General features: G+C 59.1%; 64 protein-coding genes and 1 tRNA gene (2 of these 65 running past the window's edge). 21 read left to right on the plus strand and 44 right to left on the minus strand.

Annotation, left to right across the window (positions count from 1 at the left end; all coding sequences use genetic code 11):
• Together C1T17_RS16255 and C1T17_RS16260 are read right to left on the minus strand one after the other, a co-directional pair.
• Positions 1–168: the 5' end (the start) of an ABC transporter permease gene (locus tag C1T17_RS16255; protein WP_104954338.1), read on the minus strand. 603 nt of this gene lie to the left of the window's left edge; only the first 168 of its 771 coding nucleotides appear in the window; the start codon lies at positions 166–168; the stop codon falls past the left edge of the window.
• Entirely contained in the window at positions 165–1,106 is a 942-nt protein-coding gene (locus C1T17_RS16260) for an ABC transporter ATP-binding protein (RefSeq protein WP_104954339.1), read from the minus strand. Before C1T17_RS16260 ends, C1T17_RS16255 begins: the two co-directional genes overlap by 4 nt.
• 193 nt (positions 1,107–1,299) lie before the next feature.
• On the opposite strand from C1T17_RS16260, the gene C1T17_RS16265 reads away from it, so the two are divergent.
• Positions 1,300–2,067 carry a SapC family protein gene (locus C1T17_RS16265; protein WP_104955295.1) on the plus strand — a complete coding sequence of 256 codons (768 nt, stop codon included), beginning with the start codon at positions 1,300–1,302 and terminating at the stop codon, positions 2,065–2,067.
• A 232-nt stretch (positions 2,068–2,299) separates the two neighbouring features.
• Here the strand turns inward: C1T17_RS16265 and C1T17_RS16270 are convergent, their stop codons facing one another.
• On the minus strand, positions 2,300–3,217 hold the full coding sequence (locus C1T17_RS16270) for an N-formylglutamate amidohydrolase (protein ID WP_104954340.1): 918 nt from the start codon (positions 3,215–3,217) through the stop codon (positions 2,300–2,302).
• Between the two features lie 159 nt (positions 3,218–3,376).
• On the opposite strand from C1T17_RS16270, the gene cpdR reads away from it, so the two are divergent.
• On the plus strand, positions 3,377–3,754 hold the full coding sequence (cpdR, locus tag C1T17_RS16275) for a cell cycle two-component system response regulator CpdR (RefSeq protein WP_104955296.1): 378 nt from the start codon (positions 3,377–3,379) through the stop codon (positions 3,752–3,754).
• 8 nt (positions 3,755–3,762) lie between these two features.
• Here cpdR and C1T17_RS16280 read toward each other — a convergent pair whose 3' ends face one another.
• Positions 3,763–5,088: a dicarboxylate/amino acid:cation symporter gene (locus C1T17_RS16280; RefSeq protein ID WP_104954341.1), complete on the minus strand. Its 1,326-nt coding sequence runs from the start codon at positions 5,086–5,088 to the stop codon at positions 3,763–3,765.
• 137 nt (positions 5,089–5,225) lie between these two features.
• Between C1T17_RS16280 and C1T17_RS16285 the strand changes: the two genes are divergently transcribed.
• Positions 5,226–5,300 (plus strand) — tRNA-Val (locus C1T17_RS16285).
• Positions 5,301–5,345: 45 nt separating this feature from the next.
• Here C1T17_RS16285 and C1T17_RS21385 read toward each other — a convergent pair.
• The 14 genes from C1T17_RS21385 to C1T17_RS16360 form a co-directional block, all read right to left on the minus strand.
• Positions 5,346–6,602, minus strand: a complete 1,257-nt coding sequence (locus C1T17_RS21385) for a hypothetical protein (protein ID WP_189338378.1) — start codon at positions 6,600–6,602, stop codon at positions 5,346–5,348.
• Positions 6,603–6,753: 151 nt separating this feature from the next.
• Positions 6,754–7,470, minus strand: coding sequence for a hypothetical protein (locus C1T17_RS16295; RefSeq protein ID WP_145959020.1), 717 nt, complete (start codon positions 7,468–7,470; stop codon positions 6,754–6,756).
• Positions 7,467–7,712, minus strand: a complete 246-nt coding sequence (locus C1T17_RS16300; RefSeq protein WP_104954343.1) for a hypothetical protein — start codon at positions 7,710–7,712, stop codon at positions 7,467–7,469. The genes C1T17_RS16295 and C1T17_RS16300 overlap by 4 nt, the downstream gene beginning before the upstream one ends.
• Positions 7,709–8,140 carry a hypothetical protein gene (locus C1T17_RS16305; protein WP_104954344.1) on the minus strand — a complete coding sequence of 144 codons (432 nt, stop codon included), beginning with the start codon at positions 8,138–8,140 and terminating at the stop codon, positions 7,709–7,711. Before C1T17_RS16305 ends, C1T17_RS16300 begins: the two co-directional genes overlap by 4 nt.
• On the minus strand, positions 8,137–8,400 hold the full coding sequence (locus C1T17_RS16310; RefSeq protein WP_104954345.1) for a hypothetical protein: 264 nt from the start codon (positions 8,398–8,400) through the stop codon (positions 8,137–8,139). Before C1T17_RS16310 ends, C1T17_RS16305 begins: the two co-directional genes overlap by 4 nt.
• Before the next feature lie 112 nt (positions 8,401–8,512).
• Entirely contained in the window at positions 8,513–8,788 is a 276-nt protein-coding gene (locus C1T17_RS16315; RefSeq protein WP_411269243.1) for a DUF2312 domain-containing protein, read from the minus strand.
• 361 nt (positions 8,789–9,149) lie between these two features.
• On the minus strand, positions 9,150–9,653 hold the full coding sequence (locus tag C1T17_RS16325; protein ID WP_104954347.1) for a hypothetical protein: 504 nt from the start codon (positions 9,651–9,653) through the stop codon (positions 9,150–9,152).
• A gap of 2 nt (positions 9,654–9,655) precedes the next feature.
• Positions 9,656–9,943, minus strand: coding sequence for a hypothetical protein (locus C1T17_RS16330; RefSeq protein WP_104954348.1), 288 nt, complete (start codon positions 9,941–9,943; stop codon positions 9,656–9,658).
• Positions 9,943–12,618, minus strand: a complete 2,676-nt coding sequence (locus C1T17_RS16335; RefSeq protein ID WP_104954349.1) for a toprim domain-containing protein — start codon at positions 12,616–12,618, stop codon at positions 9,943–9,945. The genes C1T17_RS16330 and C1T17_RS16335 overlap by 1 nt, the downstream gene beginning before the upstream one ends.
• Before the next feature lie 119 nt (positions 12,619–12,737).
• Positions 12,738–13,007 (minus strand): ogr/Delta-like zinc finger family protein, encoded by a 270-nt coding sequence (locus tag C1T17_RS16340; protein WP_145959021.1) that lies wholly within the window; start codon positions 13,005–13,007, stop codon positions 12,738–12,740.
• Positions 13,008–13,072: 65 nt separating this feature from the next.
• Entirely contained in the window at positions 13,073–13,531 is a 459-nt protein-coding gene (locus tag C1T17_RS16345) for a hypothetical protein (RefSeq protein ID WP_104954351.1), read from the minus strand.
• Positions 13,528–13,905 carry a hypothetical protein gene (locus C1T17_RS16350; RefSeq protein ID WP_104954352.1) on the minus strand — a complete coding sequence of 126 codons (378 nt, stop codon included), beginning with the start codon at positions 13,903–13,905 and terminating at the stop codon, positions 13,528–13,530. The genes C1T17_RS16345 and C1T17_RS16350 overlap by 4 nt, the downstream gene beginning before the upstream one ends.
• Positions 13,902–14,201: a hypothetical protein gene (locus C1T17_RS16355; protein ID WP_104954353.1), complete on the minus strand. Its 300-nt coding sequence runs from the start codon at positions 14,199–14,201 to the stop codon at positions 13,902–13,904. The genes C1T17_RS16350 and C1T17_RS16355 overlap by 4 nt, the downstream gene beginning before the upstream one ends.
• Positions 14,198–14,545: a transcriptional regulator gene (locus C1T17_RS16360; protein WP_104954354.1), complete on the minus strand. Its 348-nt coding sequence runs from the start codon at positions 14,543–14,545 to the stop codon at positions 14,198–14,200. Before C1T17_RS16360 ends, C1T17_RS16355 begins: the two co-directional genes overlap by 4 nt.
• An 84-nt stretch (positions 14,546–14,629) precedes the next feature.
• Here C1T17_RS16360 and C1T17_RS16365 point away from each other — a divergent pair, with 84 nt between their 5' ends.
• The 4 genes from C1T17_RS16365 to C1T17_RS16380 all read left to right on the plus strand — a co-directional run bounded on the left by C1T17_RS16365 (position 14,630) and on the right by C1T17_RS16380 (position 18,006).
• Positions 14,630–15,292 carry an XRE family transcriptional regulator gene (locus C1T17_RS16365; RefSeq protein WP_104954355.1) on the plus strand — a complete coding sequence of 221 codons (663 nt, stop codon included), beginning with the start codon at positions 14,630–14,632 and terminating at the stop codon, positions 15,290–15,292.
• 336 nt (positions 15,293–15,628) lie between these two features.
• Positions 15,629–16,321 (plus strand): hypothetical protein, encoded by a 693-nt coding sequence (locus tag C1T17_RS16370; RefSeq protein ID WP_104954356.1) that lies wholly within the window; start codon positions 15,629–15,631, stop codon positions 16,319–16,321.
• Entirely contained in the window at positions 16,311–16,895 is a 585-nt protein-coding gene (locus C1T17_RS16375; protein ID WP_104954357.1) for a hypothetical protein, read from the plus strand. The genes C1T17_RS16370 and C1T17_RS16375 overlap by 11 nt, the downstream gene beginning before the upstream one ends.
• A complete protein-coding gene (locus tag C1T17_RS16380) occupies positions 16,870–18,006 on the plus strand; it encodes a ComEC/Rec2 family competence protein (protein ID WP_189338379.1) in 1,137 nt (378 codons plus the stop codon). The genes C1T17_RS16375 and C1T17_RS16380 overlap by 26 nt, the downstream gene beginning before the upstream one ends.
• Positions 18,007–18,026: 20 nt before the next feature.
• On the opposite strand, the gene C1T17_RS16385 is transcribed toward C1T17_RS16380, so the two are convergent.
• From C1T17_RS16385 to C1T17_RS16445, 13 genes are all read right to left on the minus strand, one after another.
• Positions 18,027–19,049: a contractile injection system protein, VgrG/Pvc8 family gene (locus tag C1T17_RS16385; protein WP_223262651.1), complete on the minus strand. Its 1,023-nt coding sequence runs from the start codon at positions 19,047–19,049 to the stop codon at positions 18,027–18,029.
• Positions 19,046–19,420, minus strand: a complete 375-nt coding sequence (locus C1T17_RS16390; protein WP_104954359.1) for a phage tail protein — start codon at positions 19,418–19,420, stop codon at positions 19,046–19,048. The genes C1T17_RS16385 and C1T17_RS16390 overlap by 4 nt, the downstream gene beginning before the upstream one ends.
• A 12-nt stretch (positions 19,421–19,432) precedes the next feature.
• Positions 19,433–21,664: a phage tail tape measure protein gene (locus C1T17_RS16395; RefSeq protein WP_104954360.1), complete on the minus strand. Its 2,232-nt coding sequence runs from the start codon at positions 21,662–21,664 to the stop codon at positions 19,433–19,435.
• Positions 21,665–21,668: 4 nt separating this feature from the next.
• Complete coding sequence (locus C1T17_RS22020) at positions 21,669–21,878, minus strand: GpE family phage tail protein (RefSeq protein WP_317617072.1); 210 nt, start codon at positions 21,876–21,878, stop codon at positions 21,669–21,671.
• On the minus strand, positions 21,803–22,141 hold the full coding sequence (locus C1T17_RS16405; protein WP_223262652.1) for a phage tail assembly protein: 339 nt from the start codon (positions 22,139–22,141) through the stop codon (positions 21,803–21,805). Before C1T17_RS16405 ends, C1T17_RS22020 begins: the two co-directional genes overlap by 76 nt.
• Positions 22,142–22,229: 88 nt before the next feature.
• Positions 22,230–22,739, minus strand: a complete 510-nt coding sequence (locus C1T17_RS16410) for a phage major tail tube protein (RefSeq protein WP_104954362.1) — start codon at positions 22,737–22,739, stop codon at positions 22,230–22,232.
• A 35-nt stretch (positions 22,740–22,774) separates the two neighbouring features.
• The gene (locus tag C1T17_RS16415) at positions 22,775–23,920 is read right to left on the minus strand and encodes a phage tail sheath subtilisin-like domain-containing protein (RefSeq protein ID WP_104954363.1); all 1,146 of its coding nucleotides are present in this window, start codon (positions 23,918–23,920) and stop codon (positions 22,775–22,777) included.
• A gap of 21 nt (positions 23,921–23,941) precedes the next feature.
• Positions 23,942–24,283: a GPW/gp25 family protein gene (locus C1T17_RS16420; protein ID WP_104954364.1), complete on the minus strand. Its 342-nt coding sequence runs from the start codon at positions 24,281–24,283 to the stop codon at positions 23,942–23,944.
• On the minus strand, positions 24,280–24,810 hold the full coding sequence (locus C1T17_RS16425; protein ID WP_104954365.1) for a phage baseplate assembly protein V: 531 nt from the start codon (positions 24,808–24,810) through the stop codon (positions 24,280–24,282). The genes C1T17_RS16420 and C1T17_RS16425 overlap by 4 nt, the downstream gene beginning before the upstream one ends.
• A gap of 81 nt (positions 24,811–24,891) precedes the next feature.
• Positions 24,892–25,125 (minus strand): hypothetical protein, encoded by a 234-nt coding sequence (locus C1T17_RS16430; protein ID WP_104954366.1) that lies wholly within the window; start codon positions 25,123–25,125, stop codon positions 24,892–24,894.
• Positions 25,126–25,148: 23 nt separating this feature from the next.
• Entirely contained in the window at positions 25,149–27,041 is a 1,893-nt protein-coding gene (locus tag C1T17_RS16435; protein WP_104954367.1) for a hypothetical protein, read from the minus strand.
• 26 nt (positions 27,042–27,067) lie between these two features.
• The gene (locus C1T17_RS16440; protein WP_104954368.1) at positions 27,068–27,601 is read right to left on the minus strand and encodes a phage tail protein I; all 534 of its coding nucleotides are present in this window, start codon (positions 27,599–27,601) and stop codon (positions 27,068–27,070) included.
• Positions 27,598–28,536, minus strand: coding sequence for a baseplate J/gp47 family protein (locus C1T17_RS16445; protein ID WP_223262949.1), 939 nt, complete (start codon positions 28,534–28,536; stop codon positions 27,598–27,600). Before C1T17_RS16445 ends, C1T17_RS16440 begins: the two co-directional genes overlap by 4 nt.
• A gap of 72 nt (positions 28,537–28,608) precedes the next feature.
• Between C1T17_RS16445 and C1T17_RS16450 the strand changes: the two genes are divergently transcribed.
• The 7 genes from C1T17_RS16450 to C1T17_RS16475 are packed head-to-tail and all read left to right on the plus strand — an operon-like array spanning position 28,609 to position 33,024.
• Positions 28,609–28,950, plus strand: a complete 342-nt coding sequence (locus tag C1T17_RS16450) for a hypothetical protein (RefSeq protein ID WP_104954369.1) — start codon at positions 28,609–28,611, stop codon at positions 28,948–28,950.
• Positions 28,947–29,081, plus strand: coding sequence for a hypothetical protein (locus C1T17_RS21925; protein WP_262982708.1), 135 nt, complete (start codon positions 28,947–28,949; stop codon positions 29,079–29,081). Before C1T17_RS16450 ends, C1T17_RS21925 begins: the two co-directional genes overlap by 4 nt.
• Positions 29,078–29,626, plus strand: a complete 549-nt coding sequence (locus tag C1T17_RS16455) for a D-Ala-D-Ala carboxypeptidase family metallohydrolase (RefSeq protein WP_189338380.1) — start codon at positions 29,078–29,080, stop codon at positions 29,624–29,626. The genes C1T17_RS21925 and C1T17_RS16455 overlap by 4 nt, the downstream gene beginning before the upstream one ends.
• The gene (locus C1T17_RS21390) at positions 29,623–30,021 is read left to right on the plus strand and encodes a hypothetical protein (RefSeq protein WP_189338381.1); all 399 of its coding nucleotides are present in this window, start codon (positions 29,623–29,625) and stop codon (positions 30,019–30,021) included. The genes C1T17_RS16455 and C1T17_RS21390 overlap by 4 nt, the downstream gene beginning before the upstream one ends.
• Complete coding sequence (locus tag C1T17_RS21395) at positions 30,005–30,196, plus strand: hypothetical protein (protein ID WP_189338382.1); 192 nt, start codon at positions 30,005–30,007, stop codon at positions 30,194–30,196. Before C1T17_RS21390 ends, C1T17_RS21395 begins: the two co-directional genes overlap by 17 nt.
• 3 nt (positions 30,197–30,199) lie before the next feature.
• Positions 30,200–30,514, plus strand: a complete 315-nt coding sequence (locus tag C1T17_RS16470) for a hypothetical protein (protein ID WP_104954373.1) — start codon at positions 30,200–30,202, stop codon at positions 30,512–30,514.
• Positions 30,515–30,525: 11 nt separating this feature from the next.
• Positions 30,526–33,024, plus strand: a complete 2,499-nt coding sequence (locus tag C1T17_RS16475; RefSeq protein ID WP_104954374.1) for a hypothetical protein — start codon at positions 30,526–30,528, stop codon at positions 33,022–33,024.
• 115 nt (positions 33,025–33,139) lie between these two features.
• On the opposite strand, the gene C1T17_RS16480 is transcribed toward C1T17_RS16475, so the two are convergent.
• The 9 genes from C1T17_RS16480 to C1T17_RS16520 all read right to left on the minus strand — a co-directional run bounded on the left by C1T17_RS16480 (position 33,140) and on the right by C1T17_RS16520 (position 41,227).
• Positions 33,140–35,107 (minus strand): ATP-binding protein, encoded by a 1,968-nt coding sequence (locus C1T17_RS16480; RefSeq protein ID WP_189338383.1) that lies wholly within the window; start codon positions 35,105–35,107, stop codon positions 33,140–33,142.
• A gap of 92 nt (positions 35,108–35,199) precedes the next feature.
• The gene (locus tag C1T17_RS16485) at positions 35,200–36,276 is read right to left on the minus strand and encodes a hypothetical protein (RefSeq protein WP_104954376.1); all 1,077 of its coding nucleotides are present in this window, start codon (positions 36,274–36,276) and stop codon (positions 35,200–35,202) included.
• Positions 36,277–36,491: 215 nt separating this feature from the next.
• Entirely contained in the window at positions 36,492–37,157 is a 666-nt protein-coding gene (locus C1T17_RS16490) for a phage virion morphogenesis protein (protein ID WP_104954377.1), read from the minus strand.
• The gene (locus C1T17_RS16495) at positions 37,154–37,660 is read right to left on the minus strand and encodes a phage tail protein (RefSeq protein WP_104954378.1); all 507 of its coding nucleotides are present in this window, start codon (positions 37,658–37,660) and stop codon (positions 37,154–37,156) included. The genes C1T17_RS16490 and C1T17_RS16495 overlap by 4 nt, the downstream gene beginning before the upstream one ends.
• Positions 37,661–37,664: 4 nt before the next feature.
• Positions 37,665–37,889: a tail protein X gene (locus C1T17_RS16500; protein ID WP_223262653.1), complete on the minus strand. Its 225-nt coding sequence runs from the start codon at positions 37,887–37,889 to the stop codon at positions 37,665–37,667.
• A complete protein-coding gene (locus tag C1T17_RS16505) occupies positions 37,889–38,365 on the minus strand; it encodes a head completion/stabilization protein (protein WP_104954379.1) in 477 nt (158 codons plus the stop codon). Before C1T17_RS16505 ends, C1T17_RS16500 begins: the two co-directional genes overlap by 1 nt.
• A 102-nt stretch (positions 38,366–38,467) precedes the next feature.
• Positions 38,468–39,235, minus strand: coding sequence for a phage terminase small subunit (gene gpM, locus C1T17_RS16510; protein WP_104954380.1), 768 nt, complete (start codon positions 39,233–39,235; stop codon positions 38,468–38,470).
• A gap of 85 nt (positions 39,236–39,320) precedes the next feature.
• On the minus strand, positions 39,321–40,334 hold the full coding sequence (locus C1T17_RS16515; RefSeq protein WP_104954381.1) for a phage major capsid protein, P2 family: 1,014 nt from the start codon (positions 40,332–40,334) through the stop codon (positions 39,321–39,323).
• A 56-nt stretch (positions 40,335–40,390) separates the two neighbouring features.
• Complete coding sequence (locus tag C1T17_RS16520; protein WP_189338384.1) at positions 40,391–41,227, minus strand: GPO family capsid scaffolding protein; 837 nt, start codon at positions 41,225–41,227, stop codon at positions 40,391–40,393.
• Positions 41,228–41,415: 188 nt separating this feature from the next.
• Here C1T17_RS16520 and C1T17_RS16525 point away from each other — a divergent pair, with 188 nt between their 5' ends.
• Both C1T17_RS16525 and C1T17_RS16530 read left to right on the plus strand, forming a co-directional pair.
• Positions 41,416–43,215, plus strand: a complete 1,800-nt coding sequence (locus C1T17_RS16525) for a terminase large subunit domain-containing protein (protein ID WP_223262950.1) — start codon at positions 41,416–41,418, stop codon at positions 43,213–43,215.
• Complete coding sequence (locus C1T17_RS16530; RefSeq protein WP_104954384.1) at positions 43,212–44,249, plus strand: phage portal protein; 1,038 nt, start codon at positions 43,212–43,214, stop codon at positions 44,247–44,249. The genes C1T17_RS16525 and C1T17_RS16530 overlap by 4 nt, the downstream gene beginning before the upstream one ends.
• Before the next feature lie 72 nt (positions 44,250–44,321).
• Here the strand turns inward: C1T17_RS16530 and C1T17_RS21060 are convergent, their stop codons facing one another.
• The 3 genes from C1T17_RS21060 to C1T17_RS21400 form a co-directional block, all read right to left on the minus strand.
• On the minus strand, positions 44,322–46,049 hold the full coding sequence (locus C1T17_RS21060) for a calcium-binding protein (RefSeq protein ID WP_145959024.1): 1,728 nt from the start codon (positions 46,047–46,049) through the stop codon (positions 44,322–44,324).
• 1,138 nt (positions 46,050–47,187) lie between these two features.
• A complete protein-coding gene (locus C1T17_RS21930; RefSeq protein ID WP_262982709.1) occupies positions 47,188–47,313 on the minus strand; it encodes a hypothetical protein in 126 nt (41 codons plus the stop codon).
• 389 nt (positions 47,314–47,702) lie between these two features.
• Positions 47,703–47,876 (minus strand): hypothetical protein, encoded by a 174-nt coding sequence (locus tag C1T17_RS21400; protein WP_189338385.1) that lies wholly within the window; start codon positions 47,874–47,876, stop codon positions 47,703–47,705.
• Between the two features lie 633 nt (positions 47,877–48,509).
• Between C1T17_RS21400 and C1T17_RS16550 the strand changes: the two genes are divergently transcribed.
• From C1T17_RS16550 to C1T17_RS16565, 5 genes are all read left to right on the plus strand, one after another.
• Complete coding sequence (locus C1T17_RS16550) at positions 48,510–50,111, plus strand: M28 family metallopeptidase (protein ID WP_104954388.1); 1,602 nt, start codon at positions 48,510–48,512, stop codon at positions 50,109–50,111.
• 90 nt (positions 50,112–50,201) lie between these two features.
• Positions 50,202–50,378: a hypothetical protein gene (locus C1T17_RS21405; protein ID WP_189338386.1), complete on the plus strand. Its 177-nt coding sequence runs from the start codon at positions 50,202–50,204 to the stop codon at positions 50,376–50,378.
• A gap of 149 nt (positions 50,379–50,527) precedes the next feature.
• Positions 50,528–51,868: an alginate export family protein gene (locus tag C1T17_RS16555; protein ID WP_223262654.1), complete on the plus strand. Its 1,341-nt coding sequence runs from the start codon at positions 50,528–50,530 to the stop codon at positions 51,866–51,868.
• A 91-nt stretch (positions 51,869–51,959) separates the two neighbouring features.
• Complete coding sequence (locus C1T17_RS16560; RefSeq protein ID WP_104954389.1) at positions 51,960–52,862, plus strand: iron-containing redox enzyme family protein; 903 nt, start codon at positions 51,960–51,962, stop codon at positions 52,860–52,862.
• Between the two features lie 41 nt (positions 52,863–52,903).
• Positions 52,904–54,133 carry a dicarboxylate/amino acid:cation symporter gene (locus C1T17_RS16565; RefSeq protein ID WP_223262951.1) on the plus strand — a complete coding sequence of 410 codons (1,230 nt, stop codon included), beginning with the start codon at positions 52,904–52,906 and terminating at the stop codon, positions 54,131–54,133.
• 1 nt (position 54,134) lies between these two features.
• On the opposite strand, the gene C1T17_RS16570 is transcribed toward C1T17_RS16565, so the two are convergent.
• Positions 54,135–54,379: the 3' portion of a hypothetical protein gene (locus tag C1T17_RS16570; protein ID WP_104954390.1), read on the minus strand. 61 nt of this gene lie beyond the right edge of the window; 245 of the gene's 306 nt are visible here — the last part of the coding sequence; its start codon lies off the right edge, out of view; the stop codon is at positions 54,135–54,137.

The raw sequence follows: 54,379 nt of genomic DNA on the forward strand, positions 1-54,379 counted from the left end.
GATGCCATCTATCTCCTTCATCTGACTGCCGATCGCCGAACCGAACACGATGAAGTAGAGCGATGTCGTGATGACCGGCGTAGCGAGGCTGGTGAGGATCGTGCGGCCAAAGCGCGCCAACTCGAAGGTGTAGATGGCGCGCACGGCGTTGAAACTGAAATGAATCACGCGGAGGCTCCCTCTGCAGGGGCATGGACAAGACTGACGAAGATATCCTCCAGGCTGCTCTGCCGCGTATCGAGGTCCTTGTAAGCAACGCCAAGATCACCGAGCCGCCGCAGCAACGACGCGACACCAGTGCGCTCCGCATGGGTGTCGAAGATATATTCGATCTCGTGTCCCTCCCCTTTCAGCGAAACATCCCAATCGGCGAGTTCCGCCGGGATTGCGGCGATCGGCTCCGCCAGCTTCACGGTCAGCGTCTTCTTACCGAGCTTGTGCATCAGCGTCGTTTTATCCTCGACAAGGATCAATTGCCCACGATTGATGACGCCGACGCGATCGGCCATTTCCTCGGCTTCCTCGATGTAATGTGTGGTGAGGATGATCGTGACGCCGGTCTCCCGCAGCTTGCGCACCAGCGCCCACATGTCGCGGCGCAGTTCGACATCGACGCCTGCCGTAGGTTCGTCAAGGAACAGCACGCGCGGCTCATGGCTCAGTGCTTTTGCAATCATCACGCGGCGCTTCATGCCGCCGGAGAGTTCCATGATTTTGGCGTCGCGTTTTTCCCAGAGGGAAAGGTCGCGCAGAATTTTCTCGATCAGCGCGTCATCGCGCGGTTTGCCGAACAAGCCGCGGCTAAACCGGACGGTGGAGATGACTTTTTCAAACTGATCGGTGAAAAGCTCTTGCGGCACCAAGCCGATCGCGGAGCGCGATCCCCGGTAATCCCGCACGATGTCGTGACCCGCCACGAGCACTGTGCCTTCGCTCGGGTTCACATTGCCGCAGATAATCGAAATTAGCGTCGTCTTGCCCGCGCCGTTCGGCCCGAGCAGCGCAAAGATTTCCCCTTCCTGTATGTCGAGATCGACGCTGTGCAGGGCGACATGGCCCGACGCATAGCGTTTCGTCAGGCCCGAAATAGTGATGATGGATGCCATGGTGCGGCGAATGCCCCTTATCTGCTGTGTCGGAAGGTAGGGCGCGGGCTGCGCTTTGCAAGCAGAACGCGACTTTCCTGTCGATGAGGTCCGCTACAAACCGATTGCGTCAAACGCTTGGGGTCATTACTGCGCTGACCCCATCGACCAGCATAGCGCGGTCCCTGCGCTTCCGATCCATGGAGAGATTTTTATGGCCTCTGCGCCGAGCAACGCACTGCCCGTTTTCTACAACGACCTTATCCCGCTCAACAGCCAGGATCATGCGGACTTCCGTTTCCGAGCATCCGATTCGGCACCCTTCCTGACGAACCAGCATGCCGTGCCGCTGACGGTAGACGAATTCATTAGCGCCCAGCGGTTCGTGCCTATCATCTTTTCATCGGGCGACAACGCTGTGCCGCTGGCGCTGATGGGCCTCAACGAGGGCATCAACACGTTCCTTGATGATGAAGGCAAACTGCGCGGGCCGGTCTATGTTCCCGCCTACGTCCGTCGCTATCCCTGGATGCTTGCGAAGCTTCGTCCGGACAGCGACGAGCTTTCGCTCTGCTTCGATCCGACCAGCCCCACGATTGGCCTGTTCGATGAAGGCGAAGCACTTCTTCAGGACGGCAAGCCGACCGAGATCACCACGAATATTCTGAAGTTCTGTGAGGATTTCGAGCAGGCAGCAGCGCGCACTGGGCAATTCATGGCAGACCTGAAATCCATGGACCTGCTGATGGAAGGCGAAGTATCGATCCAGACGCCCGGAAACGAGCAGCCATTCGTGTATCGCGGTTTCCAGATGGTGAACGAAGAAAAGCTGCGTGACATGCGCGGGGATCAACTTCGCAAGATTACACAGAACGGCATGCTGCCGCTCATTCACGCGCACCTGTTTTCGCTGCAATTGATGCGGGAAATTTTCCAGCAGCAGATAGAACAGGGGAAAATGCCTTCCGTTCCGAACACGTAACGAAGCCTATTTTACTCGGTTTAAAAGAAGAAAAGAGTGAAGGGTTGCCATTGCGCACTTATTTTTATCTTTCACCGCTTGAAACTTCGAAAGCTTGCCCTTAATTTAAGGACATACGGTGCACCTGCCCCCCTTTCGGGTGCGCTGTATGGATGTCTCCTTCTGGAGACGTCTCCTCCCTGAACCTTGGCCACCCCGTGTTTACACGGGGTGGTTTTTTATGTGCCGCGTGTCATTCGGCCGCTTGCGCGAAGTCGGGAGTTGGCCATTCGTCCGCTAGCGCCCCGGCCAATTCCACAAGCAGGGATTGCAGCGCACGCACGCCGGGGCCGAGGCGGTCCAGTGCGGCATCGAGATAGAGGCTCCGGTCGACTTCCACCTGCATCGCATGCATGTTCCAGTTCGGCCTGCCATGACGACCAATCAGATAGTTGCCGGGATAAGGATTGTTCTGCGCAACCTTCAGGCCGTGCCCCTCGATCAACTCGGCGGCGCGTGCAATCAGGCGCGGCGACGCGCTACGCCCGAATGCGTCGCCCAGCACGATCTGCGGCGCGACGTCGGGCGGTATCACTGTAAGAGGCGGCATCGAATGCAAGTCGATGAGGATCGCATACCCGAACGCATCGCGCGCACGGCGCATCATCGCTTCAAGGGTCTCATGATAGGGCGCGTGATAATCAGTGATGCGTGCGTGCAATTCCTGCCAGTCGAATGGCCGCCGCCAAAGCTCGTTAGCGCCGTGGAGACGACGCGGGAACAGTCCAAGACCGCCGCGTAGCTTTGCGCTGGCGGACAAAGGCGTACCATGAGGCAGATCGCGCACCATGGCAGGGTCGATTTCCCGCTCGTCGCGATTGAGGTCGATCAGTGCGCGGGCGGCACGAGCGACCAGCACCTGATGGCCGTAACCGATCAACCCGGTGACGAGGACATCGACATGGCGATCCTCCAGCCGCCGCAGCACAGATGGGGGCACTCGCGACTGGGCGAGCAGCGTTGCAGGGTAGAAGCGACCCGCATGGGGAACCGATATGACGACAGGGCTGGCTGGCGCTTCGCCAGCGGCCACGCCGTAGCGATTGAAGGCGAGCGCGGACTCCACCGGATCGGGCAAGTGTAGGGCAACCCGTTTGTCCGTGTCCGTCATGAAATTCCCTTCATGGCCGCCTGAAAAACCTCGAACGGCTGGAAAATATTAAGTCCTTGTCGCATAAGGTCACGGTTCATGCCAAGCCCCGCGCTCTTGCGGGTGCGGCACCGTACCCGGTAGGAAAGCCGGGGCGGAACGGAAAGACTGATGGCGAATATGGTTCGGATATTGCTGGCGGAAGATGACGATGCGATGCGGCAGTATCTCGCGCGGGCGCTGGAGAAATCGGGCTACGAGGTCGTGGCCGTGGATCGCGGTACGGCCGCCCTCCCCCTGATCCAATCGGAGCGATTCGACCTGTTGCTGACCGACATTGTGATGCCCGAGATGGACGGTATCGAGCTGGCGCAACAGGCAGCGACGATCGCCCCCGACATGCGCGTGATGTTCATCACGGGCTTTGCGGCCGTGACATTGAAGGCGGGCAAGACGATGCCGCAGGCCAAGGTGCTCTCAAAGCCCTTCCACTTGCGCGACCTGGTGCTGGAAGTGGAACGGATGTTCGGCCCGAACAGCGCAACCGGCCTGATCTAAACAGGCAATCAGTCTGGTATGATTTCCTGCGTGCCCGGCGCAGGGTTCAGTGGTTTGCCCGCCATCGCAGCCTTCAGCCGGTCGCGATCCAGCCCGCCTTCCCATGCCGAGACAACCACCGTTGCGACGGCATTGCCGATGAAGTTGGTGAGGCTCCGGCACTCGCTCATGAAGCGATCGACTCCGAGGATGAGCGCCATGCCTGCAACGGGAACGCTCGGAACGATGGATAGCGTCGCCGCCAGAGTGATGAACCCTGCCCCAGTAACACCGGCAGCGCCCTTGGAACTCACCATTGCTACCAGCAGCAGCGCAAGCTGCTGTTCCAGATCGAGATGCACGTTGGTTGCCTGGGCGATGAAGAGGGCGGCCAGCGTCATGTAGATATTGGTGCCGTCGAGGTTGAAGCTGTAGCCGGTCGGCACGACAAGCCCGACGATCGACTTGCGACAGCCCGCCCGCTCCATCTTCTCGATCAGGCTGGGCAATGCGGCTTCGGAGGACGATGTGCCAAGCACCAGCAGCAACTCGGCCTTCAGATAACGAATGAGCTTGAGGATGTTGAACCCCGCGAACCATCCGACCGCGCCGAGCACGACGAGCACGAACAGCAGCGATGTCAGATAGAAGGTCGCAACCAACTCCGCCAGATTGGCAAGCGTGCCGATGCCATATTCCCCGATGGTGAACGCCATGGCTCCGAACGCACCTACCGGCGCGGCCTTCATCAGGATCGAGACGAGGCGGAAGATCGCGTGGCTGGCGGACTCCAGCACCGCCATCAGGGGCGCAGCTTTCTCGCCGATCAACGTCAGGGCAATGCCGAACAGGATCGCGACGAAGAGGACCTGCAGGATATTGCCTTCCGCAACGGCGGAAACGAGCGTTGACGGGATGATGTTGAGGAGGAACGCGGTCAGCGTCTGGTCGTGCGCCTTATGAGCAAAGTCCGCGACCTTGCCGGCATCAAGGGACGCGGGATCGATGTTGAGACCGCTGCCCGGCTGCACTGTGTTTGCGACGATTAGCCCCACGAACAGCGCAAGAGTCGAGAACGTCAGGAAATAGGCGAATGCCTTCGCCGCCACCCGACCAATGTCACCCAGCCCCCTCATGCCCGCGACGCCGGTAACGATTGTCAGGAATATCACCGGCGCAATAATCATCTTGACCAGCTTGATGAAGGCGTCGCCAAAGGGTTTGAGGCTGGCCCCCGTCTCCGGCCAGAAGTGGCCGATCGTGACGCCCAGCGCGATCGCGATCAGAACTTGAACGTAAAGATGACGGTAAAACGGGAGTCGTTCGGCAGGTTCATCGACGGATTGCGGCAGCATATGTTCAGTTCCCCCTGCTTCCATTACCGTATCCTGCCGGGCTGTCATGTCCAGCGTCTTATATGATGCTTATGTTTCAGCAGCGCGATTCGCGCTTGCACGCCTTTCCAACCCTCGCTAATGGCACCCTTCCTCGTGGGCGTGTAGCTCAGTGGTAGAGCACTGTGTTGACATCGCAGGGGTCGCAAGTTCAATCCTTGCCACGCCCACCATGGCAAAGCCCGGATAACCCCCCGTTATCCGGGCTTTTCTTTGCCTTACGCCGACTTTGCAGCGCCTGAGAACGGGATGATCGTTGCATCTTCTCCGGTGCTTTTCCGGTGAAATGCACCTGGCGACAGGGTTTCGATCTCGTCAATTATGCGCTCGATCTCGTGCCGCGCGGCGCGCAAATAGTCCGGGTCGAAGGGTGCATAGATGTCGGAGGTGCTATCGAACTTGTCGTGGCCCAGCATCATCTCGATCTCTTTCCAGTCCGCCTTTGGCAACCTGTCGCGCAGCAGTTTGGCCATGGACCGGCGGATCAGTTTCATTCCGCCTTCGCCTTCACCGGGCAGGCCGATGTCGGCCGCCATGGTTTCCCACGCGGACTTCACGGATGCCACGCCCACATAAAAATCTGTGTTCGCATCGAGGTGCAGGGCGAACTGCCAAGGCACCGGGACGGTTGGTCGATACTTCTTGGTCTGCCGCCGCCCCCGATAGTTAAGGTCGAGGATTCTCGCTTTGCTGTTCCACTGTGAGCGCGCCGGGGCGGTGTTGATGTCGTGCACGGCGTCAGGCCGCGCCAAAGTCGCAACGGACGCAATCAGGAAACGGTGTAGCGCTCCGCGCTTTACCGGGAACCGAGGGTCGGCGGCGAACGCAAACATGCGCGCCAGCTCCTTCAAATCGCTCCGGTGTTGAGGGGTTCGGTTCAAGCTCTTCGTGGGAATCGGCTTGAACTGCGCGGGACGGATAGTATCGCCGCGCGCCTTGGAAAAGTTGATCGCGGCGGCGAGCTGCAGAACGCTGTTTTCAATCGTCGACAGTGAGCGCTGCCGCTCCTTGCCGCCGGGCGACTTGATTGGCTGCGCTGCCGCCCATGCACGGAAACCCGCGATCCATTCTTCGTTTGCCCTCTCGCAGATCAGCGCAAGGTCGCCTTTATGTGCAATGTAGGCCGTAATGTGGGCGAGGCGGTGGCCTATGGCCTTGTCGCCGTTCGCTTTCATCGAGAGATAGTCTTGAATGGATTGCAGGACGAGGAAACCACTGCCTGCTACCCGGCGTTGGCCGCACGTGGGGCAGATCGCCGCCCCTTCGCTGTGTTCGAGATAATGCCGGTCGAGCGCGGCTTTGCCTTTGGCAACATCTCCCTCACCCGTTGAAGTGCTTCTTGTCCGGCCTCGATCGGCGTCATACCAGAAGATGGCGATGAAGGGGGAGCGGAGGGTTCCGTCGCTTCGGCGATCCCAATCGAGCCAGTATCCGCCGCGCTGATACAGTCCCTTCGCCTTTGCACGTCTCGGCATCTTGCCTCTTTCTTCATGTCCTTCGCCGACATCGCACGGACTGCATCAACTCCGCCAGATGCCACGAGCAAGTCCAGCTCGGCAGCGGACAACTTGATGCCCCTGCCCGTCTGCACCGCCCGTGCGAGTCGCCGATCGAGGTCGATAGCACTCATGCGGCCTCCAAGCGCAATTGCGCCACCGCCTCACGATCGCGCGGCGGTATCCAGTAAGTGGGCACATAGGGATTACCGTAACGGTCTTCCGCCGGGATGACGCGCTTGTCCCACACCACCCACATATAGTCGATTTTGCCATGCGCCCATGCGTCCTTGCCCAGGGCGGCGATCTGGTCGCCGGGCGGCATGGAGGGGCGCTCGCACAGGATGTAGGTTGCAGCGGGCCGTGTCGCCGGATCGGTGAACAGGCGATAGCGCCCTGCGCTGGCTTGCCATTTCAGCGGTAGTAAGGCCGCGACCTTGTGCGTAGCGATAGAGAGGGCGCGGCGGATGCATTGTTCTGCGAGGCCCCGCACCAGAGCGCCCTCCTGATAGCTGAAGGGCGGGTTCATGATTATCGACAATTCCGGTTCAGCTTCGAGCAGATGCACCTGGTCGCCGAGGAAATCATGCAGGCCCATGAAGCACCGGCTTTCGCCGCGGTCGAATTTATCGGTACCAAATGCCGTTAAACCACGTTCCGACAGCGCCTCGGGAATCGTGCCCTTGCCGCAGAATGGATCGAGATACGTAACAGCGGGGTCCATATCTACAAAGTCGCACAGGCGGTGGGTCACCCACGCCTGTTCAACGTACCAGTCCCACGGATGCCGCTTCGGCTTTTTCTCTCCCTTGCGGCGTTTAGGTAGCGATGTGAGTTCGCCGCTCATGGCTGCACCGCCTCTCGACCTGCATCCGTGATCGTCCACCAATAGACGTTGCCGGACCGCGAGGCTGACACACCTCCGACAAGGCCCCAGCGTTGAAGGCGGCGGAGCATCGTGCGTGCCTGCGCCGTCGCCCGGTCGCTGGTGAAACCGCAGGCCCGCGCGACCCAATGCGTGGCGGTGCGGTTTCCGGTGAACAGATACGTCAGCGCCGTATGGTCGGCGAGGGATAGGTTCCTGCTCATGCGGCATTCCTCTTCGGTTCGTCGGTGGAGGCGCTGTGCAGGGTCGGAATCGTCCAGACGTAGACGAGCAGATGGAGCCAGCGCCAAAGAGGGTGGAGATCACGGATCATGTCGTCAGCGCCGCGCTGTATCGCCTGATCCAAGGTTTTGCGGACGGTTGCGGGCAGTGCCTCCCAGTCCGCCGCTGTGGCGGGCAAAAGGGGCCGTGCTTCGCGCAGCAGGGCGTCGCGCTGCTCAGGTTCTACGGGCGCGCGCTTGGCCACGATAATGGCAATGCGATGCCAGAGCAGCATGTCGCTATTCATCTGCTCTGCGCGCTTCCAACGCTGCTCGGGATCCTCGGCGGCGTCGATCGCACGCGCCCAGGCATCGTTGCGACGCGTGCATTCGGTGGCGACGGCCTGCCACAGTTCCGGCGACGCCTTCACTTGCCGTCTCCATAAGCCATGCTGGCGAGCGCTTTTGCGACCAAGTTCCAGACGTGCTGCGCCAAACGGGGATGGCCGCGAACCTCTCCTTTCCTCTGCGGCGTCGCGCGATCGAGGTCAGCGGTGGACCGGCCTCGCAAGGTCTGACAGTCATAGTCGCCACGCTGAACGGTGCCGCCGACATTGCAGATGTGCATCCGGGCAAGCTCGGTCGTTTTCCCGTCGATGGCGGAAAGAAGTTCTACACGGACGACGATCATGGGAAGCGCTCCCAGCTATCGAAGGCAGAAAAGGTTATCAGCGCCCACAGGATGGCGGTTGCGCCGAGGGTGAAGCCGAAGAAGCGGCGCGGGGTGGGTTCGGGACTGCGCATCATTCCATCCCCAGCGCGCACTGGTATGTCTCGAGCAGGCCCTCAAATTCGCGAAGCGCGTGGCCTTCCATCCGGCGGCGCTTCACGATTTCCTTCATGACCTTCGTGTCATAGCCGGTGGACTTGGCCTCGCCGTAGACGTCCTTGATGTCATCAGCGATTCCGCGCTTTTCTTCTTCGAGGCGTTCGACGCGCTCAATAAAAAGGCGGAGCTGGTCGGCGGCAACATTGCCGGTCGACTCGCTACTGCTCTTCGTGGTGCCGACGCATGTCACACAGACGGGAAAGCCATCGGCGAACATGGTGCTGGTGTGCTTCTGCCAGCCTTCCGGCAACGCATCGAGCGTGCCTGCGGCTTCGGCGTCGCATTTCGCGCAAGAGAGCGTCATGCCGCACCTCCGCGAGAGATCGAGCGTGCGATGTGTCCGGAATACACTGATACGGCCTTCCAATAAGCGGCCATCGGCGCCTTATGCTTTCGCCAGCACTCATTAGCGCGATCTCGCGCATCGGCTTGGATCGCCCGCAAAGCATCTACCAACTGCTGCCGGGGCTGCTCATCCAAATTCCTTAGCGCAGCAACAGCAGGAAGCCGCAGCACCGGGTTACGCACGCTGGCACGTGATGAACGCTGGATCATGCGACCGCTCCCATGCTGGCGGGAAGCGTGCCGGGGTGTTCGGCAAGGTCAGCGTAGCGGATCAGCTCGGCGGCGGTGGCGCGGGCGCTGGCGGGATCGAGGTAGAAACAATGGGGAAGCCAGCGCATAAGCACCGCTTCGGGATGCATAGCGATCTGGTAGGAACCATCGTTTTGCCGCTCCAAAAACAACTGGAATGCGGAGGATTTGGGCGGACTGATGAAATCTTCCGCCGTGGGACGAACGCGATCTGGTCCACTGGCGATGGCGGCGAAGTGCCGTTGCTCGATCGCTTCCATGCAGTCGGGGCAGCGCAGGAAGGGTGTTCCGCTGCAATCAAGCTCGAGAGCGTCCCATCCTGCGGGCATGATATTCAGCGGCCTATTCTCCTGACGCTCGCAGTCTCCGCAAATGAAGATGTAGGACGTTGTGGTAAAGTCTGGCGCCGTAGAGAAGTCGACGCCGATGAAGACGGGTTCGGGAAGGGTCTGCAACTCCATGTTCAAGCTCCGGGTTCGAGGGCGAGGAAGACGCCGATCGCGAGCAACACCATCGGAATGATGATGACGATTGCGGCCATGGGTTCGCGGGACAGCAGCGTGAATTGCCGCCGGTGCGGGTCGTAGGTGGGCGTGGCGAGTATCTGGCGGACGTTCCGCACCGCAGGGCGCAGCATGGCCTTGGCGGCGCTCAGCAGGCCCGGCATGGCGCTGGGTCGGCAATTCTGACATCGGCATGCCATCGGGTGCAGGCGCACGGCGTGGCGCAGGCAGGCGGGATCATTACGCATCACGCGTTCCTTCCTTGGGAATTGCGGCCGTCTGCCGCTTTGGGTTGTTCGAAAATCCAGCAATGGATGTGCTTGCCGCCGACGCCATTGACCGTGTCGGCCTTGAAGAACCGGCGGCGCTTCGACGTTTTCAGATACTTTTTGAGATCGTCGGTGGAGGGTGCGGTCAGGCCGCGATGGCGGCACTTTTCTTCAAAGTGCGGGAGCGCGACGGCAATATAGTCTTCCGGCTTGCGGTGCTGATTGATGTGGTGCTTGGGATCGAGCGTGTCTTCCTCGTTCGACTGTATCCAATCGAACAGCTCCCAAAACTTCTGCACCACATCATGATCGGCGCTGATCGCGGCCTTGCGCTCCGCTGCCATTTGGAAAATGCGGTTGCGGGTCTGCTCCAGGGCCGTGTCCGGAATGGGCAGGATGCTGGCCATGGCTTCCAGCGCGCCGACAAGCTGCGAATGGTTTTTGATGATACGGACGTGGCGAACCTCGCCGCGCTGCTCAAATTCCTTCTCCGCCTTCAGGAACGATTCCCGGAAAATCTTCATCACATCGGCTTCGCGCCGGGCGGCATGGACGATGAAGCCGGAGATATCATCCATCGGCCATTGCTCGATCCGCTCGGCGGCGGACTTGGTCGCGGCGCTGAAGTGCGACTTGTCGAAGCGCAACTGCATGATGCGCTCCAGCACCGCAGGCGAGGCATTCACCGCATTATTCTGTTCGATGATGATCGCGGCGCGGAACGGCGGTTCGTAGGTCTCGTTGCCGCCACTCTTGACGCCGCGCGACCGAACGGATCGGCCATTATAGGCGGTCTTCAGCTCTTCCCATTCGAAGCGCTTGGCGTGCACCGCCTTTTCGTCGCGGTCGCCCTCGATCAGAACCACCGGCATGTTGGCGACCTTGCCAAGGTTGCGGGCGAGCGCCACCGTGGTTGCCTTCTGCGGGTCGAAACCTTCGTAGTTTTCGCGTCCGAGCAACTTCCACAGAAATTCGATCAGGGTGGATTTGCCGGTGCCGGGATCCCCGGTCATCTCCAGAAAGGCGAGGCTCTTTTGCTGGGCGCGGATTTGCTCTGCAAAAAGGGACATGAACCAGAACGCCACCGTGACAAGACCGTTGGTGCCCCATGCGACCCAAATGTCGACCAGCCATTTCGCGTGAAAGCTGTCGGCATCATAGTCGATTGATAGGATGCGCTCGTTGCTGCGCAGCTTCAGCGACATCTTCCCGAAGTCGAAATAGTCCTCTTCGTTCACGCGGACGACGCGGCCATCCTTGATGCCGATATCGCCAAGCACCCATGCGGCGTGGTCGCGGCTGTAGCCGGTGAAATCGAGTGTCTCGACAATCTTGATCCGGCTTGTCTGCCCGGAAATCAGGCGATCGAGCTGCTCGGTCGTTCCAGTCCATTGACCGCCCGGCGATACCGCGAGCAGGCGCTTCTTGAATTCCGCACCGGCTGAGAGCGATGCCGGTGAGAAGGCAGCTTTGGAGGGCGGGCGATCGGACGGGGAATCGACGCGCAGATAATATTGGCTTTCGTCAGTCGCATCGTCCCGCTGGAAGTAGAGGACGCGGAAGGCGCAGTTTGCGATTTCCTCAACATTGGCGCAGCCCTTTGCCGCCGCCTTTTTCGTGATGCCTTCCTTCACCTGCACCTCGGCGATCCGCGCCTCGTTGAAGTGCGCCCACCAGGTGCGGCTGTTATGGACGAAGGAGAAGCTGGACCAGCCTTTCCGGTTGTAGATTAGGCAGGCTTTTTCGGTGGCGTTGGGCGCGATCAGGACTTCGCCGTTCCACAGATATTCGGTCAGGTGGTCGGGTTCCAACCGCTTGCGCGAAAGCAGATCGTTCCAGTCCCGCTTTTCGCCCTCGCCTTCCGGGTTCACCTGTGCAGCGGTTGCGCGCCAGCCCTGCTCACGCGCCAGCTTCACGAACTTGCGGGTATATTCGACACCGGCCTTGCCGACATCGAAGGCGAAGATCAGCTCGGGGCCGCCGGTAATGCCGAGGTCGGCAATCGCCTTGCGCAGTTCTTTAAGGAAAATGTCCGGATAATTGTTGCAGGACATGGCGGATGCGGCGAATTCGCCGACTTGACGGAAGGAGAGCGCGTCGAAAATGCCCTCCACGATCCAAAGCCGCTCGGCATTGGCGATCGATGGCATATGGTGATCGGGCGCAGTCCAGGCATGTCCCTTCCATGGCTTGCCCCATGCGAAATGCGCCTTCTTGTCGAAGCGGCCCGGTTGGTCGATCAGCCGTTCCCAATAGGAACCGCCGGGGAGCTGGAATCGAACAGTGGCGCTGGTCAGGTTGCGCTGACGATCCTTGTAGATTTCCTCGGTGTAGCAGCCGCGCAGACCGTCCAGCTCGAAGCCCCGCGCATAGCGCAAATAGGCATCGGCGGCGGCGGTCGGGTTGTTCTCGGTCGCCCTGTAGCGGCTCGACCAGTTGTCGAAGATTTCGGAATAGAGTTCCTTGACGTGGCCGTCCCAGCCACACTTCTCAAGCCGCCCGCATTTCAGCACCCATGGTGCGTCGGCGCGGGTGAAGACTTCCTTGCGTCCGCACTTCGGGCACTTGCCCTTCTGCAGCCAGTTGCCCTTAACCTCGAACCGGAATTCGTCGGCTATGCGCTCGCTAACTTCTTTGAATATGTCGTCGCGCATTGTGTAATATCAGGCCCTTGTTCGATGATGCTCGCAGCGGAGCGCAGGCAATGCGGAGCCGATCGCGGCCAAGGGGTCGCGTGGCGGGTAACATGCGGATGCTGGTATTCTTCCCCGGATCAGCCGGTGGCGGTGCGCGCCTGATCGGTGATGTCGAAGATGTTCATTTGTCCAAAGTCACGGCCCGGCGGCTTGGCGTCGCGCACTACCGGCTCCCGGAAATGGTCGCCAAGCGCGCTGGGCGAGATGGTGCTCTCGAAGATCAGCGATGCCCGGAAGGTCATTCCGCAATGGAAGTTGGTGCACGCGTAGTAAATGCGGCGCAGTGTCGGATGCACCTCATCCGATGAACGCACGTTCGCCTTTGCCCCGCATGTAGGACAGTTCATCACAGGCTGCTTGTTGTTGCGCCTGACTGCCCCGCTCGTGAATTCTTTCAAGCCCCCCGGCTGTATCACTTGCCGCCGCCTCCCCTCGTCAGTTTGCGCAACAGCTTCGTCATGACGCTGATTGCCTGTTCCGTCTCGATAACCGCCAGCTCTTGCGCTTTCGGGTCATCCATGTGCCCAATGAGGTGCAGCGTTGCCGCTACGGCCTCTCCGGCTTCTTTCGCCACGTTCCCGGCGGCTACCAACACGCTCGTGTCCGTTGCCGCCTCGACCATGCCCGGCGCTTCGAGGCGCAGCGTGTAGCATTCGAACAGCGGCGCGCCCTCGCCGCCTGCGCGGTAGTAGGCATTGTCCAGACGCAGCGCGTCCTGCAGGCTGATTTCCCGCTCGGTGTCGGGATCGCTGAGCTTGCGCAGCAGGGATTCCGATTTGCCGACGACGGCGGCGCAACCGTCCCAGCCCAGTTCGTCCGCTATGAGCGACAGCGAGCGCTGAAAGGTCAGAGGTTTGCGGACCTTGGTCATTGCCCGTCCTTTGCGAAGAATTCATCATGCGAGACGACGCGGCCTAACCGGCCAGAAAGAAAGATCGTGCCCGGACGGGGGTTCAAGCCTCCGGGCACGGCGGCGTCAGGCGCTAATTTGGGGGCAGCTTCCTGACGTCGCATCTCGTCTTCCGCGACTTCTTCGCGCACGATATGGGGGGGTGCTTCTTCCGTTTTTTGGGCGATGCTCATGCCGCCTTCAAAAGCAGCCTGCATAATGCGCTCGGCTTCGGCAAAGCGATGCGGATCATTCTGGCACGGCCCATATATAAGTGATGTAGCGAACGGCAGTCCGGTTTTTGGATCGCGAGCGCTGTAAAACCACTGCCGATAGGCATCCTGCACGTCCGTCATGCCGCCTCGACCGGGCGCTGGACCGCCGCGCGGGCGGCGGTGATGGCAGTCCTTGCCGCTGGGCTGAGCGCGATCGGCTGATCCTTCATGTGCGGCATGATCGTACCGACCAGAAACTGCGAACGGAGCAGCGCGAACATTTCGCGGGGCGCGGCACCCAGCTGCTTACGTAGCTTCTCTGCCGGGACGCTGCCGCCAGCGTCATGCAAGGCATTGAGCATCGCCATGGCAAGAGCGATTTCACGCGCCGCTGTGCTGCCTGTGTTGCACGCCGGGATGATGACCACGTGCTTCATGCCGCTCGCTCCTGCTGAATGTTTCGGCTGTGCAATTTGCCGATGTGATTGGACTGTCCGGCGACGATGTGCGCCGATAGTACGGGGCCACATTCGATCTCGGGTTCGACCGAGACAGGGGGAGGCATGTCCGCGGGGTAGATGTCGGGGCGGAGCCAATGACGGGGAATTCCCGTCGCGGCTTCAACGCGAAGAACATATTCAGCGGGAACACGCTTTGAAGATTGCAACCACTTCCAAACAGCCGTTTGGGACACGCCACAAATTCGCGCGAGCGCAGACTGCGAACATGCTGTTTCGACTGCCTTTTGCAGTGCCTCGAAAGGGGTGATTTGGCGTTCCATGTGCGCCACCTACAACCATGGTTGCACCCTCGTCAAGTACCATAAGTACCTTTCCCTATATAACTTTGGTTGTAGGGACGTTGCATGGTGATTTCAGATCGGCTGCAGCAGTTGATGGTTCAGCGAGGGCTGAGCCAATCGGAGCTTGCCCGCCGCGTCGGGTTGACGCAGCAGAGTATCGGGAAGCTTGTGCGCGGTGAGTCTGCAGGGTCAGCGCATCTTCACAAAATAGCGCGCATTCTTCAGACAACAGCAGCGTATTTAGCGGGGGAAACCGACGATCCGGCTGAAGGAGCAGTTATCCCGCCAACCAAAGAAGAAATTGCAGAGCAGCTCGGACTGGTCGAGATCGAAGAAATTGACCTGTCGATCGGCATGGGCGCGAGCTATCTAGATGAGGCGGCAGTCCAGACAGTGTCCCGTTGGATGCCTGAGGACTGGGTTCGCCAGTTCACCGATGCGCCCGCAAGCATGCTGACGATAGCGCGTCCTGTTGGCGATTCGATGTATCCCACGATCAATGACCGCGACATCGTTCTGATCGACCGCTCGTTGCGACACATCGACAGGCAAGAAGGGATTTGGGCGCTTTCCTATGGGGGCCTCGGCACAATCAAGCGGGTCCGCGCTATGCCTGACGGAAGCTACAAGCTCATGGGTGATAATGCCAGTATTCGGGAAGAAACAGCGGTCGACGGCGAAATGTTCGTCATTGGGCGTGTAGCAGGGGTGATAAGGAGAACTTAGCGAAGTTGTCGAGACCGACTTGGCCTGGTCCGCCCAATAAAAAGAAAACGATGTTTGAGCGTTACCAAGCCGTACGCTTATTTAGCCTCTTTGAGAAATTTAGGATCGTCGAATATGTGGTCGTGTATATGTAGCGTGTGCAAACATTGTGCTGCGATTGCTCATGCGGGTGCCTGTGAGAAAATAATCTGACTGCTCGTTCCAGATCATTAATGATTATACGTAAAAATCCCGTGTTCGTTTCCTCTGTGGTGGTGCAGGCATTCTTATGATAGCGACGCGCCTAGTTGGCTCACCAGTGGTGCAAAGTTATTCTGCGATGAGTTTGATGCGGGGATGTCTGTGACCGAATTGCGAGACTTTACAGCATCGACGGTTATAGTCGGTCGGTTGAATCCCCTGATATTTTCGCCGGAGTGGCTGCAATCAAACAATGTCATCGGGCCACAAGAGGGTTCTGAAGCGAGAGAACACGGCATCGAGGTTATGGCGCCAAACATTGCCGCCATCTCCATAGGCTCCATCAAACTTATTGTGGAAGAGGCGCGCTTCTCGCTGCATGTGTCTGACGAACCTTTAGTGCGAGCGAAAGACTTCGCAGCGGGGTGTTTTCGACTTCTGGCACATACCCCCGTTTTCGCAGTCGGATTGAACTTCAACGCGACGCTTCAAGGCACAGAAATCGAACGGTGGCACCGATTTGGCGACACGTTGGCTCCCAAGAGCCCGTGGGGATCATTTGTTTCCGACGAAGCAGGAGCGAGAAAGGGCGGAATGCGCACTCTGGTAATGGAACGGCAAGTTGACGCTGACCGAACTAGGGACTTTGTCCGCTTTTCTATTCAAATTGCCGAAAATTCAGAGATGGAAGCCGCCCTTCAGGTCAACAATCACTTCCATCTAGGCACACCAGAGCAACCTAAGACGGGAATGGAAGCTTACAAGTTGATCGAAGAAATATGGGATCAGGCGTTCGCAGACTCACGTGTTCGACTTGAGGAAATTAGGGGCATAGCTAATGCTGCTTGATGCGATGGAGCAATCAACAGGATGGCAACGAGTGTCCGCCGCCACGGCACCGATGTCGACACCCAACTTCACCAGGCCGATCCTTCAGCCATTAGACGACTCTCCGGATACGCTTCTAATTAGCCCTGACCAACGTATCGGCAGGCCTATCACAGAAAGTCAAGAAGTCGACGGGATACGTATCCTTGACGCTATCGCGCCCCTCGAGCGTGCTAAGTATTTTACGCATAATGTGGCTTCGCGCCTGGAAGTGCTTCAAGCTTGGGAGGGAGCTGTCATTGATGTTCGTCGCAATGAAGGCACGTTCACAGCTCAATTATATGACCTTAATAACCCCGGCGAAGCAATTTCCGAGGCAGAGTTCGATATTCAAGACGTTAGTTCCAATGATATCGGCCTGCTGAAGGAAGGCAGCATCTTTCGCTGGATGATAGGGTATCGCATGCACAGTTTTGGTCAGCGTGAGCGCGTGTCGGCAATTGTTTTTCGTCGGCTTCCCAATTGGTCTGCAGAAGATATAAAGGCTGCCGTGGCCGAAGGGGGAAGAATTGCCGAAGAACTTGTTGTACTCTAAGCCTTACTCGACGGCTCCGAAACCAGACGAGATTGAAGTCACAGTTATTGGCCCAGGCTTCGGCGAAGCGATATTAATTCACGCAGGTGATGGCAAGTGGTGCTTAGTAGACTCGTGCGCCAAATCGACAAAATCTGAACCGGAATCTCTCCAGTATCTTAATGCAATGGGCATTAATCTCGATCATGTTTTCGCAGTGTTTGTAACGCACTGGGACGACGACCACTGCAAAGGTCTAGCGAAGGTCGTGAAGGCATGCACGAGCGCCAACTTGGTGATGTCAACCGCTTTCACCAAGCGGGACTTCATTTCATTTACTCAAGCCTATGCGTCTCCGATGTCTCAGAACGTCAGGGCTGGCGTGAAGGAGATCAATGAGGTCTTGAAGGAACTGGCGGATACTAAGAGGCCAGTCTACTCTGCATATCCTGGCCGACGGTTATTTACCGCTAGTGATGTAGGTCTTAGTCCCGGTCAAAGGATGGAGATTTGGTCGCTGTCGCCAAGCGATGAGGAATATCAAAATTTTATTGCGTGGGTGGCCACACAAATGCCGCAGGCCGACACGACGCGTCGCGTTGCTATGAAGAGATTGCGGAACGACCTCTCTGTCGTACTGCATATTTCGTTAGGGGAAGACGTAATCTTGCTTGGCGGTGATTTAGAGGAGGAGGGGAAAGCTACTACAGGCTGGAGCGCCGTCCTGAATCTGCGCGGTGGCCCGACGGCGTTGGCGGACGTATTCAAGGTTCCGCATCATGGATCAATTACAGGTCACCACGACGACGTCGCAGCGCAACTTCTATCGTCGGATCCGCTCGCCTTGGTCGCGCCGTTCAAAAATGGCAAGGTAAGCCTCCCGACGAAGGCTGATGTTACGAGAATTTCGGGTTACGCCGCAAATTCTCACTCAACGGCTAATCTGTCGAACCATGCCAGCCCCCGTCGGGATGCTGTTGTGGACAAAACCATCCGCGAAGTTACGAAGCGCTTTTCCACTATAAAGCCCGACGTCGGCATGGTCAGGTTACGAAAAGTGCGGGGCTCCGGCTCTGCATGGAACGTGGAACACTTCGGAAGCGCCAGTCCGTTATCTGACATTCACCAATAGATGAGACGCGCGGACCACTGTCATGACGACTCGAGACTTATGGCAGAAGTTAGCCCACCCTGCCCGTCCATCCTGTGGCTGCACTCCGCCACAAGCCAGTTATGCTCGGCGATCTCTGCTTTGACACCGGTGAGCTTGACTGGCCGCTCCGGAAAGATGTCGGGTCGACCATAAGCCAGCGTATAGCTCGCCTTCGCCTTGGCTCGGTTCATGCGTCCGTTTTCCGCCTCCGCCGCCTGCTGCGCGTCCGTCTCACTAGCATGGGTCTTGCGGATGCGCTTCGGTTTCCCCTGCCCTGTGTGACCGGATTTCACCGTCTTGCGGGTGCCTGTGGCCTTGTCATGCCATGTCGCTTCCACGCCATCATGCTGATCGCGTTCAACACGGCTGTATTCGATCCGCTCCGTAGGCTTGCGATCAAGCGTTTCGGTTGGCAGTGCGGTGCCGCCACTGGTCGCGCCCTTGCCGATGGGCGCGAAGATCAGCGTCCCCGCCTTTACCGTCGCCACGGCGTCGAACCGCTTTCCCAGCGCGCGCAGCAGCGCGGCATCGCTCTTAGCGCCAGCGCCCAGCGCCGGAATGACCTTCGCGCCAAGCGAGTCGTCGATCTTTGGCGTCAGACCGTTGTCGCCTGCAATGGCGCTGACGATCGTCTTCACCGTCTTCCCCACAAAGCTGCGCTCTTTCCGGACGCGGAAGTTGTCTGTCAGGTCGGCTGAGCGGGCGCGAATCGTGACGATATCGGGCGGTCCAGAGAAACTGGCCTCGTCCACCTTGAATTCGCCCTTGTCGATCAGGCCGACGGGCAGTCCGGTGCCCTGTTTCCATCCAAGCGCCACGCGAAGCTTCGCGCCGGACTTCGGGATTTCCAGCAAGCCATCGGCGTCATGCAGGACGATATCGAGCTGATCGGCTTCGTCGCCGCGCTTCTCCGCGATCGTTAGCGATATCAGGCGCGGACCCATCTTGTCGGTCAGGTTCTGCCCGTCGAGCGTCACGCGCCACGCTGCAATCGGCATTCGCGTCGAGCCAGTATCGCTCATGCCGCGCGTTCCAGATTAAGGGTGAAGTCCGCCCTGCGCGCGACACCGTCCTGAAAGAAGGTGTCGGCATCCAGATCGAGACTGCGAATGTAGAAGTCCCCGAGCACTTCGCCGACGCCGGACGCCATCGTGAAGGCATCGCCGCGGTTGCCCATGGCCTTGATCGTCTCGATAGAGCTGTAGTCGCCGATCACGCCGGGATAGAGCGCGCCGGACAGCGTGCAGGTTTCCGGTCCCGGCCCCACGAACTGCGCCGCCGGTAGCGCGCCGAAGCGATCCGACGACGCATGCCGCCATTGCCAGCTGCGACGGAGCTGCTGATAGGGCAGCGTGCCGATTTCGAAGATGAACAGGCCAAGCGCCATCATCATTGCGAGTGTCCTTTAATCATCGACATAGGCCGAACGGGCCGAGGCGGCTTGCTGACTAGCGACGGCCTGCAGCTCGGCACGGACGGCGGCGGCGATATCCTGCGCATTCTGACCAGGTGCGGCATTGATATGGATCGTGATGGGACCGAAGCCCCCTCCGCCGCGACCTTTGCCACCGCGCGGCGTCCCGCCAGCGCCTGCTGCTGCCCGGCTGATCGGGGCCAGCTGCGGCATGTGAGACCCTGACCCGCCGCCGGAAGCCATTGCAGCGGGGCTGACCGCCATGGAAACGCCCGCGACGCCAGTGGCGATACGCTGCACCGCCTGCATGGCCGTCCCCTGCCCGCGCTGGAGGCCGATTGCTAGGCCATCGGTGATGTGTCCGCCCATCCCCATGAAGACGCGCGACGGCGACTTGATGCCCAGCACGTTCTTGAACCAACCGGCGACCTTGCCCGCGATCCCGGTCACCATCGAACGGATCGCCGCGACACGCGAGCTGATGCCGTTCACCAGCCCGTCCATGATCGCGCGCCCGAAGCTCATGAACCGCCCGGCAAGGCCGCTGAGATAGGCCACGCCCGAGTTAAACGCCGCCTTGATCGTTCCCCAATGCTTGTAGACCATGTAGCCAGCGAGGGCCAAAGCAGCGACGATCGCGGCTATGATAGCCACAACGGGATTGGCCAGCATCATCAGGCCTGCCTGCATAATGCCCCTTGCGAGCAGCATCGCACCGGCGCGCATGATGCCGAACGCGGACAACAGGCGCGGCGCGAAACCAATGATGCTGCCGAGTGGTCCTAGCAGCCCTCCTACGATGATCTGGCCAACGCCCAGCGCAATCTTGAAGGCGGCCAGACCGGCAACCAACTGGAAGATTGTTTCTGCGGCGCGAGGGTTCGCCTGCATCCAGGCGCCGACCCTGTCCGTCACGGTGATGAGCATTTGCGTCAGCTTCACCAGTCCGGGGAGCAACACCGGCCCTGCTGTAATGGCGAGCCGCTGAAGGTTGCCGACCAGCGAGCGCGTCTGCACGGCGGCGTCCTCACTCCGGCGCGCAAAAGCAGCATCGACGGCTCCCTTGCTCGCCAATGCTTCCGAACGGATGCGGCGATATTCCTCCATGTTCTGGATCAGGGGGCGCAATGCCGATTGAGCCTGCATGTCGCCGAACAGGAACGACAGCTTAGACAGGTCGCCACCCACCGCCTTGTTACTCAGCTCGGCAATGGCTTCGAGCGGCGTCTTGCCCTGCGCATAAGCCTTCTTCATCGACGCTGGCAGATCAATGCCGAATTCCTTGAACTTCTTGATGGTGTCCTCGGTATTGATCTTGGCCATCAAGTTTTCGAGGTTGTTAGCCGCGCTGCTGGAATCGCCAGTCGCCTTTCGCGCGATCTGTGCCGCCGCAGCAAGGTCCGCGACTGCGCCGACGCCATGTTGCCCGAACGCCTGCGCCTGCGCGGTGAGCGACGGGAAATACTGCGCCATGTCCTTGATTTCGAAGGCACCGGCATTGCCTGCAGACGCCATGACCTCCAGCGCCTTGGCGTTATCCGATATAGGCACCTTCAGGTTCTGGAAATTGGCGAACGCTGCGGCGGACAGGTCGGCGATTTCCGCGCGATAGGCCGTCGCCACCTTGCCGATCGGCCCGACCATCTGCGCAGCCTGCTGAGGCGTCATGCCGAACCCTGCCAGCACGTCGACACCGGCGCGCATGTCCTCGGGCAACTGCCGTGCAGCGCGCGCGGCCCCAAGTATGTTGGCCTGCATCAACGCGGTTTGTTGGGCCGTCAAATTCGCCTTCAGGGCGATGTCTGTCATGCCCGATTGAAAGTCCATGCCGCCTTTCGCGGCCAGATAGAGCGAACCGGCAAGGCCGACGCCGCCCGCCACATTGCCCTGCCCACTGGACTTCAGGGCATCGCCCTTCGCGCGCACAGCAGAGGCGCGGTTCGACGCTGCGAGCAGCCTGACCTGACGCTCCATTTCGCCGTTCGTTCGGGCGATGCGCCGTTCAAGGTCCGCCTCCCGGTTGAGCAACTCGCTGACATTGCCAGTAGAGGCGCGCATTTCCCGTTGCACGCCGCGCAGCTCGCCTTCCAGATCGCGGGCATTGCGCTTCATCAGGGCGAGCTTCTGGCTTCCGGTCTGCCCAAGGCCAATGATCGAGCGCAAGGATCCCGAAAGCTTATCATTGCCGATGAAGCTGACGATCATGCGCAGGTTCTTGTTCACTCGATCATCCCTTGGTTCGTTCGCCGTACATGCGATTCCATCGATCGACCGCAAGGCCGCGCCACATCAGCAGCTCTTCCAACGTCATCGCTTCGAGCCTTTCGAGCGGCCAACCGTTGATGATGGCGAGGTCGGCAATCAGCCCTTCAATAGTTCCGCCACCATCACCCGTTGTTCCGATGTCAGCAAAAAATCGATAACGGCCCCGCAGCAGGAGCTGAGGTCTTCCGGCTCGAGGGCATCGGCTTCCTGCTGCGTTATGAGCGGTTGCGTGATGCGGGGCAGCAGGTTGAGGACCGCCGTCACGTTCGCGTTCTGCAGCTCAGCGAGGGAAAGTCCGCGCAATTCGCCACTCTTGGGCTTGCGCAGGGTGAGCTTGTCGATCGAGGTTTCGCCGCGCACGATCGGCTCGCAGAGCGTCACTTCGTGCGTCATGCGCTTCTTCGGTTCTGCCGGGGCAGAGGTGATGTCATTCATGCGGATTTCCTTGTGGCCATGCGGATATCTTGGTCTCCGCCCCGGCGCGTCCGCATGATTGCACGCCGGGGCGAAGTTCGGTGAGCCGTTACAGTCCTATGGCGTTGCGCTGCTCGGCGAGGATATCGACGCCATTGACGATGAAGATCATGTTGAGGTTGTCGATCTCGATCAGCGTCTGACCGTCCTGCTGAAGCCTGTAGTAGCTGGCGATCGTCTTGATGGTCTGCTCGGTATCGTCGCCGGGCTTGCCGGTGCCGGGGTCAATCTCCTGATGGCGACCGCGCACGAGAATTTCGACGGCGCGAACCTGCCCGGTGTTGTCGTCCTGATAAGCTCCCATCCAGCGAAGCTGCACGGCGTCGTGCGTGACCGCGCCAAACTGGCGATACACCTGGTCGATCTGGCCACCGGCCTTCCATTCAAATTCGATCTTCTCGCCGCCCATGTCGATAGCCATCTCGCTATCCATGCCGCCGCCGCGATAGTCCTCGAACTTGCGCGCCACTTTCGGGATCGAGACTTCGGGGACAAGGCCGACATAGCTTTGGCCGTCGTTGAACAGGTTCATGTTCTTCAGTTTGCTGGGCAGGCCCATGGCTTATTCTCCGGTGTATAAGGTGCGGTTGCGAATCAGCCGAGCTGGGCGAGCTGATCGGACAGCGACGCATAGAAGCGGTCGGTAATCCGCTGATTGAGCAGGATCGCTTCCGCAGGCGCGCAGGGCGTATATTCATAGTCGATGACGATCGTCCCAGCGGCCAGCGAGGAAGGCGGATTGGCCGCCGGGTCGTAGGTAGCCTTCGCGCCAATGATGCGCCCCTGGCTTTGCAGCTTGCGGAATTCCGCGTTGATCGTGTCGAGGATGTCCTTCACGAGAACGGCGGTAATCGGCTTGTCGATCGCCCACAGCAGCCCGTTTGCGATGGTGTCCTGAAGCACCTGCGCGGTTCGCGTGGCGCTTTCGAAGGCGAACAACGGCTCGGACGACATGGTCCGGTTGCCCCAGAAGCGAAAGCCGTCCGAACGGATAAGCGTCGTGATGTTGGCATCGTTCAGCAGGCTCGCTTCCGATGCGCCGCCGAGCAGATCGAACTGCACGGGTCGGGCGAGTCCGGTGACGCCATTCACCGGTACGTTGGAGAGCGTCTTGTGCCAACCCGTCTCGCTGTCGATCCGGGCGCGCAGCCCGAGCGCGCGGGCCACGGCGCTGCCGGTCCAGTCAGAAAACTCCGGCCAGATCAGCATGATTTCGCGCTGTCCGAACCCATCGGCATAGGTGATGGCCTCAGCCACCGTGTCGGCCTGCGCCGCGCAGTAAGCAAAGCCGCGCAGCTTTTGCGCCACGGTCACCAGCGCCGCCGCCACGTCTTCATCGTCATAGCCGGGCACGCCTAGGATGCGCGGGCGAACGCCAAGCTGCGATTCCGCCGCGAGCAATGCCTGCATGCCGGTCTTCTGCCCTTCAGCGGTTGTAGTGCCGATGATGGCGGTGCGCGTTGCTGCAGCATCCACGCCGGGCGCGACGCGTACCACGATGATGATCGGGCTGCACTGATCGGCGATGGCATCCAGCGCCTTTGCAAGCGTCCCCTGCGCCCCTGCCTTGCCGATAGCAGCGCTGACATCGGTCACCAGTACCGGGGTATCGAGCGGAAAGGCCGTGGCGTCGGCATCCGTCGCGATCGCAACCAGGCCAATGATGGCCGTCGAAAGCGCAGCGATGGCGCGTGCGCCGGTGTTGATCTCAGTGACCTTGATACCGTGAATGATAGGCATGGGCGTTCCTTTACCTTGACGCTAAAGCGCGATCTGAAGTTGCAGTTGGGGCGAGAGCGGCAAGTCGGTGCGCGTGCCGGTAAGCAGCACCGCCATTGATCCATCCGCTCCGCCGGACGTGAGCTGCACGCGGGAGAGGCGCACGCGCGGTTCCCAGCGTCGGATAGCGCCAGCGCTCGCGGCCGCCATTAGCAGGCGCGTTGCCGCGTTCATCGGCTTGTCGATCAGCTCAGGCAGGCGTGAACCATATTCGCGGCGCATGACGCGGGAACCGACAGGCGTGGTCAGGATGTCACCGATCGACTGCGCTATGTGCGCTTCGTCAGTCAGGCGCTTTCCGGTGCCGCGATGCATGCCGCTCATGCCGGTGCACCAGTCTGCGCGCCGCCAGCCTGCACGCCACCGTGCTTGTGGTTCTTCAGGCTAATGCCGCCGCCGACGACATCAGTCGTTGCGGTTATCTTGCCGGTCACGTCCAAGTCGCCCGTGACGGAGACGCCTTCCGGAGCTGTGATCGAGAGCGAACCCGCTGCCAACACGATCGTCATGGCATGCGTCGCCGGATCATATTCGATGGTAGTGCCGTCGGGCGTGGCGAAACTGAGCCGTCCATCGGTCGCGAGCGGCGGAAAGACATCCGAATAGATGCCGCGCAGGATGACTGCGCCAGCGATATCGCCCTCTGGGCAGATCAGAATAACCTGTTCGCCGACCGTGGGCGGTATCCACGTGCGAAATCCGCCCGCCAGTTCAAGCCAGTGGCAGGGCGGCGAAACGACCTCTCCGGTCTTTACCGTCGCATGGGCGTGCGCAAGATCGACCGCCTCGACAGTGCCGAAGCGGATCAGGTCACCCAGCAGGCCGGGGATATCGTCATCAGCTTGCGCCATGGGACCGAACGTTCCACGTCACGCCCGCCCCTGCCAGCAGCGCCATTTGTGATGGCGCGCATTACAAACCCATGGCCGCGATTATTCGGCCTCGGTAGGCAGTTCCAGCACGGGCGGCGTGCTGATCGCGCCGACCGAGATTTTCACCGCGACGCCGCGCGCCACTTCGGCGACGCGCTCCTTGGTCGCGATCTTGTCATAGTTGCCGTCCTTCATCACCGCGTTGACGGGCCGTTCGTGGCGGATTTCGCCTTCGGTAAAGATGACCTTCACCTGCTTCGTAGCGGCGTCGAATGCGCCAATAGTCGTTTTCATAATCTTGCTCCTACTGCTGGCGATTAGACGCCGATAGTCCTGACCCAGATGGTGACGACGCGGTCATCCGCGTTCCAGAATGTGATGCTGCTGGGCGGCGCGCCGTTGATCGACGTAATGCCAGTGTTCTGCTGGATTTGCGTGTTGCCGCCCTGCGAGGAGAGGCCAAACGTCGGATGAACCCAGCTGCTATGCCCGACAGGCAAATTGTAGGTCGCATACTGATCCTGCCCGATGGTCAGGGTGCCCCATGTTTCCTTTCGACCCGAGGCAAATGCGATGTAGCCGTTGCTCGAAAGGTTTATGGCAACGATGGGATCGAAGGATGATGCGTGGTAGCCGTCGAGCAAATCGGCATCGAGGCCTGAGCCAGAGCCGTCATTATTGCTGTGCCAGACCCGCCCGCTGTTCAAGAACATCTCGGCACCGGGCATCTGATAGCTGCCGCCGTCGAAGTAGAGATATTTGCCGGTGCCGCTACCCAGAAAGATAACGCCGGTGTTAGTCGCTCCGGTGCGATATGTCGTGATGTCGCCATAGAAGACATCGCCGGATCGGCGTGCAGGCTCATAGCCAAGACGCGCCGGGATGTTCGTGAAGAAGCTGCTGTCCTGTCCGTCCAGCAAATCGGCGTCTAGGCCTGATCCCGAGCCATCATTCCCCTCATGCCATAAGCGGAAAGTTTGTGCTCCCATGCTCCAACCGCCCACGCGCCATGCGTTGTCCATGTCGAGGCCAAAGTAAGCGGCGAAAGATCCGGGGCGATGGAACGTCATCATTGCCGCGCCGACGCCGTTGCCCTGGACTTCAACTTCGCCAAGACCACCTGTGCCCGTTGACATGCCGAAGTTACCCGTTCGATTCGCTTTGAGCGTTTTCCGGCCCGATACCGTTTCGTCGCCAGCGAGAATCATGAAGTCGGACGCATGCCTGCCATCGACCATGTCCGCGTCCAACCCGGAACCCGCTCCATCGTTTCCTGCATGCCAAGCGGAGTTGCCGCCCGCCCGGAAACCTGCGCCGTTCCAATATCCATCGCTTCCCAGCGAACCTCGGGCCACTCCCCCGATTACCCATTGATAAGAGTTACCTCCGCGGTCGAAATACTCATAATCGTTAACATCGAAATTGATGATCGGATTGCCGCCTGAGCTGAATATTCCAAAATTGGAAATGCCAGTCAGGTTGAAGGTTGGGGCGCTCACCAGACCCGTGAACGTCTCGCCCGCCTTGTTCGCGGGCGTGAAGCCCAAGCGAGCGGGAATATTGCTATAATAGCTCCCCTGCTGACCATCGAGCAGATCAGCGTCGAGGCCGCTACCCGCGCCATCATTGGCAGGGTGCCAGATGCCGGAATTGTTCGCTCCGAAGCGCGCATCTAACCAGGCAAACACCGCGTCCTTGATCGTTTTAGAAGCGGGCACTCGCTCGGTATCGATCCCCGCCAACAGCTCCGCAGCCGTCGCCAGCTCTACGACGCCGATCTGCTCTGTCGTCGCCGGAGGATTCAGGAAATTCGTGTTGCCGAACGTGAGGCTGCTCGCGGCGACATCGGCGAACCGCACGTCCAGCGCGAGCAGCATCTGCGACTGTGCCGACTTTTCGAGGATGACGGCCGCTTGGCCATAGATGGCGAACAGCGTGCCGTCCGCCAGATACAGCGCGAAGCTGCGCAAGGTAAAGACATCAGCCCCTGCGTCACGGACGATAAGATGGATCGTGTCATCCGCCACGACATCACCGGACAGCGTGCTGATGCGCTTGATTTCGCCCGGTAGCGCAGTGGCACCGGCCCCCGGCACGACCGCCGTGGCCGAAATTCCGCAGCTCGCGATCGTCACGGGCGCAGTGCCGGTGTTCGCTGCATTCACGAGGGCGGCTCTGCCAGCATTGGTGACTACGATCGTGAGGCTCATCAGGCGGCTTTCCTAGGTTCGGGCATTCAGGCGGCGCACGACAGGCGCGCGTAGACGGTGGGTCGCGCCACAGCGATCAGGCCGACCTGGCCCACCGCATCGAGCGCGAGCGTGAAGGTGAAGTGCGAGCGGACCGGCTTGGCGCGGGAGACTTCGGCAATGATCGCGTCGATATAATCCGCAGACACCGCGCCCTCAGCAGCACCGGTTAGCGCGAGCAGCAATGTGAAGGTGTGCGGCGTCCCGCGCGGCGAAGTCTCCCACCATTCTCTCAGCGAAATAGAGCCGCCGAAGCTGGCAACGGCGCGGCGCACCGCGTCCACGGTGCCCTTCTTCCGCTGCAGCAGGATGGCGTTCGCCACCACGGCACGCTGTACCGGCTCGGGCCATGTCGCGTCCCAACTGTCGATGGACAGCCCCCATGCCAGCCAAGGCAGCAAGCCAACGGGGCATGTCTGTGGCGTCCAAAGGGAACGTAGCGGAACAGGCAGTGCAGGTTCCAGTACCGCCGCCTCGATTGCCTTCTCCAGCGCACTCGCATTGGGAGGCAGCAACGTCATTCGGCAGTGCCCACATGCGTGACGCTGCGCGCTGTGCAGTACGCGGCCTGCGTCTCGCCGATGACGATATCTGCCGCAGGAAGATCGAGCGTCACATTCTGCACGCCGTCGACATGGAGAGCGGCAAAGATGCCCGAGCGCGTTATGTCGCGACCTATGCGGCGTTGCCGGGCCATATAGTCCGTCAGGCGCAGATTGGCTTCGGTGATGACGATCGTCGCATCTGGTCCGGGGTAAGTCCGCAATTTGGCGTCAATGGCGTAATTGACGATGGTCGCGGACTGGACGATCACTTCGTCGGTAAGTGGGCGCACGTCCTCTGCGGAAAGAGCTGCTGAGACCGCAGCGAGCAGGCCCGCTGATGCCGCGCCGCTGCCCGTCCTGCCCAGGACGCTCACGACCACCTGCCCCGGCGCGGGACTGGTCGCCGAGGCATCGAGAACCGCCGGATCAGCGCTCAGCGTGTGGAAGATATAGGCGCCTGCAGGTCCGGCAACAGAATACCCTTCCGGCGCAAGCACGATGCGACGGCGCAGATCGTCGTCGCTTTCCATCACCGCAGGCAGGTTGTTCGACACGTCCGCAGGCGCAATCATCAGGCGCTGGACGCCGAAGACCGCGCCGAGCTGGTCAAGGTCGCTGCCCATGGCATAAGCGACCATCACCGCCCGCGCCGCGTCATTTACCCGCTGGCGATCGAGCAGGCGATAGTAAGCCGCGACCTGAAGGATTCTCACCGCCGGATCGGATTCTAGACTGTCGTCGAAATCGGGGATGAAAGTGCGGAGCCGCGCCAGCATTTCGGCATAGATCGCTTCATAGTCGAGCGGTTCGACTACATCCGGCGCTGGCAGGCGCGAAAGATCGATTGCAGAGAAGGTCGCGTTGCCGGTCATCCGCTGAACAAACATTGCCCGCGCCGCGCTTGCATCCATCGCCATTTGTGATGGGGCGCATTACAAATTGGCGCGCTGGAAAGGTGGCCCCCGCGCGGGGATCGTCATCCCATGAGCAAATATGATCTTGCCATCCTTTGGGTGCTTTCCGGCCTTGCCGCGCTGGCAGCGGTCTCCGCCAAGCTCGGCATGGTCCTGTTCGCACTCTCTGACGATCCGCCTGCTGATGTGCAGGCGGCGCTGCACTGGCAACGCCGCCGCCGCTGGCTCACTTACTCAGAGCTGGCCGCGCTGCCGTTCTTTGCCACCACCGGCGTCTCCGCCACCGTCTATGGCGGTCTGGCTCCGGTGGTCAGCGTCATCATCTCCATGCTGCTCGGCGCGCTAGGCTTCGGTTTCTTCCTGCATGCGGTTCAGACGATCACGCGTCGACGCTTGGGGATCGAGCCATGATGGACGTGATCTTCATCGGTGGAGGCATCAGCCTGATCGTCGCGATCGGCGCTCTTTGGATCGCAAGCCGCTCCGCCATCCGCTTCGAACATGCCCGCCATTGCGCACAGATTGAGGACAAACAATCGTGAACCTCTCCGCCTATCTTCAGGGCCGTCACTTGCCTGCAGATGCAACATGGACGCCCACGATCTTCGCCGACGTCGCACGCGCGCTGAGGGATGATCGCGCACTGGCGCTGGCGCTGGCACTGACACCGCATTTCACGCTGCGCGAGCTGCTGCACAGCGACACCGCCAAGGCGCGCGGCATCGCGAACGATCCGAACGCGGCGCAGATCGCAGCGCTGCGGCATTTGTGCGTTCACATTTTAGAGCCGGTTCGGGCGAAGTTCGGCCCGGTGCGCGTCACGTCGGGTTTCCGCATCTTCACGCCCGCGAGCCAGCATGGGCGCGGCGAGGCGGCGGATTTCGAAGTGACCGGCGTTCCCAATATCACGGTCGCCCGCTGGATTCGCGACACTCTGCCGTTCGACCAGCTCATCTTGGAAGCATGGTCGCCCAGCGATCCCAATGCCGGTTGGGTGCATACCAGCGCGACTGTGCGCCAGATGCGCAAGAGCGTGCTTCGCACCCCCACCGGCGGCGCGCCCTATTTCGCGGGCCTGCCCAAGTGATCGGATCGGGCTACCTTGCCGCCGGAGCGTTGGCGCTGGCGGCAATGACCGGTGCTGCGGGCTACTTCCATGGTCTTGACACCGGCCGAAGCCGGGAGCGCCTTGCCAGCCTGCAGGACGTCGCGAAGGCTAATGCCGCTCGCGACAGGCTGCGCGGCGCGATCGAGCAGGAATCCATTCATCATCTTAGCGCCGACCAGGCGCGACGGGACACCGTTCGGGAGATCATCCGTGAAAGCCACCAAGTCACTGCGCGCCCTGTGTATCGCAACGTCTGCATTGATGCTGACGGCGTGCGTCTCCTCGACCGTGCGCAAGCCGCTGCCAATGGACGTGATCCCGGCGCACCTGAAGGTCCCGCCTCCGGAGCTGCCGAAGGTGCAGCGGAGCGCTGACCAAGACGCTGGGCAGGACGGCGGCGAACCGATCAACCGCATGACGGGCGAAGAGGCTTATGGGAGCCTGCTCGATCTCTACGATGTCGCGGGCGGCATCCGGAACACGTTGACATCGCTGCAGGCGGCCGTCGCCGCTGCGGAGCATGACACCACTCCCAAGAAGGGCAAATGATCGATGGCGAAGGCCTATATCACCAAGCACAGCGTGGGCCGTCGCGACGTTCCGGCCACGTCTTCAGGCAATATCATTGCCGCCCTTCCCGGCCATGTCGGCAACAGCATCGATCTGGATTTCTCCCTTGGCGAGCAGCACACCGCTGACCTTGGCGCTGGTCTATACGAGCTGTCGATCGACGGTGACAACGCCCGCATTGCCGTCGGCGCGGGCGCTGTCGCGACGCAGGCCAATGGCAAATTCTGGTTCGACGGTCGCGTAGGCATGATCTTCGTTCGCGAGGGACAGCGCATCTCCGTTCTGGCCGCAATTTAAGGGATCGCCTAATGAGTTTCTTTCCCGCCAATCGCGGCATGTCGATCACTGCCCTGCTCAAGGCGGGGCTTACCCATACGCCGGAATATTACGTCAAAAGCAGCGACAGCGATTTCACTGCCGCCTTCCTGCGCGCACTCGACAAGAAGCCCGGCGTGCCAATCCTGCTAACCGGCGACTATCCGACCAAGCTCACCGGAATTGACAAGATCACCGATCAGGACGTGCACCTGATCGGCACCGGCAACCTCGTGCAATCGCCGGGGTTTGCAGCGCTGACAGTCGAGCGCACCGCTGGAACGCCAATCGCGGTGAATACCGTCGACCTAAGTTCCGTCGTCGTCCTGAGCGACAGCGCCACGGATGTCTACGGCGATCGACTGACCAAGATTCAGCCGCTTAATCCGGCGCACCTTCTCGGCATCAAGGCGGGCAACGTCTTCTCGCTGTTTTCGCAAGATTATTATCCGTGGTCGGAGCAGGCGTGGAGCGTGGGGAGCAAAGTGTTCCTTTCGAACCTGATCGAGGTACGCGGCCTGGGGCTTAATTACTCGGGCGGCAGCGCATTCGCTGACTACGATTTCGTGACTGGCCAAACGTCAGGCGCGACGATGGTAGTGCGTTCCAAATGGGGTGCCGCCAGTGGCGTCATCATCGGTACGGAAATCAGCGGCACGTTTTTAAACGGCGAAAACCTGCTGGTCGGCGGATCGGTGAAGGCCGTAGCAGCCTCCACCGCCTACATCCTGACGAACGCCAAGCTTTACTATAATTTCGTCACCAGCCCAATGATCGCTAAGATGCCCGATGCGGCGTTCACGTGGGACGGCATCGGCGTGAAGGCGTTCGGCAATCCCGATGGCGTTCTTGGCGCTGCAGCACGTGTTCCTGCGGTCGACCTGTTCGGCGTCAAATCGCCCTTCATCCGCGCCACGGTCCATTCCGCCTACAGCCGGGCATTTCAGTCGAACAGCAGCTGGTGCGGCTATTTCGAGGTCGACGTGCTTTCCCTGCCCAACGATGCCGGAACGGAGAAAGCCTATGGCTACGGCGTCGAACTGATTGCCGCCGACACCAATTCCTATGTCAAGGTTTTCGCCCGCAACTGCCGCCATCCGGAGACGACGAACACCTATCCGAACAGTGCTTTCGCGTTCTCGTCCGTGTGGAAGCGCGGCACGGTGCAGGGCGGCACCGTAACAGGCAAGGCGGTCAACACCTGGTCGGCGGCATTCGATACGCATGAAGGCTGTATCGACATGACCTTCACGGATATCGACGTGCACTTCCCCTCGCATGGCAAGCGGGTAACTACTCAATCGGTCGGCTTACAAAACCGTGGCATCAACACGACCATCAAGAACTTCCGCATCAACGGCGCAGTGATCGGAGTTTATGAGGCGAATAAAGGGCTGACCGCAGGTTTCGCTTCGGGAATCCAGCCGGTCACCAACTATCAAGACGGGCTGATTACGGGCTTCGGTCTTTATGGGCTGCTGGACGACAGCATCATTGGGGCCATCGGCCCGAAAGTCGTTCTCGACAATCTGCGATTCCGCAGTGACGGGCTTTTCACCGCATCGCCATGGTCGAGCAACCAAATCTGCGTCTTCATCAGCTCCCCGGCGGAGTATGAATTGCACAACTGCAAGTTCCGTGATGCCCGTGACGCCATGATCCGCGTCGGCGCAGGGGCTAGTAAGGTGCTGATCGACGGCGGCGTGTTCGATCACCGGAACACACCTGCGGGCGTGACTTCGAGCAACATCAGGCTCGACAACGCGGGAACGCAGTTGACGATCGCGGGGAAACCCAAAATCCTGAGTGGGTCGGCTACACCGAACAGTCAGCCTCCGGCGCTGGTTCGCTATGCAGGCAGTGCGGGCGTTCCATCTATCACAATTCATGAAGACCCGATCGTTGTTGGCCGGACTGCGGCGATGCCGCTCATCAGCAATACGTCAACCGCGACCACTGCGACCCTGTCACCAAGCCGTGGCCGGAAGCTGAAGGCGAAGCTGACATTCAATCCGCCTAGCATCGCTGCCGGAGCGAGCCTGACGATTGCCATCGGCTATGCGCAGTTTATCGGATACATCAGCGCTGCCGGTACGATGACCGTGACCAGCGCCAGCGGACGGCCTCTGGAAGTAGGCGTGCCTATTGTCGGACCCGGCGTCCCGGCAGGTATCAGCATTTCGGCGCTGGGTAGCGGCACCGGGGGCGCAGGGACTTACACGGTCAGCCCCGCTCCCGGCGTGAACGTCGGCGCGTCCGGTGCGCAGATCAACATGCAGGCGAACCCGAATATCGCGGGGTTATTGCTGTCGGAGGCTTCGGAATATCGAACCACGGCGCATTTTTCAGGCGACCTTGGCGGGCTGACTATCGCGCAGGCGTGGGTATCCGCCGATGCGACGATCAGCGTGAGGTTCACCAATCCGACAGGCGCGGCGATCGATGCGGCACAAGGCGTGTTGACGGCCGATACGGAAAGAGTGGACTTCTGAAGCCTCCTTTTTATTGCTAGACCTACGCATGGTGCACTAGAAGTTGTCGCATTCCAAGTCGCCCTGTAGATTAAGCTTAGGCCAAATTCAGCGGCGGATCCCCCTTTCCTATGATCTATGCCGCCAACTTTTCGAATGCATCGCATATAGGCTTTGGACAGAACTGAGGCAGATTCTTTATTACATGCCGAACGGCTAAAGCAGGAAGTTTTCCTTTATCACTCCTCACATAACTCTTAAGCGTTGGAAAATGCAGAAGAAGCAAATCCTCGATCTCGTGACATTTCGTCCTGCAAAAGGCCTCGTCAACCTGTAGAGTAAATCCACCATGAAATTCAACCGGAACTCTACCCATGAGGCTTTCGGATGGGTACATGAGCGAATTCTGTACGGCATCAGCAACCGACTGAAGATCGCCTAAATCAGCGGTACTGAGTCCCATGAAGGTGAGATCGATTCCTGGAAGTCGTTCATCCTTATGAAGCAATAATGCTCCAATGAGGAGTGGGTTCAACACAAGGTTCTCGATCCCGTAATGCCCTCCATGATCTAGTACAGCGACACGCTCTCCTCTAAGGTCATTCGATAAATCCCAATCAACTAAGCCCCAAACCGTTTGGCTACCGTTTTCATGAAATTTATTCACTAGCTCAACGACCTTTTGACACCCTCCGTTTGTTTCATGCCCAAGCCTATCTAAGATGCCTGTGCTCAAAAATGTTAGCGAGTGCGGCAAAAGGAGCTGCCCCTTCAATCGATCTAAAATTACTCCATACAATTCCACGTCCGTGTTACTTTCAACGAAAATTTGTCTTTGGCCGGAGTATTCGATAGAAAGCGTCGGAACACCTACTGTTAGCCTATTCAGAGCATCTTGTTTCTTCACAGGCTTTGGTCGAATTTCGCCGTGCACGAGTTCGAAGATTGAGTCTTCTGGTGCCAACGCCACTGTTACAGGTGAATGGGTTGTCAAAAGACAGCATATACCAAGGCGATCAACTACTTCCGCTTGAATACCTGACAACCACCGTTGTAGCATCTCGGGATGCAGGGAGCTATCCATCTCATCCAACAACAATACTTTCGGATAAACAAAATTGTGGCGCACAGGGTCGTAGTTCGCAATAGAAAGTGCAAAGCTACATAGAACTTGTTCGCCTGAAGAAAGTTGTTGAAAACTAAGAGGCGCGCGCGAACCGACGCGTCTCAGCATCCATTGGAGCTGGGACTGTGCATGCTCAGGAGGATCAGGTGGGATTACCTCGTAATTAAGACCGAAAGACTGGATTACTCGGGTAATTTCTATCCAAGGTGGTGGCCCATACCGTTTAGCAAATTGGTCGGGTTCTAATGCCAAATTCGTGCCATTCCTTCGATCGCGTGCGGCTTGGATGTCATTCCGGAACTCAGCGTCCATGTAACTCATCAGCAAGTTGGATATATTCAACTCAAAAACGCGTTCAGTCTCCAGTTCTACAAATCCAGGACTATCCCAGATGTTCGGATCGTAAGGATCCAAACCCCTTGCAATGCATTCCTTAAGCTTTGCGAAGAACGTTATCGAGTGATGATCCCAACTTTGCGGGTCATAGTTATCTGTAAAAAATGTCGTGTCGAACTCGTCAAATACCGCCTTTGCTTTTTCAAATCGCTCACTCTTATCATTAATTGCATAATCCTCGACAAAAGCAGCAAATCCACGTCTCCACACGCTGTTTTCACGATTCTGTAAGTCATTGAGATGAACGCCAACAGCATCTGCAAGCCGATTAGAATAACTATAAAAAAGCGCCTCATGCGTTGACTTTAACTGCCGAGAAACAGAACCCGGATCTGGTAAATTCCCAAACCGTGTTGCTGCGGGCGCCATCGAGTGGCCGACCGGCCTTTCTCGACTTAGAAGAACGATTTGATCCGAACTGACATATCCATCCACATCAGTTGCCACATCTCCGCCAGCTATGGCAGCAAGTAACTGCGATTTTCCAACTCCATTTGGGCCAACCAAGATGCTGAGAGGGGCTAATGTCGTAGGTTCGAACGAAGTCACGATTCCGCAGGGATTACGATTGGTGATTATCATGGTGTTCCCTGCTAGCTTGTACATACTTTATACGTCGCGCTGCTGCTGCCAGAATGGCGCTCAACATGGAGCTACTTAGGATCTCCGATCACTCAGGCGGTTAACGGGTGCCGAAAGGCTTCAAGCTCCACCTCTAGCAGGCTTTTCTGGTGGCGTGGCATTATCGTCATCATTCTAATCGGAATATCCATTCCTAAGTCGAAGGTCGCGTACAGACTAAGCCCCGGCCCTCTTAAAATAGTGCGGTCCATGTTCTCCGACTGCAGTTTCATATTCAACGCCGCGAAACATTGGAGTCTGTAAATGCCAGACTGAGTGTGGAGGCCCAACATGGCCACTCCGAAGTGCCCTTTATCAGGCAGTATTGCTTCCAACGTCGCCGCTGCGCAAGCAATCCAAGCCTTGTCACGTAAACGAAGGTCAGCGCCGATATGAGAGTGATCTTTGGCCGCTTCATGGCTCTTCATTCCATCCATGACACGCATCACCATCTCGAATGTGAATGGCATATCATATTGACGTCGATGCTGGAACGACACCTTACTTTTAACGTCCTGTGCCGCGTTAAACAGGCAAGCGTTGGTATAAGCGTTTAGGCTCTGGCTAGTCTCATGGTCAGAAGTTTTCCTTCCTTCGGCCCGCAACCGACCCAACAAGCGGAGCAAGTCGCGCGGACTGGCTCCTATCTCGGCAAGTTGCCTCACGATGCCGCCGGTGAGTGTAGCGCACGCGGCCAGCTTTCTATGCTGAAGCGCATTCACTTGGTCGGCGTGATACTCACACCAGACATCTTCGCCATCGACGATGGAGAGTCCGACGATATGGTCAACGTCATCGAACATAAAACTATAGCTTTCCGAAAAGGAGCAACCCGTAAGTGGCTGACCAAGCTGCCATCGCCTGAGCCATCCTTTCATTTGACGTAAATTACCGTCACGCTTGTGTTCAAAGGATTTGCCGCCGGCTTTCATATACATCAAGATCGCGCAGCGGTTTGCAACCCATACAACGTCCGCAGGCTCTAGGCTGCCGTTATACCTATCAGGGCAGAACAGCGCAGCGGCTCCAAGCAAGTGCGAAGAAAACGCGTGTACGATTTCCTCTTGTAGGGAGTCGAAATGAGGCTTAAAGTCGCGCTTTCCGCCGCTTCGGCTATCATATTTACTCAAATAATTTTCCTTATTGGTACAGATTCTAGCGACAATTTACATGCGTCGTTGGTGTTTACTTAGAGCCGGTCAGGTTTTCGCTCCACTGGCGCTATTCAGCTTGCGCGAGCACATCCTTCGAGATCCATAGCGCAATAGCAGCCACTTTGGACGTCCTGTGTCCAGTCTCCTTATTCATCTGGACGTATAAGAGACATATTGCACAAGCGAAGCGGTCAGCGGATGAGATGCATAATCACCGCATCAAGGAGCCTCTGGCGATCTTCAGCGCTCAGCCCGAGCAGCTCTCGCATGGGATAGCGAACTTCCTTGCTATTCACGGACGGCCGATCCGAGAGGCCTTCCTGATGAATCTCCGCCACCGCCGCGACTCGGCCAGCAAAGCCCGCCCAAGCTTCGGCGCCGCTTGCTCCAGAGCGTAAGAACACAGCGCCCTGCAGACGCCGAAACATCGCGCGCTGGCGGATCGTGGATCGGCGGCGCAGCTTGCCCGCCGACTTGTTCTGATCCTCGGCCCGCACTCCTAGCCAATGGGTGATCTTGTCCCAGAAGAAGCTGCGCATGCCGCCCGCCTCTATGTCGTAGCCGGTGAGCAACGGGCCTTCGCGCACCCAGCTCTTCATGAACACCGCGCGTGGCGCGCCACCGCTTGGGTACAAGAATCGCACGGCGTACGGCCCTTCCGATTGAGGCTGTCGCTTTTTGCGCGGCACGAAGGACGAACCATCCGGGTTCTTCTGCGCGGCAATGCGCGCCGATTGTTCGCGCCGGATATCGCGCGCGACCTTCCGCAGGAGCGTGCGCCGGCCACTGCTGTCGAGACCTTTGAGGACGCCGCCGACGAAGCCTTCCAGCTCGGCAAGCTCGCCCGCGCCGGTCATGGCGTGGCGTCGGGATAGCCGACCAGCAATGCTCCATCGGCGTAGATGCGCTTCAGCAAGGTGATGGGATCAACACCATCCAGCGGTTCGGTGCCGGTGATGGGCAGCTCGTCCCGGATCGTCATGTCATAGCCGGTGCCGTCCTCGCGCGGCTGCACGTCCACGGCCTCGGTCAGATCAATCTGCAATTCGATATCCACCATGCCGTTATCCAGCGCATCGACCACAAAGTTGATCGCCTGTGCACCGGTATCGTGGTTGAGCAGCAATTCGGGCTGATTAACGCGCAGCCACAGTAGAACGGGCAAGAACAGGCTTTCGGGTGCCTGGGCATAGTCGAAGACGGTCATCACAAGCCGGTACCGATATTCCCAGCCAAGGTTCGGGCCGTGGCGCATCGCAAGCTTGCCGTTGGCGGCATGGATCGTGAGCAGCTCCGGCGATCGAGCGATTTCGGGAAGCGCCGCCGTCACGAACGCCCGCAGGCTATCGAGCTTCTTCATTGCATCAATCCCAGAGTTGTACAATCTTTCGTTCCTGCACCGGCGCGGTCGTCAGGCGCGGCAGCACGACTTCTCTGCCTTCAGGCAACACGGCCCCGACGCCTGCAATGTCGCGATTGAGTTCAAGCACCTGTTCGACGGTGCCCGAGCCAGCGCCGAGAATACGCCAGGCGAGCGCATCGAGCGTTTCGCCCTGATGCACGTTCGCCGTCATCGTGTCGGATGCCATCAGATCAGCTCGACCGCCGTGCGGTTCACGCCGCGAATGTCGCGAATGGCATGGATGGCGTTGCGGCGATGATCGTCAGGCGTCTCGGCCTGCGTCTCGGCGCGGGCCTTGCCATCGGCGGCGGCCGTCACGTCGCGGTGCGTTTCGATCAGATCGGCAGCGGCATAGGCAAACACCGCCCGCTGCCACAGATGAAGGTTGCGCTTCGTGCCGCCGATCGCAGGCGATGGCACGTCGGCGAGCGACGCATAGCCCAGCACGTCCTGAAAGGTGCGCCATGTGGCAAGTTCGCCGTCAACTGTGATGACCGCGCCGAGCAAGGCTTGCCGAATGCGGGCGTCCACAATCGCCTGCCCCCCGACCCGCATAGAATCGCGGAACACGTTGATGTCGATGTCGGGCCAGAACGGGCCGCATGCGATCTCTGCCCCTGCAGGCGAGGCGGGCGGCGGAGGCGACGATACGAAGCCGGTCATGGCAGGATCCTCAGAATGAAGTGGGGGGTGGGGATCAGGGCAATGGACTGACGAAAGTTGAGGTTCGTTCCCTTCACCGCCCCCCGGCGCCGGTGGGCGAGCTTATGAAGCGTGGTCGGCAGCATCTTCCGGCGGCGCTTTGTTCAGCAGAGCCGTCAGTTTTTCGATGTCCTTTTTGACGCCAACCTTGGAATCGAGGGAAAGCGCACGCTGGAAATGGGCGAGTGCCTGCCTGCGGGCAGCAGTGGGACCGCCTGCGGGTCCGTCACCCTTTTCCTCGGCCGCAGTGGCCACGCGCAGAAGCTGCAGCGCGATGGCCTTGTTGAGCTTAGCCCGCACCTGGTCGGGCATGTCATAGCCCTCGGTAAGGCCGAGAGCGCGTTGCAGGACATCAAGCGGGAAATCGGTGTCGATCCGGAACGCGGCGAACGCGCCTTCCGCCACTTCTTCGGCGATCATCGTGGCGGCGGTGCGCTTGAAACGATCGGGCAGCGTCAGGCGATAGCGCAGGACGTGTTCGGCGAGCAGCAACGCATAGTCCCATGCGCCGATGTCGAAGTTCCAGATCATCATCGTGACAAGGATTTCGTCCTGCACCGCCTTGCCGGTCGCATCGGCGGCGTGGAGCGCGCCCGCGACGTGATCGGCATAGCTGGCGACCATCGCGCGCTTCGCCTCGATCTTCAGTTCCTGTGACTGAATGTCGGAGAGTTGGCGCATATCGTTGCCGAGCTGTTGCATTATCAACTCATATTCGGTGGCTTCCGCCCCCGTTTCCGGGCGCGGAGCTGCGATGCCTTCGCTATCCGACTTCTCGGCGGCAAGGCGGGCCAATGTTTCGATGCGGTGGCGGGCAGCGGGACTTAGCATGCGGATGTCCTTGTGAGGCTATGGAAACGAATGAGGCCAGCAGGAGACGCGGTTTCGCTCGCTGCTGGCCCCCTCCCCCCGGACCTTAAGCCTTAAATTCGATGTTCTCGATCAGGCAGGAAAAGTCGTGATCCTCAATCACGTAGGCGTCATTGCTGGACTGATAGTCCTCGATCCGGTCACGCTCTGGCACGTCCTTGATGTGGCGGCGGCGCTTGCCCTCCTGCTCGTAGATTGAGAGGTTATCGAGTCGGGTGATGAACACCTTGCCCAGCGGGAAGTAAGGCACGCGCTGGGCAGGCAGGTTGCCAAGGCGCTTGGATGACATGATGACGTCGCGGGCAATCTGCTCGGTAGGATCGATAGATTCGTTCATAAGCGGGAAGTATTTGTCATGCAGCAGATCGCGCGAGACGATCGCCACCAGCTCGGTATCCTCCGCCGCCCACACCGGCAGCAGCTCGTTGACGCAGTCGTACACCAACGCATCCAGCGTGGCATAGTCGCCGCCTGGGCCGTAAGTGACCTTGCCCGCTACCTTCGTGCCTGCGGTCATCACCTGCGCGGGTTTCTGGGTGCGCATCTTCTGCAGCCAGCCAATGTTGACGTCCTGCAGGTTTGGGTTGTTTGTGGCGTTAGTGGTAGCAGCGGCGCTGGTGCCGTTGAAGCCAATGCGGATATTGTCGAGGGCCTGCGCACGAACGATGGCGTTCTGAATGCGGGTCTGGAAGTCGGGAAACTTCGCCCACATGTCGATTTTGCCATAACGCAGATGCGTATCGTAGTTAGTCTGGAAGCACTCGTAACCAAAGGAATCGAGGCCGCTGGGGTCTTTGGTCTGACGAGTGCCAGTCCCGGACGTGTCGGTGCGCGAGGCGATCGGGTTGCCGACAGAGAGGCCGAGCGTCTCGCCCTTCATCTCAGGCACCTGAACGATGTTAATGCTTTGCAGGAAAGCGCTGGTGTCCTGCTTCTTGTCGATCAGCTTCTGCTGAACCGAAGGTTCCACGGCAAACTTCTGGGTCGCATCTTCCGCACCGTTCAACGACGCGATCTGCTCGATGAAGCGGTTGAAGAGCTTGCGGGTGTCGTTACGCATGTTGGTTAGGCTCCTGCCTGAAAATCGGATGTGTGGGTTAGCGGACGCGGATCAGGTCAGCATTCGGCCATCACGACACCGTCGCCGCCGGTGGCGGGGCGGCGCGCGGTGTAACCATGCTGCGGGGTCTTCTCGAAGTCCTTCTTGAGCGCGCCGAGGTCAGTCGCCAGCTTGGTCACTTGAGCGTTGGTGGCATTGGCGGTCACTTCCATGGCGTTCGCCAGCTGGGTCATGCCCTCGCCGAATTGAGCCGCGAAGGCCGCGAAATCGGAAGTGGGTGCATCGTCCATTACAGGCGGCACAATGACAACAGGCGGCACTGGGTCGGCCTTAGGCACGCTAAAGCCTTCGAAGAACTTGCGCATCCCGGCGAAAAGGCCGGTAAGATCGTCCTTTGCCTCGCCTTCCTCGAAAGCAATCTCGATTTCCTCGACAGTGCGCAGATTGTCCTTACGCTTGTCGTCGCGGCTGAACTGCAGCATTTCGGTGCCGAGCGAGGCCGGGCTGTCGGTCAGGGCTAGGCCAACGACATAGGCCTTGTTGCTGGCGGCGAAATTCGGGACGATCTCGATGCTGCTGAACAGCTTCTGCCCGTCCTTGTTCATTTTCTTGGCCTGATCGTTCACGTCGAAGCTGGCGAACAGAGCGAGCTTCTTTTCAGTCTTCCCGCCGATGTTCAGCTCGACTTCCTCGGCCTTCATCTCGGCAATCGCGCCATAGCTATTGAAGGGCGGCGTCGGCGAATAGCCGCGCAGATGCTCGCAATTGATCGTCGCGGTGTAGGTGGCCGGATTGTAGGCGTCCGCTGCCTGCTGAATGTGGCTGCGCTCGATCACGCGACCGTCAACGGTCGGACCTTCGACGGCAACACGGAAAAATTTGGTCTTTGCCATGGTGGCTCCCTTGGGGGTTCGGACTAGCAGCGGATTACCTGCGCATTGGCCCGCCAAAGGGGGTTCAGGGCAACGCGCCGCATTTGTGATGACGCGCATTACAAACGGGACGCGGCGAACAGGACGCGCGGGTGCGTCAGTGTCCGGCGACCATGCCGCGCAAGGATATCGACACGACAACGGCCCTGATGCCGATCTTCGGGAGCATTCCCTTCGATGCACGGCGGATCGCGCGCGGCTATTATTGGCGGGGCTGGGGCGTCAGCGAGATTGCCGACGAAATAAAGCTCAAGCGGACTACGGTTCAGAGCTGGAAAGATCGCGACAATTGGGACGATGATCCCGTCATCCGCCGGATCGAGGACCATCTCGATATGCGGCTCAACTGCCTGATCTACAAAGAGCAGAAATCCGGCAGCGACTTCAAGGAAATCGACCTGCTGACCCGGCAGATCGAGCGCCTAGCCCGCGTGCGCCGCTATGAGGCTCCGGGCGGCCATGAGGGCGATCTCAATGAGAAGGTCGCCAATCGCAACGCTGGGCCTAAGAAGAAGACGCCCAAGAACCTGCTGACGGTCGCGGACGCGGCGGCGCTGGAAGCCGCGATGGTGGACGGCATGTTCGGCCATCAGGAGACCTGGTGGAAGAATGTCAGCCGCCGCACGCGATTCCTGCTCAAATCCCGTCAGATCGGCGCGACCTTCTATTTCGCCCGCGAAGCGCTCGTCCACGGCCTGAAGACGGGCAACAATCAGATTTTCCTGTCCGCCTCGCGCGCGCAGGCCAATATCTTCCGGCAATACATCCTCGAATTCGTTTTTGAGGTCACTGGCAAGCGCCTGACGGGCGAGCAGCTGGTTATCGAGCGCGGGGAGGATCCTGACGGGCAACAGCTCGCGCCCTTCACCATGTATTTCCTTGGCACCAACTATCGCACGGCGCAGGGATATCATGGCGACGTCTATATCGATGAAGCATTCTGGATATTCGGCTTTGAAGAGCTGAATAAGGTCGCGTCGGCCATCGCCACGCAAAAGCGCTACCGCAAAACCTATTTTTCGACGCCGTCCACCATTGCACATGAAGCGCATCCGATGTGGACGGGCGAGCGCTTCAACAAGCGCCGGTCCAAGGAAAACCGGGTCAAGATCGATGTCAGCAACGCGGCGCTGAAGCACGGCGTCCTTGGGCCTGACGGCATCTGGCGGCACGTCGTCACGATTGAGGACGCGATCGAAGGCGGCTACGACCTTGCCGATGTCGAGGAGCTGCGGCTCGAATATTCGGTCGATGAATTCGACAACCTCTTTCTTTGCCAGTTTATCGACGACAGCGCATCGAGCTTCCCGATGGCGCTGCTCAAGCCGTGCACGGTCGACAGCTTCGCGACGTGGCGGGACTTCCAGCCCTACGCACTGCGGCCCTTCGGCAATGGCGAAGTCTGGATCGGCTATGATCCGGCAGAGAGCGAGGACGGTGACAACGCAAGCTGCGTAGTTGTCGCGCCTCCGGAGAATGCCAAGGGCAAGTTCCGCGTGCTGGAGAAACACCAGTGGAAGGGCATGGATTTCGAGGCGCAGGCCGCGCAGATCAATAGGCTCCGGCAGAAGTATCGCGTGACGGAAATTGCCATCGACGGCACCGGCATGGGCGCGGCGGTGCATCAGCTCGTGAAGAAGTTCTTCCCGCGCGCGCGCCGGATCGATTATTCGCCGCTGGTGAAGACCCAGATGGTGCTGAAGGCCAAAAACGTCTTCGCCAAGCGCCGTATCGAGTTCGACGCCGGTTGGAGCGATCTCGCCGCCGCGCTCATGTCGATCCATCCGCAGCTTACCAAGGGCCAGAAGATGCTGACCTATGTCGCGCGCCGCTCGGCCGAGACGGGCCATGGCGATCTCGCCTGGGCGCTGCTGCATGCGATCTATTGCGAACCCATGGACGCCAGCGACGGCGCGCCGACCCAATCCAGCGTGGAGTTTTTTGGATGACCGACCAAACCCAATCCGTGGCCGTTGTCGAGAGCAGCACGGCGGACCTTGCCCAGGGTAAGGCCATCGCCTTCAGCTTCGGCGACGCGGTCAGCGTCATCGATCGGCACGAGCTGCTGAACTACATCGAGTGTTGGCACAATGGCCGCTATTATGATCCGCCGGTGCCGCTCAAATCACTGGCGCGGATATTCCGGGTGTCGCCGCACCATAGCAGCGCCATTTACGTGAAGCGCAACCTGTTGCTCCGGAATTTCGTGCCCTCGCCCCAGCTCGATCGCAACAATTTCGGCCGTTTCGCGCTCGACTATCTGACGATGGGCAATGCCTATCTGGAAGGCGTACCGAATATGCGCGGCCAGATCATGACGCTCAAGCATTCGCTGGCGCTGAACACGCGACGCGGCCTGAAGGACGGGCAGTTCTTCTTTTTGAACGGCTTCGGGCAGGAGCATGAATTCGAAAACGGGCGCGTATGCCACTTGATGGAACCCGATGTCTCTCAAGAGATTTATGGCCTACCCGAATATCTGGCGGCGATGCAGTCGGGTTTTCTCAATGAAGCCGCCACGCTCTTCCGCCGCCGCTATTATCTCAATGGGTCGCACGCGGGCTTCATTCTGTACCTGTCAGAAGCGACGATGAACGATCAGGACGTGGACGGCATCCGCAATGCCCTGCGCGAGAGCAAGGGCGTCGGCAATTTCCGCAATCTGTTCATCAACGCGCCAAACGGTAAGAAGGACGGCGTCCAGATCATCCCGGTAGGCGAAGCCGCAGCGAAGGATGAGTTCCTCGGCATCAAGAACACGACACGCGACGATATCTTGGCCTCGCATCGCGTCCCGCCCCAGATGCTCGGCGTGGTGCCGACAAACAGCGGCGGCTTTGGCGATGTCGGCAAGGCGTCCGACGTGTTCTACCCCAATGAAATCGAGCCGATCCAGATGCGCATGCTCGAGGTCAATGATTTCTTCGGCTTCGAAGCCGTCAAGTTCGATCCTTATCAGCCGGTGAGCGCACCGTCCAACTGACACCCGCGACCAGGCGGGAGGTAGAGCGCTGCAACGCTCCACCCCGGCAAATCTCCTGTACCGAACAGGATACTATATGATGTGCCAAGTTACCGTTGGATCATCATAGAAATCGGGAAAAACATTACTCACCTCTATCTGATTTATAAATGCGCTTCTTATAGAAAGGTCCGAAATGGAGCTACTCGCAAATGTACTAACCAATGCATCTACATTTTTTACCAAAGTCGATCCATTATCGAAATTCAATTTGATATTGACCTCGACTTCCCACATCGATCCATCGGGATCGGAGTCTAGCAGCTCACCGGTTTCATCTTTTATGTAGATATCTGCCCCAATATAAGTTTGCTGCGTTTCAATATAAGCGCCGATTGACCCCGTATTATTGGGGTTAAATATAATCGTGTCATTTCCACCGTCTGGGCCGAAGTAAAAGTAAAAAAAGCCAGCGTCATTTAAATCGGCCGTGTCGTTTCCTTCACCCATGTCGATGAAGTATTGCTCTGTCCAGACGCTTCCGTACACATCCAGTCGATCGTTTCCTTGGCCCGTAAAAATCTGATTTCCAGCTCGAACAGAAACTATATCATCGCCGCTGCCGCTATCCACATATATAACGTCCGTGACAGAAATTGTGTCGTCGCCGCCATCGCCATACACTTCGCCACCTCCCGAAATGATAAGATCAGCGCCTTCGCCACCATATATGTAGTTCGTCCCGGATCCACCGTCGAATATATCGTCCCCACCATCACCGAATAGATCATCGTTGCCGTCACCGCCGATCAATTCATCCGCGCCATCACCTCCGAACAAGAAGTCGTCGCCATCGCCGCCATTTAGAACATCAGCCTGCTCACCGCCATTAACAGTGTCATTGCCTGCGCCCGCCACTATATATGCACCATTTACATACGGGTTTGCTCCAGTGAGTATGCCGATATGGCTATCGTAATTTGTAAATTCTCCGAATGACGAACCATAGATTATATCTTTACCTTCAAAGGTGTAATCCACAGCTCCAGATTGGATGATATCGTTTATCATATCGGCTGCGCCGTTCACAATCCCCGCGAAGGCGCCCGCGCCCGCCGCTATGAGTGCCGCAGTGGTAGCATAAATATAATCGGGCTGAGCATAGGATGCATAATCATTTTGGGTGTACACATTGCCAATTGCACCATCCTTCAAGACTTGCTTATCGCTATCCGTAAAAATTATATTTACTTTTTGTCCAATATTATACGGATCGAAAGTCAGTTTAAATAGTTCGTTGATTGGCTGAATAAATTCGCTTTCATCTAAAGTATGAAAGTCAAAATTGTCGTCAAAAGGAAGCACCACCCCGTCTTCTACTGAGAGATTGCCAGCGCTATCCCAGACTAAGGTAGTTTGCTCACCCAACTTAAAAGATGTTTCACCCCATATGAACGCCCGCTCAGCGAAATCACCGGAAGTTTGATCTGTACTATAGTGGCTGACTACGAAAGTTGCAGACTTCTTTTGAATGTCTGTTTGCAAAAGTTCGCCCAAAGTAATTCTCGTGGTGCCATTTGCGTCAGTTATGCCCTGACGCGCGATATCCCCATCAAAAAACTCGTGTATGACTTGCGCATCGGCAAGTTTTGCAAAGCGACCGACCGTGCTCATATAGCTCGATGCATTCACAGCCACAGTAATTTCACTCACTACGCCGGGTGGCACATATCTTAACCGATCGTCAGGCAAAGCTGGCTTGTCCATTACACCGTGAAGGTACAGGTTAAGCATATTTTCTATCGTCACAGCTTCCACCATTTTATTCTCCAATCCTGACCGTTTCGGACAACTTGCTCACCATCTCTCCACAATGATTTATCTCAGCGATCGTCTTGTAACGGAGGTTGTGGGGGTTGCCCTTTTCAAAGCGCTTGTCATATGGAGCCAGCGCTACGAAGGTGTATGCCACTCGTTTACGTTGTGACGTAAAGACCCGCCTATAGCTATTAGGTCTGCCAGCATGAGTTAGTGTGCAACATCCGGTTGACACCAATTGAGCAACATCGGATTTATTCGGGCGGGCGGTCGTTTGTTGAAGCCATTGAGTCGCATTGGCTTGCGCTACGAATTGGACGTCGATCTTCTCAGGTGTGCCGTTAGGACAACGGCCACTCGAGATGACGCCGCAAGAGCTCAGCCCGCAAGCCGACAACGTCACGATCGCGCGGCGTAGTATATAGCGGTGCTGATGTGACTGCATATTCCCCCTAGATCTCGTGCCGCCAGCCTTTGACGACAGAGCACCATAAGTGCCTCTACCGCACTGACATCGCATGATGACGGTGAATAAACCAACATTATCATCAACCTAATCCGAGGTTAACGATCAATAAATTCACTGTGCTGGCGTCCACCAGCGCGTCGGTGGAACCGACGGTCGCGCGCGGCGCTCTGCTCCCCCCCTCGCCCGCACTCTTTTCGGGTCGAAAAAGACGCAACTCGCAACGATGACGCAACCTAGATGCCCTGCGCCTTGCGGAGGCGGAATAGTACCTCGCCGTCTGACGCACTCAGATGCGGCTCGGCCACTTTCTGAAAGCTCGGTTCTGTATTCATGGATATTCGCTTCGGACCAACCCCCAAAGAGGGAAACGTCTTACCTACCTTACATCCGCGAGAAAGGATGCATAAGATACTGATGTATAAAGAGAACTTTGTAAGACGACAGTCCTTACCTCGTCTTACATCAATCGCCCTGTTTCCTTACCTCATTGATTTCATTATGTTTTTGTAATTGAATTTATAAGATGAGAGGCTCCTTACTTGGTAAGGTGGAGGTAAGAAAAAGGTAAGGCCGAAAATGGCTGTTTTCCGCCAATGTAGGGAAGGTAAGAAGTTTCCCGCGCACCCCCCAACCTGAAAGAGCGATCTCCTTTTGCTTGCAAGAAGCGAGTGTTCAACCTTCGATTTCGAGGACTGCGATCGTCACCTCGGCGAACTGGCGCATCAACCGATGCCAATACGGCCCCGCCATCTCCCAGGGCGTCCATTCACCGTCGGCCGACCGTTGGGTCTCCCACATTTCTGCAGCGAACTTCTCTACCAGTGCTTCTCGGCGTTGGCGGTACAGATGCGACGCCGCTTCATGATCTGAACCTGCTCAATGCTCGCTTCCACTCCCGTTCATCAGGGAGCGGTAGCAAAGTTGTCGGTGCGTCCTTCACTAGATAGAGCGATGCTCGCCGCACCCGCTGTCCCCGCTTCTCAAGACATGGGATGCAACGAAATCGCTTTGCGGCCAGCGTAAGCCGATCGTCCCACCGCTTACGCTCGAAAAGCCACCAAAGACCGTGGGGATCAAATAAAGCATGATGGCCGCAGGTGCCGCAGACTGGCTTAAGAGTGTAGTGCCATGCCGCAGCTTCGAAAATGTTCGTAGCTACTCGTAGGCCATCCCGGTAGCGCGACATTTCATCGCACCCTACCCTTCTGCATAAGCCGCCGATTCCAAGCTATCGCTCCGGTCATGAAAGGACCGTCGTCGCGCTCGCCGCTGCGTATTTCACCTAAAAAGTGCGTGTTGCTAAAGCCGCGCTCCTCGAGCGCCTCGGCTACAGCATTCCTAATCTCTTCGATGTTTTCCATTGGCTCCTCCAAAATGAGAACATTTGGAGAACATCATGCGAGTCGGTCAAGTAAGAATTCAGCGTTTTAGCTATGCGCCCAAGCCGCTGCACAGCTGTCGCACATGTCATCACCGCTGAGGTGGGTGCATGGATTCCGCCGCGCGGTCATCCAGATCCAAAGCCTTTTTAACATGCCGCCTTCTAACGTCCTGAACCTTCGCAACTCACGGTAGGACCATCCTATCTCACGCTGTTGGCTTTCGCCACCATGTAATCTCCATGACCAAGGCATGCCTGCAAATCTCGCATGCCGCCACTTTTCAACGCCGGACGCGGAAGGAATATCGGTCCGGTGTAACTCCGGTGAAACTCAGCTGTATTCTCGATCTGTTCACGGACAAATGGCATTACATTCCCGCCTAGTCGTCCCGCATTCTCTGCGTTTCCAGCCTATCCCCTGTGTTGACATCGCAGGGGTCGCAAGTTCAATCCTTGCCACGCCCACCATGAAAAGCCCCGGAGATCGCACGATCTGCCGGGGCTTTTTATTCCTTTAGCAGAACACCTCCGAGCTACGGCGGATAAGTACAACGAAATTGCTGCTTTTTTCCGCCAATAGACCTCCGACTTCACTTCCGATACATTTCTGCCGATGCACAGAGTTCTCCCCGCGCTCATCATCCTGCCACTCACTACGGCGGCAGTCGCGCAACCGCTGTCGCGCGGTGATCGCTGGTGGGCAGACATTGCCACGATAGCCGATGACAAGACCGAAGGTCGTCAGCCTGGGTCGCCCGGATATCTGCTGGCCGCCGACTTCGTGGAGTCGCGCTTCAAGGCGATCGGGCTGCAGCCAGCAGGCACCGAGGACGGGTTCCGGCAGGACGTGGCGCTGGAAGAGCAGCGCATCGACTATGCCGGCTCGAGCGCGCAGCTTGTCGATGCCAACGGCACTGCCGCGTCCGTCGCGCTCGGCATCGACATGCTGGTTTCGGCAGGCGGAGGGCCGCGGCCGGAGACGATCGACGCGCCGCTGGTGTTCATCGGCTACGGACTGCATCTACCCGATCAGGGGCATGACGATTTCGCTGGCGTAGACCTGAAGGGCAAAATCGCTGTCGTCATCGCGGGCGGCCCGGCGTCCATTCCCGGCCCGGTCAAGGCGAGCAATCGTGCGGAGCGCGCTACTTTGCTCGGCAAGGCAGGCGCCGTCGGCATCATTACCCTGACGCCGCCCAAGCAGATCGAGATCCCTTGGGAGCGCCAGAAGCTGTTGACGACGCAGGCGGGCATGTACCTTGCCGATGGCGCGTTGCGGGATGTTCCCGACGGGTTTCTCAGCGCAAGCTTCGATCCGGACGCGAGCAATCGGTTGTTCGAGGGGTCCGGTCACCGCTTCGATGAACTCGCGGCTGCATCCGACGCATCACGACCGATCCCTGGCTTCGCCCTTCCCTATCGTCTGAAGGCGCATATCAGCGCGAAGCGCCGTCAACTCAGCTCGCCCAATTTGGTCGCCAGGCTGGAAGGCAGTGATCCGGCTTTGCGACACGAATATGTCGTCGTTTCCGCGCATCTGGACCATATCGGCGTAGGCGCCCCGATCAACGGCGACGCAATCTACAACGGCGCGATGGACGATGCGTCAGGCGTCGCGTCGGTGCTGGACATCGCGACGGAGCTGAAGGCAGGGCCAAGGCCAAAGCGCTCCTTCCTGTTTGTGATCGTCACGGCAGAGGAAAAGGGCCTGCTTGGCTCAGGCTACTTCGCCAAGCGGCCGACCGTTCCGCGCCAATCGATCGTAGCCAACCTCAATTTCGACATGCCACTGCCCTTGTGGCCACTCACGAGCGTGCTCGTGCAGGGCGACCATGAAAGCACGTTGGGCGACCAGGCGCGGTCGGTTGCGGCAGGACTTGGCCTGACACTGATCGCGGACCCGCTGCCCAACCGCAACAGTTTCGTGCGCACGGACCAGTACAGCTTTGTGCGCGAAGGCATACCGGCGCTGGCTTTCAAATTCGGTTTTCCGCCGGGCAGTGATGCATTCAGGATCGAGCATGACTGGCGCGCAAACCGCTATCACGCGCCAAGCGACGACCTGAACCAGCCCGGTGTGCTGCGGGACGAAGCCGTCAAGCTCGACCACTATGTCGCGATGCTGGCGCGCACCATCGCTGATGATCCCGCGCGACCCCGTTGGCTGGAGAGCAGCATATTCAAGCAGCGCGCCGTTTCGCGCACTGCCAAGTAAACTACCTGATAGGCCGCGCGGCGCGGAGATGATAAGTAGAAATCCGCGAGCGACGCATCGGGTGCCGCTCGTCGGTCCGAGGCAGGCAGTATGAGGCCCTACGCACGATGCTCGAATTGCGGCAACGAGGAGCCGCTGCCGACCGACAGTTGCACGCTGTGCTGGCATGACCGGCTGGAAGTGAGCGAAGCCCATGAGGATGCCTGCGCCGATTATGCGCTAACACTGGCTATGACGTCCGAACATGATGGCAAGCCTGCGCGCTGACCTTCCGCTTCGGCAGTCGCGAATGACGGCGAGACCTTCATCAGCCAATTGACTTCAGCCCTTCACTTTTGTTTATGCGCGCCGGGGACCGCGATCTCCCCTTCAGGCAGGTGCCCAAGAATCGCGTCCATTTTTGAAAAGGACGCGCCGTGTCTGTTCGATTTGCCTGCCTTGCTCTCCCGATCCTTGCCCTGCCCGCTCATGCCGGAGCGCAGGAAGCTGCCGACCGCTTCAAACTGAGCGGCAGCGTCCGCGTTCGCTACGAGGCGATCGATGGCCAGCCACGCGCCGGTTTCGACAGCGAAGATACGCTGACCAACATAAGGACGCAGATACTGGCGGAATATGATGCCAAGCCGATCCGCATCGGCGCGGAACTGTTCGACAGTCGCGCTTATGGCGCCGATCCGGGCACACCGATCAGCACTAATGAAGTCAACGCCTTGGAACTGGTGCAGGCGTATGTTGCGGCTGATCTTCCTGATGCGCTCGGCAAGGGCACGAAACTGTCGCTGATGGCGGGGCGCTTCACTCTGAATCTGGGTTCCAGGCGACTTGTCGCGGCGGACGATTATCGCAACACGACAAGCGGCTATACCGGCTTGCGTGCAGATTTCGCCGCACGCGGCCTCAAGGGGACGCTGATCTACACCTTGCCGCAAGTCCGGCTTCCCGACGATCCCGCCTCTCTGCGAGACAATAAGGTTCATTTCGACCGGGAGAATTTCGACCTGCAACTATGGGGCGGCGTCGTCAGTAAGGCCGGGGCGTTCGGGAGGACCATGGCGGAGGGTTCATACTTCCATCTGGAAGAACGCGATGCGCCGGGCCGTCCGACGCGCGACCGGTCGCTGGATACCTTTGCCGCCCGGCTGATCGCCGAACCGGCCGCGGGCAAAGTCGACTATGAAGTTGAGGCAATATTTCAGACCGGCGGGATAAGCCGCAGCCAGTTGGCGAACGCCCCGCGGCAGAAGGTCGGCGCCACTTTCATCCACGCCGACATTGGCTACAGCTTTGCCGGAGCCTGGAAACCTCGCCTTTCGGCCGAATTCGACCGGGCGAGCGGCGACAAGCCGGGCGGGCGTTATGGCCGCTTCGACACGCTATATGGTATGCGGCGCGCCGATCTTGCGCCTGCGGGTCTCTATAATGCCGTTGGGCGCACCAACATCATGACTCCCGGCGTGCGGTTGGAGATGACCCCGAACAAGCGGACCGACTGGTTCGCAGTTTATCGGGCGATGTGGCTCGCGGCCGATGAAGACAGCTTTTCGACGACCGGGGTCCGGGACGCCAGCGGACGATCGGGCGACTTTGCCGGGCACCAGATCGAGGGGCGTTTTCGATATTGGCTGCGGCCGGAGCACCTGCGTTTCGAATTTAGCGGCGTGCTCCTCGCAAAGGGCAGATTCCTGCGCGATGCCCCCAATGCGCCGCCGGAACGCTGGACCCGCTATGGCTCGTTCAACGTCACGGCCGCCTTCTGATCTTGGTGGTTAGCCCGCCATCGATCCCAATATAAGGAACCTGAGCGACTGCCTGCTCGTTGTGTCGTCATAACCTAGAACAGGCAGAACCATGGCGACCAATATCAATTTCGATTCGCGACGACAGGCGTCGCAATTCCTGACCGACAGTTTCCAGCGAGGTCTTGCGCGGTGGAACAGGGAACGGCTGGCGCCGCAGTTTCCGGAGCAGGACTGGTCGGATACGTTGGAGCGCGACACGCGTATGTTGCGGCTGGAAGGCGGCTTCGTCGAAGAAATGCGCGGCGAAATTGCCTATGAAGCCGCGCAGGTGCCGACCGATCCTGACGGCTTCGTCGAATGGTTCGAGAACCTGAAGCAAGTCGGCCCCGGTCAGGGTGATGCCCTGTTCCCATGGCTGGCGGAGGAAGCGACGCGCGACGAACTGCGTTGGTTCTTCGAGCAGGAAGCCGCTGGCGAGGCAGGGTTTGACGATCTGGTCGCCTATACGCAGGTGAAACTGCCAGTGCAGGCGAAGCTGGAACTGGCACGCAACTATTGGGATGAGATGGGCCGCGGCAATGCGAAGGGTATGCACGGACCTATGCTGGACGCGCTTGTCGAAACGCTGGCCGTAAATCCGGTGATCGAGAACACCGTGTGGGAAAGTCTGGCGTTGGCTAATGCAATGACGGCGATGGCGACCAGCCGTCGTTATGCATGGCATTCGGTTGGTGCACTCGGCGTCATCGAACTTACGGCGCCGGGTCGTTCGGCGATGGTCGCAAAGGGACTGCGCCGCATTGGCCTTACCGACAAGCAACGCCGCTATTTCGATCTTCACGCGGTGCTCGATGTGAAGCACAGCGAAGATTGGAACCGCGAGGCATTGCGGCCGCTGGTGGCGGAAGATCCGCGTCGTGCCACGGCGATGGCCGAAGGTGCGCTGATGCGATTGATGTGCGGCGCGCGGTGCTTTGAGCGATATCGGGCAGCGCTTTGGGCCGGTCGTTGATCGATTAGGGTGACGACAGCGAGCGGGAACCAGCGTTGATTGTGCGGAATGCACCGCTGCGGATGTTCGTCGCGCTCGTCATCGGGCTGACCTTCGGAATAGCGGCAAATGCGATGGGTCCGAATGTGTTGGGCCCCACCTTGGCAGTCGCACAGCCGGTCGGACAGCTATGGCTTGATGCTTTGACGATGACCGTCGTGCCGCTCGTTTTCGGACTGCTCGTCACTGGCATCGCGGGCGCCGCGGGAAGTGCGTCCTCCAGCAATATTGCGGTTCGGTCTTTGCTCTGGTTCGCGATCCTTCTCACAGTTGCATGCGCGCTGGCAGCAGTGACGGCAACCGGGCTGCTTGCGCTTTGGCCGGTGAGAGAGACCGCCTCCCTGACGGCGATACCGGGAGAGGTCCCAAAAATCGCAGCGGCGAGCGAGTGGTTCCGGGGCATCATCCCCACCAACCCGATCAAGGCTGCGGCGGACACGGCGATGGTGCCGCTCGTCATCTTCGCCCTGCTGTTCGGGCTTGCAGCGTCGCGGATAGAAGCGCGCCTTAGCGAAGCCATCATCGCCTTCTTCGACGCTGTGGTGCAGGCGATGCTGGTGATCGTCGGATGGGTGCTGTGGATCGCGCCGCTTGGAATAGTGGCGCTCGCCTATTCGGCGGCGGCGCGAATGGGCGCAAGTGCCGCAGGCACGCTGTTGCAGTACATCGCCATCGTAGTCGCCGCGTGCCTTGTCGCTACTGTGATGGCTTATTGTGCCGCCGTCATTGCGGGCCGCATGTCCCTGTTCCGCTTCATGCGCGCAGTCGCCCCCGCGCAGACTGTGGCGATCAGCACGCAGTCGTCGCTCGCCACCTTGCCAGTGATGATCGACGCAACGGGGAGGCTGGGGATCGAGAAAGCCTCAGCCGGCGTCGTGCTGCCCCTCGCCGTTTCGATCTTTCGCGCCTCGAGCGCCGCGGCGAATGTAGCCGTCGCCATTTATCTTGCGCATCTTCATGGCATTACGTTGTCGCTGCCGGTGCTGGCGATCGGCGCACTCATCGCCGTGCCCGTGAGTTTAGCGGCGGTGGGACTTCCCGCGCAGGTATCCTTCTTTGCCACCATAGGCCCGGTATGCATCGCGATGGGCGTACCGATCGAAGCGTTACCGCTGCTGCTGGCAGTGGAGACGGTGCCTGATCTTTTCCGGACGCTCGGCAATGTAACGAATGATCTTGCGGTGGCGCGGATCGTCAGCGACCAGGTGCCGCTTGCCGGTTCATCAGGCTAAGCTAAGTCAGTTCGACCGCAAAAACCGTTGCGCCCTCATATTTCGTATCGCCTGGCTCATATTGCGGCATAGGATCGAAGCTGCGCTCGGTAATCGCAACATCTTTCAGACCTGTGAGTTTGAATGTGCCCAGCTTCAGTTCGCGCGGTGGAATGCCGTCCCGAGCGACCGTCACGGCATCCAGATGAAGCTCATCATGGCGCGTGTAAAGGATATGCGGCGCAAGCGTCACAACCATCCGGTTGT

Origin of the sequence: Sphingobium sp. SCG-1 (assembly GCF_002953135.1) — a bacterium.
Lineage (GTDB): Bacteria > Pseudomonadota > Alphaproteobacteria > Sphingomonadales > Sphingomonadaceae > Sphingobium.

Bases quoted from the DNA above. Each gene is read 5' to 3' on its own strand.
- C1T17_RS16475 (WP_104954374.1), top strand. From the start codon at position 30,526: ATGAGTTTCTTTCCCGCCAATCGCGGCATGTCGATCACTGCCCTGCTC.
- C1T17_RS16525 (WP_223262950.1), top strand. From the start codon at position 41,416: ATGCCGATCTTCGGGAGCATTCCCTTCGATGCACGGCGGATCGCGCGC.
- C1T17_RS16360 (WP_104954354.1), bottom strand. From the start codon at position 14,545: ATGGAACGCCAAATCACCCCTTTCGAGGCACTGCAAAAGGCAGTCGAA.
- C1T17_RS16410 (WP_104954362.1), bottom strand. From the start codon at position 22,739: ATGGGCCTGCCCAGCAAACTGAAGAACATGAACCTGTTCAACGACGGC.
- cpdR (WP_104955296.1), top strand. From the start codon at position 3,377: ATGGTTCGGATATTGCTGGCGGAAGATGACGATGCGATGCGGCAGTAT.
- C1T17_RS16430 (WP_104954366.1), bottom strand. From the start codon at position 25,125: ATGAAAACGACTATTGGCGCATTCGACGCCGCTACGAAGCAGGTGAAG.
- C1T17_RS16350 (WP_104954352.1), bottom strand. From the start codon at position 13,905: ATGACGGACGTGCAGGATGCCTATCGGCAGTGGTTTTACAGCGCTCGC.
- C1T17_RS16300 (WP_104954343.1), bottom strand. From the start codon at position 7,712: ATGAGCAGGAACCTATCCCTCGCCGACCATACGGCGCTGACGTATCTG.
- gpM (WP_104954380.1), bottom strand. From the start codon at position 39,235: ATGCTAAGTCCCGCTGCCCGCCACCGCATCGAAACATTGGCCCGCCTT.
- C1T17_RS16330 (WP_104954348.1), bottom strand. From the start codon at position 9,943: ATGCGTAATGATCCCGCCTGCCTGCGCCACGCCGTGCGCCTGCACCCG.
- C1T17_RS16405 (WP_223262652.1), bottom strand. From the start codon at position 22,141: ATGAATGACATCACCTCTGCCCCGGCAGAACCGAAGAAGCGCATGACG.
- C1T17_RS16515 (WP_104954381.1), bottom strand. From the start codon at position 40,334: ATGCGTAACGACACCCGCAAGCTCTTCAACCGCTTCATCGAGCAGATC.
- C1T17_RS16365 (WP_104954355.1), top strand. From the start codon at position 14,630: ATGGTGATTTCAGATCGGCTGCAGCAGTTGATGGTTCAGCGAGGGCTG.
- C1T17_RS21385 (WP_189338378.1), bottom strand. From the start codon at position 6,602: ATGCCGAGACGTGCAAAGGCGAAGGGACTGTATCAGCGCGGCGGATAC.
- C1T17_RS16295 (WP_145959020.1), bottom strand. From the start codon at position 7,470: ATGAGCGGCGAACTCACATCGCTACCTAAACGCCGCAAGGGAGAGAAA.
- C1T17_RS21060 (WP_145959024.1), bottom strand. From the start codon at position 46,049: ATGGTGGAAGCTGTGACGATAGAAAATATGCTTAACCTGTACCTTCAC.
- C1T17_RS16450 (WP_104954369.1), top strand. From the start codon at position 28,609: ATGAGCAAATATGATCTTGCCATCCTTTGGGTGCTTTCCGGCCTTGCC.
- C1T17_RS16445 (WP_223262949.1), bottom strand. From the start codon at position 28,536: ATGGATGCAAGCGCGGCGCGGGCAATGTTTGTTCAGCGGATGACCGGC.
- C1T17_RS16270 (WP_104954340.1), bottom strand. From the start codon at position 3,217: ATGACGGACACGGACAAACGGGTTGCCCTACACTTGCCCGATCCGGTG.
- C1T17_RS16500 (WP_223262653.1), bottom strand. From the start codon at position 37,889: ATGGCATCCGACACGATGACGGCGAACGTGCATCAGGGCGAAACGCTC.
- C1T17_RS16375 (WP_104954357.1), top strand. From the start codon at position 16,311: ATGCTGCTTGATGCGATGGAGCAATCAACAGGATGGCAACGAGTGTCC.
- C1T17_RS16265 (WP_104955295.1), top strand. From the start codon at position 1,300: ATGGCCTCTGCGCCGAGCAACGCACTGCCCGTTTTCTACAACGACCTT.
- C1T17_RS16520 (WP_189338384.1), bottom strand. From the start codon at position 41,227: ATGGCAAAGACCAAATTTTTCCGTGTTGCCGTCGAAGGTCCGACCGTT.
- C1T17_RS16480 (WP_189338383.1), bottom strand. From the start codon at position 35,107: ATGATAATCACCAATCGTAATCCCTGCGGAATCGTGACTTCGTTCGAA.
- C1T17_RS16425 (WP_104954365.1), bottom strand. From the start codon at position 24,810: ATGGCGCAAGCTGATGACGATATCCCCGGCCTGCTGGGTGACCTGATC.
- C1T17_RS16280 (WP_104954341.1), bottom strand. From the start codon at position 5,088: ATGCTGCCGCAATCCGTCGATGAACCTGCCGAACGACTCCCGTTTTAC.
- C1T17_RS16505 (WP_104954379.1), bottom strand. From the start codon at position 38,365: ATGACCGGCTTCGTATCGTCGCCTCCGCCGCCCGCCTCGCCTGCAGGG.
- C1T17_RS21400 (WP_189338385.1), bottom strand. From the start codon at position 47,876: ATGGAAAACATCGAAGAGATTAGGAATGCTGTAGCCGAGGCGCTCGAG.
- C1T17_RS16470 (WP_104954373.1), top strand. From the start codon at position 30,200: ATGGCGAAGGCCTATATCACCAAGCACAGCGTGGGCCGTCGCGACGTT.
- C1T17_RS16345 (WP_104954351.1), bottom strand. From the start codon at position 13,531: ATGACCAAGGTCCGCAAACCTCTGACCTTTCAGCGCTCGCTGTCGCTC.
- C1T17_RS16335 (WP_104954349.1), bottom strand. From the start codon at position 12,618: ATGCGCGACGACATATTCAAAGAAGTTAGCGAGCGCATAGCCGACGAA.
- C1T17_RS16390 (WP_104954359.1), bottom strand. From the start codon at position 19,420: ATGATGATGGCGCTTGGCCTGTTCATCTTCGAAATCGGCACGCTGCCC.
- C1T17_RS16420 (WP_104954364.1), bottom strand. From the start codon at position 24,283: ATGAGCGGCATGCATCGCGGCACCGGAAAGCGCCTGACTGACGAAGCG.
- C1T17_RS16435 (WP_104954367.1), bottom strand. From the start codon at position 27,041: ATGAGCCTCACGATCGTAGTCACCAATGCTGGCAGAGCCGCCCTCGTG.
- C1T17_RS16560 (WP_104954389.1), top strand. From the start codon at position 51,960: ATGGCGACCAATATCAATTTCGATTCGCGACGACAGGCGTCGCAATTC.
- C1T17_RS16340 (WP_145959021.1), bottom strand. From the start codon at position 13,007: ATGAACTGTCCTACATGCGGGGCAAAGGCGAACGTGCGTTCATCGGAT.
- C1T17_RS16310 (WP_104954345.1), bottom strand. From the start codon at position 8,400: ATGATCGTCGTCCGTGTAGAACTTCTTTCCGCCATCGACGGGAAAACG.
- C1T17_RS21925 (WP_262982708.1), top strand. From the start codon at position 28,947: ATGATGGACGTGATCTTCATCGGTGGAGGCATCAGCCTGATCGTCGCG.
- C1T17_RS16490 (WP_104954377.1), bottom strand. From the start codon at position 37,157: ATGACCGGCGCGGGCGAGCTTGCCGAGCTGGAAGGCTTCGTCGGCGGC.
- C1T17_RS21930 (WP_262982709.1), bottom strand. From the start codon at position 47,313: ATGTGGGAGACCCAACGGTCGGCCGACGGTGAATGGACGCCCTGGGAG.
- C1T17_RS16530 (WP_104954384.1), top strand. From the start codon at position 43,212: ATGACCGACCAAACCCAATCCGTGGCCGTTGTCGAGAGCAGCACGGCG.
- C1T17_RS21405 (WP_189338386.1), top strand. From the start codon at position 50,202: ATGAGGCCCTACGCACGATGCTCGAATTGCGGCAACGAGGAGCCGCTG.
- C1T17_RS16355 (WP_104954353.1), bottom strand. From the start codon at position 14,201: ATGAAGCACGTGGTCATCATCCCGGCGTGCAACACAGGCAGCACAGCG.
- C1T17_RS16550 (WP_104954388.1), top strand. From the start codon at position 48,510: ATGCACAGAGTTCTCCCCGCGCTCATCATCCTGCCACTCACTACGGCG.
- C1T17_RS16495 (WP_104954378.1), bottom strand. From the start codon at position 37,660: ATGAAGAAGCTCGATAGCCTGCGGGCGTTCGTGACGGCGGCGCTTCCC.
- C1T17_RS16385 (WP_223262651.1), bottom strand. From the start codon at position 19,049: ATGAGCGATACTGGCTCGACGCGAATGCCGATTGCAGCGTGGCGCGTG.
- C1T17_RS16370 (WP_104954356.1), top strand. From the start codon at position 15,629: ATGTCTGTGACCGAATTGCGAGACTTTACAGCATCGACGGTTATAGTC.
- C1T17_RS16440 (WP_104954368.1), bottom strand. From the start codon at position 27,601: ATGACGTTGCTGCCTCCCAATGCGAGTGCGCTGGAGAAGGCAATCGAG.
- C1T17_RS16325 (WP_104954347.1), bottom strand. From the start codon at position 9,653: ATGGAGTTGCAGACCCTTCCCGAACCCGTCTTCATCGGCGTCGACTTC.
- C1T17_RS16260 (WP_104954339.1), bottom strand. From the start codon at position 1,106: ATGGCATCCATCATCACTATTTCGGGCCTGACGAAACGCTATGCGTCG.
- C1T17_RS16415 (WP_104954363.1), bottom strand. From the start codon at position 23,920: ATGCCTATCATTCACGGTATCAAGGTCACTGAGATCAACACCGGCGCA.